The sequence below is a fragment of the Paraburkholderia fungorum genome (assembly GCF_003610895.1).
GTDB lineage: Bacteria > Pseudomonadota > Gammaproteobacteria > Burkholderiales > Burkholderiaceae > Paraburkholderia > Paraburkholderia fungorum_B.
The window spans coordinates 114,086-171,756 of the sequence record NZ_MCAS01000003.1 but is presented as its reverse complement, the minus strand read 5'-3'; the positions used below and the strand labels follow the sequence as shown (position 1 = coordinate 171,756).

Below are 57,671 nucleotides of genomic sequence, written 5' to 3'. Positions count from 1 at the left end.
GTTTCAAGCTGGTCAGATGGTCCGCCAACCTGCCATGGAATCGCGACACGCAGCAACCCGGACAACCGGATACGAGGGCATGACGATGAAGATTTCCCGTAACCGCTTTGACCGCCTTCACCGCTTTCACCGCTTTGGTCCTCTGCGGCCGCTGGCCGTCGTGACGCTGGCCCTGCTGGCGAGCGGCTGCATGGTCGGTCCGGACTATCACCGGCCGCCGGTCACCGTGGCTGCCACCTACTCGGAGTTGCCGGGCTGGACGCAAGCCGAGCCGGCGGCGGACAAGCCGAAAGGCGACTGGTGGACGGCCTTCAACGACCCGCTGATGGACCAGATCGAACCGCTGGTGTCGGTGTCGAATCAGACCGTGCGCGCCGACTACGCGAACTATCAGGAAGCGCTGGCCGAAGTGCGGGTGGCGCGTGCCAGCCTGTTTCCGACCATCGGCGCAACCGGGTCGGGCACCAGGGCACGTAGCGCGGTCGGCAATACCGCGCGCGTGGTCAACTCGGGTTCGCTGGAAGGCAACGTCAGTTGGGCGCCTGACCTGTGGGGCCAGGTGCGGCGCACGATAGAAGAAAACGCCGCGACAGCGCAATCGAGCGAAGCGACGCTCGCCAACGCGACGCTCTCCGAGCAGGTCGCGCTCGCCACGGCGATCATCGAACTGCGCACCAGCGACGCCAATATCGACCTTCTGCAGAAGACGGTCGCGGCCTACCAGCACTATCTGGATGTCGTCTCCGACCAGGATCAGGCGGGCACCATCCCGCCGTCCGACCTGATCACGGCCCGCACCCAGCTCGAGACGGCGCAATCCAACCTGATCGCGCTCGGCGTAGCGCGCGCTCAGTACGCGCACGCGATCGCCGTGCTGGTAGGCAAGAATCCGGAGGAGCTGTCGATTACGCACAGCACCACGATGCCGACGCTGCCGGGCGTGCCCGTCGGCGTGCCGTCCACCCTGCTCGAACGCCGGCCCGACATCGCCGCCGCCGAGCGCAAGATGGCGGCGCAAAACGCGGCGATCGGCGTGGCGGTGTCGGCGTATTACCCGGAGATTTCCCTTTCCGGGCTGGCCGGCTTCACGCAATCGCCCTTGTCCGGTCTCTTCAACGTGGCTAACTACGTCTGGTCGCTCGGCGGCAGCGCCACTGAAACGCTGTTCGACGGCGGCTTGCGCAGCGCCGACGTCGATGCGGCGAAGGCGGCCTACGACGCGGCCGTCGCCAACTACCGGGGCACGGTGTTGACGGCATTCCAGAATGTCGAAGACGACTTGAGCGGATTACGAATCCTGGCCGAGCAATCGGTTGTTCTCGATACCGCCGTGAAAGACGCGACCCGTGGCGCCGAGATCGCGTTCAACGAGTATCAGGCCGGTACGGTGGACTACACGACAGTCGCGACCGCGCAAGCCACCCAGTTGAGCACGCAGCAGACCGCGCTGAATGTTCAGGAAACACGCCTGCTGGACTCAGCGTCGCTATTCGGCGATCTTGGCGGCGGCTGGTCGGCGGACCAGCTGCACGATCCGCGGCATCCGCAGAAGCAGGCAGCGCCTGCGCAAAGCGGGGATGCGGCGGCCGGAACGGCCGACACGAAGGCGCAGTGATCCGGAGGTGCCGCGGGCGGCGGCACCCTCCTTCCTCCGCTTACCCGGCGAATGCCTCGGTACACGCCTGCCGGACCTGTTCGACGACGGTGGGCCATGTTCCGCCCAGCGGTTGGCGGAACAGGCGAATCGTATCGGGATACCAGGGCGAGTCGGCGCGTTCATGCATCCAGCGCCAATCGATTTCCTCTGCCGGCAGCATGACCCAGCACGGCGTCCCCACCGAGGCGGCGAGATGCGCGATCGATGTATCCACGCAAATCACAAGATCGAGTTGCGCGACGATCGCGGCACTATCGGCCATATCCGCCACGTCAGACCCGAGATGCAGCAACGGCTGGCCGACGGGCGGCGCGAGCGCCTCGCCCTCGCCCGCGCCCTTTTGCAGACTCACGAAGCAGACCCCGGGGATGCGCCAGAGCGGCGCCAGCTCAGTCAGGGATCGTAGCGACCGGTTTGCATCGTTCTGATGCTGGGCGTTGCCTTTCCACACCAGACCGATCCTGCGCCCGGACGGTAGTGCTGTGAGGCGCACGCGCCAGGCTTCAACGAGAGACGGCTCCAGCTTCAGCCGGACGGGCGGCGGGATCGTTTCCATCGTTGTGCCCATGTACAGCGGCGCGCTCAACAGGCTCGTCCAATAGTCGTAATTCGCCGCGCTCACCCAGCCGGCCTCGTGAGCCAGCACCACGTCGACGCCCTCCACCGCGGCGAAGAGCCGGTGGAGCGCAGGCGCGCAGGCGAACGTGATTTCAGCCGCGCCTTGCGCTTTGAGCCACGCAAAGTAGCGGCCAAAATGAATCGCATCGCCGAGTCCGCCCTCCTGCCAGACCAGCAGCCTTTTTCCGGCGAGCGCTTCGCCACGCCAGGAGGGACGGTTAATGACTTTCTGCGTCTTATGCTGCATCGATCTGGGATCCGCGTGGCGCTCCTCATATAAGCGCCATCCCTCCTGGAAGCGGCCCATGCTGATCAGCAGCGTGGCCAGACCGAACTTCGCCATGTGGTAATCGCCGCGAATCGCGAGCGCCTGCCGGTAGGCGGCCTCGGCCTCCGCCAGCCGTCCAAGCCCCTTCAGTACGTTGCCCAGGTTGCTATAGCCCATGACGAAACCAGGGCTTAGCTCAACGGCGCGTTGATACGCTTGCGCGGCTTCGTGCCAACGGCCGAGCGGCCTGAGCACGACGCCGAGGTTGTAGTGAAACTCGACGCAATCAGGTTCAATGAGCGACGCTTGCCGATACGCCGCCTCTGCTTCGGCGAAACGCCCCTGGTCCTGCAGCATCGAGCCGAGCTGGTTCTGGATGTCCGCACGGTCCGGGCGCACTACCAGCAATTGCCGGAACAGCGCCTCTGTGTCATGCAGGCGGTTGAGTCCTTTCAGCAGCGTGCCGAGATTCAGATACGCGTCCACGAATTCCGGGTTCGCTTCGATCGAGCGGCGCCAATACGACTCGGCATCATCGAACAGGCCCAGCCCGAGGGAACTGACGGCTGCGATCTGCAAGGCTTCAGCCAGCAGGTGGTCCGCTAACGGCGGCTGGATTTCCAGCAGCGGCTTTACCTTCTCCAGTGCATCGGTGAATCTTGCCGATTGATCTGCCTGTGCTATCGGCCCGTTATGCCCTGCGTTGGAGGGCTCGCCGTCGGAAAGTGGATGCATATTGAATAGGAACGATCGGGACGCGAAGTCTGCCGCATGCGGGAAAAGAACTATAGTAAAGAGGATTTCCCGCCATCAGAAGGAGTTCGAGTATGAAAGCACGTACGTATTGCGCCACCGCCACCGGAATCCTGATCGCCGTATTGCTGCCTGTCGGCGCGGCCCAGGCACAGCTCGGCAATCTGCTCAACCAGAGTGGGGGTGGCGGGTCGTCAGGTGGCCTCGGCAGCCTCGGTGGCGTGGGCAGTGCCTTGTCCGGCCAGTCGCTGAGCTCGGGCAGCACCGGCAACGTGGCAGGCGTGCTCGAGTTCTGCATCAAGAACAACTATCTCAGCGGCAATAGCGCATCGTCGGTCAAGGACTCGTTGATGAGCAAGCTCCCGGGCGGCTCCAGTTCCGCCTCGTCGGATAGCGGCTATACCAACGGCGCCAAGGGCATTCTGAGCAGCGGCAATGGCCAGCAGCTCGATCTGAGCGGCGGCGGCCTGAAGGAACAGGTCACGAAACAGGTCTGCGACAAGATTCTCGCGCAAGGCAAATCCCTGCTTTGATCCCGCAGGCAGACATGCGGCAGTGGACGGGGGGCGTCGAACGTAAGCGGCTTTATTTGTCCATCACCGCGATATACGCCGTGCCCTTCGCCTGATCGTAGCGTCCCTCCCAGCGCGCGATGACCAGCGGCGCAATCGTATTGCCCAGCACGTTCAGTGCAGAACGCCCCATATCCATAAACCGGTCGACACCCGCGATCAGCAGCAAACCCTCAAGCGGCAATCCTGCACTGGTGAGTGTTGCAAGCATGGTCACGAACATCATGCCGGGCACTGCGGCAACGCCTTTGGATGTGACGACCATTGTCAGCGTCAGCAGGATCTGTTGCTGCCACCCCAAATGAATCCCATACAACTGCGCGACGAAAAGCGCGCCGATGCCGAGGTAGATTGCCGCTCCGTCGAGGTTGAACGTGTATCCGGCCGGCACGACAAACGTCGTGATGCTCTCGGGTACGCCGTAGTCTTCTACTTTTCTCATGAGTTGCGGCATAACCGTTGCCGAGCTGCAGGTCGAAAACGCAATCAGGAGTTCGCTTCTGATCATGCGCAGCAACACGAAAATGTTGAAACCAAAGATTCTTGCCGTCAGCCCGAGCACCACCAGAGCGAACACCACGATGACAAGGTACGTCACCGCGACGAGTTTCAACAGCGGCAACAGGGAACCGAATCCGAAGCTTGCCACCGTCACCGCGATAAGCGCGCACACGCCAATCGGGGCATAGCGCATCACCATGTTGGTGACTTTGTACATCGTGTCGGCGACACCCTTGAACGTCGAGATTACGGGCTTGCGCAACTCCTCCGGTACCGACTGCAGGCCAAGTCCGAAAATGACGGCGAAGAAAATCACCGGCAGCAGGTCGCCCTTCGCCATTGAACTGAAAATATTGTCCGGAATGATCCCCAGAATGAGCTGCATGAATCCGTGGTGCCCTTGCGCCTGCTGGGTCAACTGCTGGAGCTTCGAGGTGTCGACGTGTCCAAGTTTCGACATATCGACGCCCACGCCAGGCTGCAGCAGGTTACCCGCCACAAGGCCGATAACGATGGCAATGGTGGTGATCACCTCGAAATAGATCAGCGTCTTCAGGCCAATGCGCCCAAGCGATTTACCATCGCCCACACCGGTTATCCCCACCACGATGCTGGTGAAGACAAGAGGAACGACAATCATCTTGATGAGCTTGATGAAAATGTCCCCTGCCGGCTGCAGCAAACCGCTAACCATCGACTCCCGTAAGCCCGCATTGAAATTGAGTGTGATCCCAATGGCGATGCCCAGTATCAGTCCAATCACAATCTGCCAGGCAAAACCTAATCGAGGTTTGCCGCGTGCCGGCCGAACCTGCGGGTGTTCGACGATGGTATCCATGCTGTCTCCTGACTGATTGCGCCGAACCTCGACGCAGATGTGTTTGTTATTCCTGGCCGCGCAATCAATGCGCAATGCCGGCGATGAACGGGTGCACCAAGGGGTGCGCCAACGGGTGCACCGTTAGTCGTCCATCGGGCGATCGTTCGGATGCGAAAAGACGGCCTTCAGGGCGTCGCTCATGGGTAACCCGAGGTTGATGCCCCTGGGAGCAATCGGCGACATGAACCACGTGTTGTAGAGCGACTGGCCACGGCCATCGGTTTCAAGCCGCGTGATAGTGCGGTCGACTACGGCCTTAAGCGCGGCATCGCCCTTGGGAAGCATGCATGCAATCGCTTCGTGCGTTTGCGGCGCGCCGGTGATGACATAGTCGTCAGGCCGGTGGGACGTCGCCCGTTCGCTGGCCAGCACGTCGGCATCCATGAAAAAGGCAGCGGCGCGGCCGGTTTCAAGATTGAGGAAAGACGCGCTGTGGTCCCGTGCTTCGACAACCGTGATGTTCGCGCTCTTCTGCTGAATGTAAGTGCGAAGGTAGCGCTCGGATGTCGTCCCCGTAGTGACCGCAACTGTCTTGCCAAGAAGATCGTTAAACGAATGAATGCCAGAACTCGCCTTGGTCAGCAGCCGCGTTTCCGTCACCGAGATGGTATTGGAGAAATCAACCTGCTGTGCCCGCTCCTTGTTGTTGGTCGTCCCGCCACACTCGAGATCGATCGTGCCGTTCTGAATCAATGCGATGCGGTTCTGCGCGTTCACCGGAATCATCTTCACCTGAAGTCCCGGCGCACCGATTTCCGTCCTGATCTCCTTGACGATCTCCTGCGCGATGTCTTGCGAGTAACCGATGACATGCTCGTTGTTGTCGTAGTAGGAGTACGGCACCGACGATTCGCGATAGCCCAGCACGATCGTGTTTCTGCTCTTGATGGACGCAAGCCGTCCAGTCAGATCCTGCGCGTGGGCGCCGAGCGCCGCGCCGCAGAGCAACACCACGGCAGCGGCGCGATAAGGCAGACTATTCATCTCTTTCTTTTCCCCGGTAGTGGAAAACGCAGGCCTCAGCCATTCATCACGGGCGAAGCGCTGAACAGGCAGCAGCAATCCGTTTGCACGCCAATTCGAGCTGTTCGAAGGACGTGGCAAACGAGATGCGGAAGGCCGGCGACAGGCCGAACGCCGCGCCCTGGATCACCGCGACCTCCTCGCTCTCAAGCAGGTACATGACAAAGTCGGTGTCGCAGCCGATTACCCGGCCATCGGGCGTACGCCGGCCGATCACGCCCGCGCAGGAGGGATAGACATAAAACGCACCGGTGGGACGCGGACAGTACAGACCGTCAATCGCGTTCAGACTGTCCACGACGAGGTCTCGCCGCCGCTGGTATTCACGACGCCAGCCCACGAGAAAATCTGTGGGCCCGGTCAACGCGGCCAAAGCCGCGGCCTGACTCACGGAAGAAGGATTGCTCGTGCTTTGCGACTGGAGTTTGGCCATGTTTTTGATGAGCGCCCTGGGGCCGCCGGCATAGCCAATTCGCCAGCCAGTCATGGCAAACGCTTTCGACACGCCGTTGATGGTCAACGTGCGCTCGCGCAGATGCGGGTTGCAGCGGGCAAACGTGGCGAACTTCAAACCGTCGTACACAAGATGTTCGTAGACGTCGTCGGTCATCACCCAGACATTCGGGTGGCGGCTCAGCACCTCGCCTAACGCGACCAGTTCATGTTCGGTGTAAGTCGCCCCCGTCGGGTTGCAGGGAGAATTGAGCACGACCCATTTGGTCCGATCGGTGATCGCCGATTCGAGCTGGGCGGGCGTCATCTTGTAGTTGCTGTTTGCGTCACATTCCACGACCACCGGCCGGCCGCCGTTCAACAGCACCATGTCCGGATAGGACACCCAGTACGGCGCGGGAATCACAACTTCGTCGCCCTCTTCCACCGTGCTCGTGAAGGCGTTGAAAACGACCTGTTTGCCGCCGTTGCCCACGGTAACTTCGTCCTGCTCAAAAACGAGCCCGTTCTCGCGCTCGAATTTATCGCGTATCGCACGCTTGAGCTCGGGTGTGCCGTCCACTACCGTGTAACGTGTCTTGCCCGCTTTCATCGCCGCATAGGCGGCTTCGACGATATGCGGCGGGGTATCGAAGTCCGGCTCGCCAGACGTCAGCCCGATGATGTCGCGGCCTTGCGCGCGCAGTTCCTTCACGCGCGCGGTGGCCATTGAACTCGGCGACGGCTTGATGCGCTCCATACGGCTGGCAATCAGTTTCATTCTGTTCTCTCGTGACAACGTGAATAGATGCTCAGGCAATGACGCCTTTCTGCTTCAGGTAGGCGTCGATCCAGCCTCGCTTGTCTTGCCCGGCGAGAATCGCTTCCTTGCGTTGCTGCTCTCTTTGCGCCTGAGCAGTAGCGGCAAGCAGCAGGCTTTCAAGCTGATCGGCGGGAACCGCGACGAGACCATCTTCATCGCCGACGATCAGATCGCCCGCCGCAATCACGAGGCCACCGATCGCCACCGGCACATTGATTTCACCAGGTCCCTCCTTGAATGGACCGCGATGCGTGTTGCCTCGGGCAAAGCACGGGAAGTCCGCCGCATAAAACGCGGCGACATCACGCACGGCTCCGTCGATGACGAAACCTGCCACACCGCGCACCTGTGCGTGCATTTGCATCAATTCACCGACCAGCGCCTGGGTGATCTCACCGCCGCCGTCCACGACAATGACGTCGCCTGGCTCCGCCATATCCAGCGCCTTGTGGATCATCAGGTTGTCGCCAGGCCTGACCTTGACCGTCACGGCCCGGCCCACCAGCTTCTTCTGGCGGTGGTAGGACTTCAGCCCGATCACGCCACACAGGCGCTGCATGTTGTCGCTGATGTGCGGCGTGACGATGGACTGAAAGCGCTCGATGATGTCTTTACTGATCGGCGCGGGCATCGGCATGATGCGAAAGCCCGGCATGGTTTGATGGCTCATGAGTTTTGATCCGGATTCCAGATGACAGTGGAAATTAAAGCGAAAACCAGGGTGGAAACTAGAACGTCGAATGCTGTCGCAGATAAGGTACGAGGCCGCCTGCGTCGAGGATCTTCAGAATGTCGTGCGCAATGGGCGTGGCCTCGATTTCGCAATCGTTGTGCGCGCAACGGACCAGGATGCGTGGTCCGATCTCGACCTCCAGCGCATCGCCCTCCACGATCTGGCTGGTATCGCATTCAATCGGATAGAGTCCGTTGTTGATCGCATTGCGAAAGTAGGTGCGCGCAAAGCTTTGTGCGAGCACGATCCGGATCCCGGCGCCGACCACGGCCGTCACGGCCACTTCCATCGCCGAGCCGCAGCCGAAATTCTTGCCCGCCACGAGCATGTCGCCGGCGCGCACCGAGGCGGCAAACTCAGGCGCGATAGTCTCGAACAGATAGTTCTTCAGAACATCCGGATCGAGCGATTCCCGCTTGCGGCGCGAAGAAATGATGTAGTCGGTATTGATGTCGTCGCCAAAGCGGCGCGCGGCACCCTTGATGGAGCGTGGCGTCATGCTTTCTATCGCTTGAGGGAAAGAGTTTGCGGGCTGGCTATCCGGCCCGCGACGGCGCTCGCGGCGCACACTTCCGGCGACGCCAGGAAAACGTTGGCGCTTGCGTTGCCCATTCGCCCCTTGAAATTCCGGTTGGCCGTGGAGATCACGTTCGCCTCGTCTTCGGGAATGGCGCCGGCCGTGCCGCAGCATGAGCCGCAACCCGGCGTCACGACAACGGCGCCCAGCGCGATCAATTCGGCAAGTTCGCCGCCTTGAGTCAACTCGAGCAACACCTCGCGCGAGGCGGGTGTGACCACCAGCTGCACGCCGGCAGCGGGCTTGCCAAATTGCCGGAATACCGCAAGCGCCTGACGGAAATCTTTCGCACGCCCTCCGGTACATGTACCGAGATAGGCCATCTGCACCGGCACGTCGCCCAGCTCGTCAAGGCGCGCGACGTTGTCGACGTTATGCGGCAGCGCCACGTATGGGCACAAGCTCGCGAGATCGATCTCCAGGCTTCGGGCATAGACGGCATCCGCGTCCGCGCACAGGCCTTCCAACGGCGTATCGACGCGTGCGCTGAGATAACGCTCACAGGCGTCATCAAAAGGGAACGCGGCGTTCTTGGCGCCCATTTCGACCGACAGATTGGCGAGGACCAGACGATCCTCGAAATCGAGTGTTTGCAGACCCGCGCCGTGAAATTCGAGCGTCTGATACGCGGCACCGTCCGCGCCCAACAGCTTCGCGAGATGAAGCGCGAGATCTTTCGGATAGACACCGGGCGGCAATTCACCCTGCAAGGTAATCCGGATCGACTGTGGCACTTTGAGCCACACCTTGCCGGTCATCATGATGCCGGCCAGATCCGAGGAGCCAATACCGGTCGCGAAACAGTTCGCGGCGCCATAGGTCACCGCATGGCTGTCGGCGCCCACGAGAAGCCGGCCCGGCGCTGCCAGACCTTGCTCCACGACGATCTGGTGGCCGATTCCCTCGCCGATATCGAACAATGGAATGCCTTGCTCGCGGGCGAAACGCCGGATCTTCGCCTGCAGCATGGCGGCCTTCGGGCTCGGCGCCGGCGCGTAGTGGTCGAGTGCAAACAGCAGTTTCCCGGGCGAGTGAACGCGCGAGGCGCCCATGGCTGCGAAGTAGTCCATTGCCATTGGAATGGAGCCGTCGGTGCCCATTGCGTAATCCACGTCGCAGATCGCGATATCGCCCGCGCTGACGCTGCGCCCCGAACTAAGGGACAGCAGCTTCTCTGAGAGGGTTTTTCCTGGCATATCGTTGATCTCGCGATTCGGAATGGGCTGGCATGCGTGGCCTCGCCCCGGTGCTGACTGCACGCTGCTACGGTCTTCCAGGCCGTCTCAAGCCTGACCCGTGAAGCGAGTATCGCAAACCACAATGAATCGTACGGTGAGTAATCGGCATCGCAACGGATGAAAAAAACTCATAGGTCGTTGGCCTGAAAGGTTCGCTCAGCCAGGATGAGGCGTTCTTGCAAAACAAATGGCACGGGTCGATACTTCACCGCGGCATCGCCGCTGAAAACAGGCCTTGAAACGAGGCCCGATGCGATGGGGGGAATAATTGATGCGCGTGAGACCATGCTAACGCTCAAGCAACTGGAAGCTGTCTACTGGGTTGCAAAACTAGGCACGTTCGGCGCGGCCGCAGACCGGCTTTACACAACGCAGTCGGCCATTTCGAAACGCATCAGCGAGCTGGAGGTCTTTTTCGAGGTCTCGCTGTTCGACCGCAGCAGGCGAATAGTTCAACTCACCGCCAAAGGCCGTGAACTGCTCGAAGCGGCTGAGGAGATGCTGCAGGCCCGCGATCGCTTGCTCGACCGCATGGGCAAGGAAGTGGAAGTCGTGCGGCATTTTCGTTTAGGTATCACGGAATTGATCGCGCTGACGTTTCTGCCGCGACTCGTGCAGGAGATTCGCGAGACCTATCCAACCGTCTCTCTCGAACCGGAAATCGACGTCACCACCAACCTTGCCGCGAGGCTTTTGCGCGGCGAGGTTGATTTCATCATCGCGCCGGCAGTGCTCAAGGATCCGCGCTTTACGTCGGTGCCGCTGAAAAAACTTCAGCTCCACTGGATGGTGAGTCCGTCACTGATCGCGGATTCGAGGGTGCTTTCACTGGAAGAGATTGCCGGCTATCCGATCCTGATGCAGATCGGCACCTCAGGTGTCGATGCCATCTATGAGCGCTGGTTCGCGTCGAAAAACCTTGCGATTCGACGAACCTTTGCGGGCAACAGTCTGATCGCGCTGAGCTCACTCACGGTGGCGGGGTTCGGCATAAGCTATCTGCCCGCACTGTATTTCTCCGATCTTGCCGATCAGGGCCTGCTCAACGTGCTGCATTCCACGCAGCGTTTGCCCGCGGTGCGTTACTACGCGATCTATCGCAACGATGGGCCTGCCCCGCTCTACTCGATGGTGGCCGATCTCGCGAGACGGCTGTGCGATTTTTCGAAACCGGATCTCGCGTCTGTCATTTCCCAGTAGATGTCTGAAGGCGTATTTGATGTCCAAAGGGCTCTTCGTTTCCGGGACATCAATTCATGCTCATCGCGCCGGGCCGCCAAATGGCAACGCCGCATCGGTCTGGTCTCGACGCTCGTTCATGTCCAGATATCGCGTCAGGTCCGCGACGAGTGTTTTGTACACGCGATACGCTTTCTCGTTGTCTCCGGCTTGAATCAGTTGAACGGCGGGAAGCAGATAAGCGCTGTAGATCATCGAGTAGATCTGCTCGCGGCCTGCCAGCGTCTCGATCTGGCGGACGATTTCGGGCGCCTGCCGGTAGTACGTTTCGATGTCGCGTCTGCCTTCATGAGTTCGTGCGAGCACGTCGTCCCGATACCTGCGCAGCGTCTCGAGCTCCTCGCAATCGTCGGGCAAGCCCAGGTGCTCGCAACATGCCGACGACAGGTAGCAGCATCCACGCTTTCCCGCAGCATGAGCGATACGAACCTGGCCGTGGTGTCTTGGTGCAACAGGCCACAACGGTGCGTTGATGATGTTGCCGCCAAGCGCGCCCCAACGGCCTGCGAAATCTACCGCAAACGCATTCCCTGACCCACCCGGCGCGGGGCCATTCATGGTGTAAACGTGGGTGGGCTGCGCATTGAATAGTACGGATTGCGGGGCATTCTGCTGCAGGGTTGTCCACGAACCAGTCTGGGCAGTTTCATCCCCTTGCGACATCACGAGGACCCACTCGAAGTTTCCACCAGGCTGGGGCACGGTAGCGCCCAGATGCACAAGGAATTCAGTCAGACGGTCTGACGTCAGCCCTCCTGATGAGTGGAACATCGCAAGCCAGTCAACCTGTGCCTGATTCTGCTGCCCCCCGAAAACCGCCGCACCATGACAACCGGAGAGTCCCCAGGTTGCGAGCCCCTGAGCGCCGCCCTGGCCGATGGGCCGCTGCACGATTTGCGTGTTGTTGACGTCGTATACGCCGCTGTACACGGCGATTTCGTACGCCCCGACCTGGCTTAAAGTAGATGCTGCGGCATCAACTTGCATGAACGCTCCCCAGTGAATTCAAATGAGTTTCGACCGTAGAACCATCCATACGTGGTTTCGCCCGAAACGGATATCACCTGCGCCAACCGCTGACGGCGCAAACGTAGCAGGCAATCGTTCCCATAACGTTTCCCAACGTTATTCGAGGCGGCCTGCGGCGAAGGCGGACTCGGCGGGCTTGCTTCGAGGGCGCTTGCGAAGTAAACGGAGTACTAAAGGAAAGCACGATCGCCGGCACATCCTGGCGCGTCGCGCGTCAGTGTCTTTGCGAACTGACTGTCAAGCGTAGGCCACCCAGCCGCGGAAACTGAAGGCGGCGTAGAACAGGCTGACATTCGAGAAACCGGCTTCGCGGAGGATCGTTTCGTCCTGCTCCGGCGCGAAGATGTTCGTTTGCGTGTCAATCGCCGTGCGAGCATTGGCCGCCTTGTCGGGCGCGAGGCCGGAAGCGATCAGGAAGGCGGCATGTCGTGACAGCCACAGCGCACGCTCCCCCTCGGCTTGCGGAAAGCTCAGGTGGGCAATCACGTAAGGCGCACCGGGTTTCAGGCGACGACGGACCTCGATGGCCGTGCGTCGCCGCTCCTCGAGCGTCATGAAGTGCAGGGTCAACAAACAGGTGGCCGCATCGAAGGGGCCTTGCGGCGCGCTGTCGATATAGCCTTGGTGCAGACGCGCGCGCGACGCGAGTGGCCCAAGCGTCTGCCCGGCGAGCGCGAGCATTTCGGCAGACGGATCGATGCCGTCGAAGGTCCAATCCGAATGTGCCTGTGCGAACTCCGTCAACTCCAGGCCGCCGCCGGCGCCAACAACCAGCACCCGACCATCATCCGGAACGCGCTCGGCAAGCAGGAGCGTTGTCATGCGTTGCATGGCAACGTAGCCGGGCACGAAACGCGGCGGGCCATCTGCATAGCTCGCCACTACCTGAGGATCGGAGAATGGGGTCATCGGCTCGTTCATGTTGCCCGCTCGAATTGTTCCAGGTCGCATTGGAGGACTGGCCGTTTTGCAATTGCATGCAGCGCCGGTGGCGTCGGACTATCGGCGGACGCATTTCATGCAACATCATATGTTGCGTGTTTCGACGAAGTCAAGACTCAGGCTGGAAACACAGCGACGCCCACCGCCTCAATCCAGACCACCGCGACTCGAGAAATAGCGCCCCGGCGATTCGCCGAACGCCTTGCGGAACATCGCGATGAAATTGCTCGGGGTTGCGTAGCCGAGTGCATCGGCAACGTGCGCAACGGCATCACCGTTTGCCAGCATTTCAAGCGCAAGCGCAAGGCGGCTCTGCTGGCGCCACTGCGCGAAACTCATGCCGGTTTGCGCCACGAAGTGTCTGCGCGCGGTTCGCGCCGACAGACCCGCCCACATGGCGAGCTCATCGAACGTCCTGTCATCCTGCGGACGCTCGATCAGAAGGTTTGCAATCGCCAGCAGCCGGCGCTCCGTCGGCATGGGCAGATGGAGCGCTTCGCGCGGCGCCAGCCGGATTTCATCGAGCAGCACCTCGACTACGCGCTCCTGCTCAGGCTGAAGCTGCTCCGCGCTGCTCCAGCTTGCCGCCCGGCGCACAAGGGCGCGCAGCATCTCGCTCACCCCTACGACGCAAGGCTGCTGCGGCAGGCCCGCCGTCACGTCCGGTCTCAGCATGACGCCCCAACCGCTTAGCACGCCGCTCACACTGGCCTCGTGATCGACGCCGGGCGGAAGCCACCCGGCACGATGTGGCGGCAAGAGCCACGAACCTCGTGCCGTGCGAAGGCGGACGAGGCCGCTCTCGATGTAAAAGAGTTGTCCCCGCACGTGGCGGTGCCACGCATATTCCCGCGTTCCAAGCCGAAATTCATTTCCAGGCTCATCCGCGCCCCAAAAGGCAAAAAGCGCTGGCCCGTCCGCGCGTTCACTTTGATCCGGCATACGATCGACGCCCCTTTCTGAAAAATGGCCATATTTCATTATTTATCGTCCCAACGTCATTATCGTGCCAATCCGGTTGACCAGTAACCTTGTTGCATCTCAGGAGCGCAATGAGCGCTCCGATCTGAAACTGGAATCCGGGAGCATAGATGCAGACGCGGCATGTTTCGATCGTCGGTGCGGGTCTTGGCGGCTTGTGCCTGGCGCAAGGTCTCAGGCAGGCCGGTGTGTCCTTCGACGTTTATGAACGGGATCCGGCCGCCGAAAGCCGCCGTCAGGGCTATCGGATCAGGATCGACGCGCACGGACAGCACGCGCTGTCGCAATGCCTTCCTGAGAATCTTTACACGCTGTTCCAGCAGACCTGCAGCGCTGCCAGAAGCGTTCAACTCCTGAATCCCGATCTCGAACCCATCCCAGGGCGCCCCGCCAGGAGTTGGCGGACCTCGACCGCCGACAGCGCTCCGCAACCCATGCCGCCCGACCTCAGCGCAAACCGGCAAACCTTGCGGGAAATTCTGCTCGGCGGTATTGAGGACCGCGTCCATTTCGGCAAAACGTTACGGCAGTTCGAGATCGACAGCGACGACGCCGTACGCATCCAGTTCGACGACGGCACGTGGGTGACGTCGACGTTACTGGTCGGCGCGGACGGCGTGAACTCGGCCGCGCGCCAGCAGCTCGCGCCAGGCACGGAGCCCGCAGACACGGGGGCGCTCTGCATCTATGGCAAGACCTTCGCCACAGCGGAAGTCAGGGAACGGCTCGGCTCGGCATTGTGCACGGACACATCCGTGATCTTTGACGATGAATTCGCAGTGATTCTGGATCCCATGCGGTTTCCAGAAGCATTGCCTGCCATCGCGAAACGGCTTGCGCCAAGCTGCCGGTTGAGTCCGCTCGACGACTATCTTTACTGGGCGTTCATCGGGCCGCGTGCACGGATGGGCATCACCGACGCCGAATTGCCAGGCCAGACCCCGGACCAGACCCGTTTGACAGCGCTGATCGAAGCACTCGTTTCCCGGTGGCATCCGAGGCTTCGTACGCTCTTTGCACAAGGCGACCTCGACACGCTGACGATGTTGCCCGTACGCGGCGCCATACCGCCGCTCGCGAGGTGGCGCGCCGGTCCCGTGACGCTGCTCGGCGATGCGGTCCATGCGATGAGCCCGGCCGGCGGTCTCGGCGCCAATACCGCGCTCCGGGACGCGGCAGCGCTCGCCGAGGCGGTGTCGACTCAAGCGGATCTGCGCGCAGCCGTCGCCCATTACGAAATCGCCATGCGCGGCTGGGCTGAAACGGCAATCAAGGCTTCCGAAGACGGCGCACGCAGCCTGTTCCGCGCCGCGACAACTCACCCTTCATGAAAGGAAAAACCATGGAATCAATCGACAACTTCACGGTGCATAGTCTGGAGGATTTTCCGGTCGTGTGGTCGCGCCGGGCTTCCATTAAACCCGGCTATTCCGCGCAGTGGGAAGCGGAAATGGACATGTTGCTCCAGCGCGCGACGCCGTTCGTGATCATCTTCGAAGAGGGTCAGCCGGATGAATCGCACGAAGACAGGAAGACGCGGGGTCTCTGGCTCAAGCGCAACAAGCTTGCACTAGGCACGCTGTGCAAGGCCGTGCTCGCCATCGAGCCGGATATGCTCAAACGGACCGCCTTGAAGGCGCAGTCAGCATTGGCGGCAAAGGCATTCGGTGTCGCCATGGAAATTGTCGAGTCGAAGGAGGCCGCACAGAAGCTCGCGTTCGAACTGGTCGAGCAGTCATAGGCCGCGCATTCGCGTCAATGCGGCTGCCAGAGACTCTCTGACAGCCGCATTTCCTTTAGCGGGACGGCAACCAGGCGGCTGCTGTGTCTTCGTTAGAACGTCTGGCGGATACCGACGCGCACGAGCGTTTGCGTATTGCTTGCTGACGAGATGCCGTTGCCGACGTCCCCGACCGAAGCCGTCGCGTTGACGGTATTGCCAAACGCGTCGAGCGTCTTGCCGCTTGCTTTCTGGTAACCGACCAGACCATAGAGCGAAGTGCGTTTTGACAGTGAGTAGTACGACGCGAGATTGAACTGGTGATACTTGGGCGCCGAGGCGCCATTGATCGCGCTGCCTTGCGTGTAGTCATAACCCGCGGCGACGCGCAACGCCGGCGAAGCCTGATACGCGACGGTCAGCCCCGCGGAGTTGAACGTTTCCTTGCCGGAGAACAGCGAGAAACTGCCGGACTGGTATTGCGTATTGCTGTACGACACGCCCAGCTTCACTGCGCCGATATCGTACGTCGCTGCCGCGGCGATGATCTGCTGGGTTTTTGCCGACGCAAAGCCTTCATTAATCGACGACGCAAACGTGCCGTCGTACGAACCGCTCCAGGCGCCGCCGTTCGCGCCATAGGCATTGTTGGCCAGCATGTAGGCCGCACCGAACGCGAACGGCCCGTTCTTATACTGGGCACCAAGGCTCCACGTGCTCTGATTCTTGATGCTGCCGGCCTGATTGCCGAAACCGTACAGCGCGCCGAACTGCAATCCGGAGAACGAGGGGCTCGTGTATTTGATCGAATTGTTCTCGCGCGCCTGGTTGTCGATGTTATCCAGATCGCCCGGATGCGCGCCCATCCCGGTGAGGAAAGTACCCGCGCTGATGGTGCCGACGAAGTCCACGATCGGGTCGTATTGACGGCCCAGCGTTACCTTGCCGAGCTTCTCGCTCTGCAGACCCATCCATGCCTGACGGCCGAACAGGCGGCCGCCTTGACCCAACTGGCCGGTTCCGATGTTAAAGCCGTTTTCCAGCAGGAATAGCGCCGACAGACCGCCGCCCAGGTCTTCATTACCCTTGAGGCCCCAGCGATTGCCTGACCACGTGCCGCCAGCAAAGCCATAGTTGGAGGCATTGGTGTAGATAACGGGCTTGCCCGCCGCACCCTTGCTCTGCGCGGTACGCTGGCCGCTCGTATAGCCGACACCTGCATCGACGATCCCGTACAAGGTCACGCTGCTTTGTGCCTGAGCCGCCGGCAACAGGCAATTGAGCGACAGAATTGCCAAAGCTGTTTTTTTCAACATAATACGTACTCCTATTATATAGAGGTGGTTCTCTTGAAACTCGATGCTCTAAAAAATCAGGCTGGATGTTGAACGGCTGAGATCCCCGGCCGGCTCCGCCAACCGGCCTCAGTCTTCAACACATAGATCATTTCCCCCGGATACCAGCCAGTTCGCCGCAGTCGTCAGCAACACATCCAGATCGTCGAACTGCTGCGCACCCCGCACCTGCGGCGCGCCAAGCACCGTAAAAACCGGCTTGTTCCACTGCAGGCCGAGCGCTATCTCCGACAAAGTGCCAAGCCCGCCCCCCACCGCAATCAGACAGATCGACGCGCGTGCGATCAGCGCGTTGCGAGCGATACCGAGACCCGTCGGCAGCGCCACCGTCAAATACTGGTTGGCCTCCGTCGCATCGTCTTCGGGCAACAGACCGATCACCACACCATCCGCCATCCTGGCGCCGCACGCGGCGGCCTCCATCACGCCGCCCTTGCCGCCGCAGAGCAATGCCATACCGGTTTCGGCCAACGCGCAGGCGAGGCGCCTTGCTGCATCGAGCTGCTCGGCGCTCGCCTCACGCGGGCCAATTAGCCCAACCGGCATGACGTGCCGCGTCGCGCCGGCCTGGCGGACCGCCAGCTTTTGCAGTGCGAGGCGAGCCTCATCTGACCAGTCAATGTCGTCGTTGCCGTGCAAGGCATTCCCCCAGCGCAAGAACACAGGTACAGGCGGCCATCAGCACCATCGACAGGGCCGCGGCCAACGGAAAGTCCGTCTGCCCATCGGACAATTTCAGGTACATCAGCAGCGGCAGGATATTGATCTGCGTACCGGCCAGCGCGAGCGCGGTGCCGTAAGTGCCAAGCGCAATCGACGTCACCAGACACCACGCCGAAGCGATGGACGGCCACAGCTCCCGCAGCGCGACATCGAACAGCGCGCGCAGCGGCGTGGCGCCCAGAGTCAGCGCAGCGTCGAGGGGCCGCAGGTCGAGATTGGCGATAGCCGGATAAAGCATCAGCGCGACGCGAGGAATCAGGTAGTACGCGTAGGCCACCACCAGTCCCCCCGTCGTGTAAATCAACGCCCCCACGCTGGCAGGATCGGCTCCGAGGCGCGCCAGAACGGTCGTGACAAAGCCTGCACGGCCGAAGGCGAGAATGAAGCCATAGGCAATCACCAGCCCCGAAAACGCCAGCGGCACGCCGAGCAGCGCGAGCGACCAGCGGCGGCGTTGGGGCGGCTGAGCGGCGAGCACCATCGCAAGCGGTAGTCCGATTGCCAGCGAAATCGTGCCCGCTGCCACGGCAAGCGCCAGCGATTGACCCAGCGCGTTGACCACGACAGGATCCATCGCGAGCCGCGCGAACGCGGCGCCGTGATCCTCGCCCGCCGACGCCAGCAACGCGCCGAGCGGCAACACGAAGAACAGCGCGAAAAGCAGGCCGGCGGGAACCGCGCCGAAACGGCGCACAAGGCCGCCTCCGCTCGTTGACGATGCATCCATCTGCTCAGCCCTCATCTCACTTCGCGAGCGCGGCCTGCGCCCATAACTGGTCGACCTCGGCTTTTTTCGCTGCGGCCTTGACGACATCGAGCGGGCGAACTTGCGGCGCGTCGGGCATCTTTGCGCGGATCTCCGAGGGCAATTGCACGCCGGGCACGGCGGGACGCACATAGCCTTGCGCGAACAGCGCCTGGCCGACGTCGCTCATGATCAGGTTCAGCCAGAGTTGCGCGGCATTGGGATTGGGCCCGTTCTTCACGAGGCTGATCGCATAGGGCGCCGAAACGCTGGCCTCTTTCGGAATCACCACGTCGACCGCGTCGCCCATACCATCGGTGTATTTCGCTTTCAGACCGTCGTTCTCGTAGCCGATCAGGATCGGGATTTCGCCTTTGACAAACTTTGCGTAGGGCGTAGTGCCCTCGACGCGCATGACGTTGCCCGCCTCGCGCAGCTTGCCGAAGAATTCGGCACCCGGCTTCGGATTATCGACGCTGCCGCCGAAGGCATAGGCCGCGGCAAAGACAGCGACTTGCCCCTGACCGGTCGAACGCGGGTCGAGATACACCACCGAGTTTCGATACTCGGGCTTGAGCAGATCGGCCCAGCCGGCCGGTACGTCCTTGACGAGTTTCCTGTTGACCAGCAGCGCGATATTCAGCGAATGGACTGTGAACCAGCGGCCGTCGCCTTCACGAAACACGGGGGGCAGCTTGTCGAAATTGACCGGTTTGAACGGGGCGACGACGTCCTTTTTGACCGCGTCCAGCGCAGAGGCCGCGAAGTAGTAGGCCGTGTCCGCCTGCGGACGCCGCTGGGCCTTGTCCAGCGCGACCACGGTCGCGGCCGAACCGATGTCGTTATAGGTGATCTCCACCTTCGGATAGCGCTTGCGGAACTCGGCGAACAGCGCCTTCCAGTTGGCCCATTCGGGACCCGTATCGAACGATACGACGAGGCCCTCCTCCGCCGCTTTCGCGTACAGCGCATCTTCACCGGCATAAAGCGGCGCCGCCGGCGCGGCGTGAATAGCCGGCGCGGCACTCAGCATGGACAGCGCGACAACGAATCCCGCGGCCCGGCGCACGCGCGACAAAAGACTAAACCCTGCAACCATGGTGGTTCTCCATTAAACAAAGTGAATTAGCTGGATTGATTGATCGATGCGGGCAGCACGCGCAAATGTTCGGGAGCGATCGCGATCGACTGCGCGGCAAGCTGGCGCCCTTCGCATAACAGCGGCCGCTGTGCGGAGTCCGGTACAAAGTCGTAGCGGCAGGTCGCCCCGAAATAGCGCACCTCGGTGCGGCGTCCCCTCAGCCGGTTGACCGCGGCAGCCGGCGGGTCGGGCTGCACATGTTCCGGCCGGACCAGCACCTCGACGTCGTCGCCGGGATGGAATACGCCGGTGTCGGCGAACAGCGTGGCGAACGACACATCCACCATCCCCGCACCGGAGACACGGCCAGGTATCACGCTCGAATGACCGACGAAGCGCGCCACCTGCGTCGACACCGGCTGCGTGTAGAGACGCTCGGGCGTATCCACCTGCAGCACCCGGCCGCCGTCGACCACCGCCACGCGGTCGGCGATGCTCAGCGCTTCATCCTGGTCGTGCGTCACCAGAAGCGTGGTGGCGCCGCATGCGCGCTGCAGCGTGCGAATCTCGTCGCGAAGTTGCTGGCGGATACCCGCATCGAGCGCCGCGAGCGGCTCGTCCAGCAGCAACACCTTCGGTTCGAACGCAAGCGCGCGAGCCAGTGCGACGCGCTGCTGCTGCCCGCCCGACAGCAGCGTCGGGCGGCGCGCCGCGTGCTCGGTGAGACCGACCCGCTCCAGCATCTCGAGCGCGCGGGTCCGCCGCTGCGCCGCACCGACGCCGCGCATGCGCAAGCCGTACGCCACGTTGTCCATCACACTCAGATGCGGGAAAAGCGCGTATTGCTGGAACACCATGCCGACTTCGCGGCGCCACACGGGCACGCCGGCGACGTCCTTGCCGTCAATGGTGATCCGTCCTTGATAACCGTTTAGAAGTCCTGCCGTCAGCCGCAGAACCGTCGACTTGCCGGAGCCGCTGCGGCCCATCACGGCGAGCAGTTCGCCCGGCGCGACCGACAGCGTGACCGCTTCGATGCCGTGCTGTGCACCCGGATATGTGAAGCTCACGTTTTCGAATTGGAGGCTCATCGTTTTACTTCAGGCGTTGAACAGTGTTGACCGATGCCAGCGTCGCGATCACCGCGAGGCAAAGCAGCACCACAGTGGCGGCGCACGCCATGCCGGTCGCTCCGTAGAACGCCTGCAGCAGCACCACCGGATAGTTGCGATAGCGAAATCCCGCGATCAGATTGGAAATCTGGAACTCGCCGATCGACAACGCGGCCACCATCACGAGCCCGGAAAACAGGCTCTGTCTGAGATTGGGCAGGACGATCGTGTAGAACTGCCGCAACGGCGTTGCGCCGAGCGTCGCGGCGCACGCTTCGAGACGCTCGATATCGAGGTGGCGCAGGTCGCTCAGCAGCGTCTGCGTCAGATAAGGCAAGGTCAATACCGTATGCGCGGCGATCAGCAGCGGCAGCGAGCCGAGCCACGGCAGCGTGTCGCCGCTGAAGATGGCGATGTAGCCGAAACCGAGCGTGAGCGCGGGAACCCCGATCGGCAGCAGTGCGACGAGGCGCGCTACCAGACCACGCCCGGAGAGCGAGCGATAGTGCAATGCATAGGCGAGCGGCAGGCCGATCGCCGCGGTCGTACCGCAACAGGCCAACGCAACCAGCAGGCTCACGCCGAACGCGCGCCGGAAACTCATGTCGCCGGCGAGGTCGGCAAACCAATGCCCCGTGATGCCGCTCGGCAGCAAGGTGTTGGTCCATGTTTCGCCGAATGCGCCGATCAGCAGCAAAACGATCGGCAACAGCATGTAGATCGCGAACAACACCATGACGGCGTTCAGCGCGACGCGGCCGACGGACACGGTACGTCCGCCGCGTCGATACGCGGGAGCACCGGGTCCGATGGCCGGTGCGACGGGAGTTTGCATGCGGGCGTTCCTCAGAAGGCAGACTGAAACTCATACGCGGCGACCCAGCGCCACGCGGAATTTCGAATTGCTTTCAATTGTGCGGATCGGACATGGCGTCGTCATGAAAAAAACGTACAAAACGCGCACTGCGCTGTGCGCATCCGGAACACTTCGACGCCTGAATACCCATGAAATACCGCTACCCGAACGTCGCTGAACTCCTCGCCTTTGCCAGTTCGGCGAAACATCTGAACTTTTCGCGGGCCGCGCGCGAACTGAGCCTGACTCCTAGCGCGGTCAGCAGGCAAATTTCCGGTCTGGAAGCCCTGTTAGGCGTGCAACTCTTCGTTCGGGATGGCCGCAATCTCGTGCTCACCCGCTCGGGCAGCCTCTACCTCGGGCGGGTAGCCGGTCCGTTGCACGAAATCGGCAACGCCACACTCGAATTGATGAGCACTGCTGGACAGGACGACCTGTTGACGATCGCGAGCGTGCCCACCTTCACGACCAAATGGCTGATTCCGCGGCTGCCGGATTTCCTCGCCAGCACGCCGGGTGTCACCATCAGCTTCGGCCGGCATCTCGCTCACGGCGATCCGTTCCCGATGGATCTGGACGCCGCCATCCGTTACGGCGACGGCAGTTGGGAAGGCGTGGTCTGCGATTACATCGACGGACATACCTTTGTACTGGTATGCGCCCCCGAGTATCAGCAGCGGTATCCGATGCGCCGGTTGCAGGACGCGGCCCGCGCCCCCCGGCTTCTGCACGGGCAAGCTGAACGGGTGTGGGGACAATGGGCCAGTTTCTACGACGTGCAGGATATGCAGGTGCTCGCGGGCCCGCGCTTCGAGCAATACTCCGTGCTGATCCAGGCGGCGCAGGCAGGTCTTGGGCTCGCGCTCATCCCAGCCTTTCTCGTGCGCGACAATCTCGCCGCCGGCAGCCTCGTGGAGCCTTTGAGCGCGCCGATCGACGTAGAACAGGGGCACTACCTGTGCTATTTCCCTGAGCGCATCGAGACGCGCCCGGGCTTGAAACGCTTTCGCGAATGGATGCTGTCGCAGGTTTGATACCGAGCCATTGTCTCTGTTCCATCGAGAAACCCGCACCAGCATCAACATCCTCCGGCCTTACCGTGTCACGCCTGCCAATACGGCTATGACGTGGTTCCGCGAGCGCTAGAGGCGGATATTTCCTGCTTCGTCCTGCACATCGCGGCCAGAGCATTTCGCAATTGATTGGCCGATACCGGTTTGGTCAGAAACACGTCCGCGCCGGCGTCCCGGCAGCGTTGCTCCGTCTCCTTCAGAACGGAAGCAGTAATGGCGACAATTCGCGTGTGGCGGCAGGAGACGGGCTCACCCGCACGCACGCGCGAAATCAACTCGATGCCGTCCAGCCGCGGCATGTAGACATCGGTAATAAGGAGTCCCACTCTCGTCGTCGAAAGAACGCCCCATGCCTCTGCGCCATCGCTGCAGGTCAGGACCGCCTCACAGCCGAGTTGTTTCAACTGACTCGTCAGCACCAGGCAGTTAACGGGGCTGTCGTCCGCGACCACCACAGGACCCATTGCCGCCCAATCCAGAGAGGGTTCGGCAACGCCGCTGACGGCAATACCGGCACTCGCCTCCTGAGCCATCGCTTCCTGACAGGCGGCGACAAAGAGACGCCAGTTCGGCGGGTTCACCCAATAGTTCGGCGACGCCGGGGCCCCCCCTGGGGGCGCGGAATCGAATCGCCCAACCAGCATGGCATGCTCTCGCCACTCAGGTATGGCGCCTTCCGAGTCCCGCGCGTAGAGCGTGGGTATGCTCCCATCTCGCGGCCACACTCGCCCTTCGAGCGGCTCCATCCCGGCCGCAAGCGCGTAGGCTCGCAGCGAGCTTGCCACATGGATTTTTTCGGTTCCGATGAGAAGCACCCGCCCTTTGAGATCCGGGAAGTCGTACCGCTCGCGCTGCACGGTCAGCTCAAGACTCAGTATCACCGAGGTCCCGAGCTGCTCGGCACTCTGGATCTCTATGGTTCCTCCCATCATCTCGACCAGACGCTTGCTGATCGCGAGGCCGATCCCTACGCCGCCGAAACGGCGCGTGAGCATCCCTTCAGATTGCTCGAACGGGAGGAACAGGCCTTTCTGTGCAGCCTCCGGAATACCGACTCCGGTATCGTAGACGGTGAGCACGACTTGTTGCCTCGTGCCGTCTACGTTTCCGGGAGCAACCGATATTCCAACGCGCCCTCGCGACGTGAACTTGATTGCGTTCGAAAGCAGACTGAGCAGAACCTGGCGAAGCCGGTACGCGTCGGCAAGATACGTTGCGGCAACGCCGGGATGGATGTGCACCTCCATCTCAAGTCCCTTGCTCTCACCGTTCCCGGCGAGCGCCGCCATGACCTCGTCAACGACCTCCCGGATGTCCGTGGGCGCGGGTGTCATGGCAAGCACACCGCCATCCGCCATGGAATACTCGAGGATGTCGTTGAGTATCTGCATCAATGCTTCGGCAGACCGGTCCGCAACATCCAGATAATGCCGCTGCCGGGGGTCAAGAACGGTTCCCCGCAATGCCTCGAGAAGACCACGCAGACCATGCATCGGTGTTCTGATCTCATGACTCATCATCGCCAGAAATCTGCCTTTAGCCCTGGATGAGGCAACCGCCGCATCTCTTGCCTCCTTGAGCAGCCCGACTTGAAGCTGGCTATCGTTCACAGCCTCCCGCAAGCGCTCGACCAGCGTGGAGCGCTCGGACTCCAACTGGCCGTTTCGCACCATCGCATCCCTTAACGCCTGCAACGCCTCAAGAAGCGCACTGATCTGGTCCTTCTGTCTGAACGGATAGACCGGTGTGGCGTAGTTCCCGCTGGCGAGACTGCGCAGCGAGACAGTCGCGGCGGAGATCGGCCCGATGATTCTCCGTGAGAAGAGAACAAGGACGCAGACCACCGAGATGATGATCGTCGCCACCACTGCGGCCAGCACAATAAGCGCATTGCGCGTGTTGCCCTTGCGCTCATCCACGTCCTGAATGGCGGCGTCGAGCTCGGCATCCCGCAGTGTCGTAATTGGCCGCATGAGTGGCACATAGTGCTGCGCAAACGCCGCCGCCGTGGGAATCGTTGCTTCCGCGGAAGCCGGTTGCGCGATCTGCTGCAAATAGGCAATGCCATCGTCGAAATAGATCCGCTGCATCTGCGTTACTGCAACAGGACGCCCAAGCGTGCCGCTGCGGATCAAATCTCCCAAGGCATGAATGCGTCCCATCACCAGCCAGAGTCTCTCCAGATCGTCGCCAGACAGTCCTTTGCGGCTCATCAGCGCCGGCATGAATATCGATCCGGCGCGACCAGCCTGTTCTCGCAGTTCCGCAGCGAGACGCGCGGCCAGCACGTGTTCCGCCACCGATGGCTCGTCTCGAATCAGCTCGAGAATGATTCGGTCATTGACTGCCGCCAGATCGTCGATGAGCCGAAACATCCCTGCAATAGCGTGGTCCGCGGCGCGCGTGGAGCGCTCCTCGCGCGGCACGGCAACGAGGCGATCGATCTGCTGCCGCGCCAGCCAGAGGCGCTCCCGCACCGATATCAGGCGCGCGGCGCCATGCTCGCAGTCGTCGCAGGACGATTCCTGAAGCTGCTTGAGCGCGACGGCGAGAACGGCATCACTTCGTGTTCTTGCCTGATCGAGTGCCGCTCTCAAACCGCTTCCCTCGAATAGCGAAGCACCAATCAGCGCATTCGCAGACCCTCGCTCAGCGGTGAGATACTCAGCCGAGGTCAGCGTCGTCTTGAGAACCTGCAGAAGCGTCGCGGCCCGTTTTTTTGCCTCGTAGGACGTCCAGTCTCGTGCCAGGAGCAATCCCGCACCACTCATTGTCACTGCCAGAACAATCACGGCAACCAGCCGAAACAGCTGATCAATGCGCATAGCACCCATTGGAGAACTCATGGAAACGGTGAACGAAGGATCGTTCCAGCTCAATAGCCGAAGAAAGCAGTCGCGGCGCTATTCATGCAATCCTCGCAAATCGGCCATGTCGCTCAAACATAACGCGGCGATATGCGCTTCAATGTCATCCACGACGGTGCGCCAGTCGTCGCACCACTCGCTTGCCCCCGTGCAGGCCAGTTCGAGCTCAAGACATCGATCGGCGAGAGCCGGATGTCCTATCAGGAGTAGCGCGCCTCGCATCCGGTGCATCCACCGTTCGAGCGCACGGATATCCCGGTTCAACATCAGCCGTTGCAACTCGTCGAGCTCTTCTTTCGAGTGCGCCTGAAACCTGGCGGCCAGCGCTTCTCTCCCCGCGGGGTCCATGGACACGGTTTCCTGAGTCCAGCGATCGTCGGCGAACTCTTCCTCGGGATGTGGCGCATGGCACCTCACCAGCACACGCGATAGCCTTTCGAGACTGACCGGTTTGGCGACATAGTCGAAGAAACCCTGAGCGAGCCGCGTCTCCACTTCGCTATCAAAGTCATTGGCGCTCACGGCTATCACCGGGATCGCCGGACTTTCCTCGCGTACGACGTCAAGCAGCTCGACCCCGCTCATACCGGGCAGATCCAGATCGGTCAGCACAATATCAACAGGGTTGTGGTGCAGCATCACTACGGCCTCCGCGCCGCACGTCGCGCTTAGTACACCATATCCGAGCGACCTGACCTGATCGACCAACAACTCCCGGTTCAACTTGCTGTCGTCCACGACGAGCACAGTCAGTGTCTCACCCTGGTCGCGGCTGGAAGACAAGACGACGCCGGTCTCTTCGCCGGCAACGGGCACGGCCGGAATCTCCTCTGCCGAAGTCCGGCTGATGGCCAGCTGCAACGCCTCCTTGAGCGCCTCGGTGTTGAAGGCGCTCACTTCGATCACACGCTCGGCAAGACGTACGGGACGTTCCACCGCCACCCGCGCGACCAGGACAACGGGCACCTGGGTCCGGTTCGAAATCTCGAGAGCGCAACCCGCATTGCTTTCCGTCAACACGATCACATCGGCCATCGCGTCCCGTGTTTCAAGCGCGGACGCCGCCCCCTCCCGAATCGAAGCACGCCATCCCCAGTCGGTGAGCCATGCCTGCAGACATTCACCGTACTCGATCATCTCGGTCACAATCAGGGCATTGCCCATCATCCCGTTTGTCGCAACAGCGTGGCCCGGCGCGACGGCCAGAGGCAGGCGCACGGTGAAAACCGAACCCACATGAAGGATGCTCTTCACGGTAACGGTGCCGCCCATCAACTTGCAAAGCGTCGCGCAAATCGATAGCCCCAACCCCGTTCCGGCATATCGCCGGTTTTCGCCGTCCGCCTGTGCAAATGGCGTGAAGATGCGTTCGACCAGTTGCTCATCCATCCCACCGCCGGAGTCGCTCACTTCCAGCAACAAGGTCGCGCATGCCGGCGTTTCCAGTACGAGAGAACTCCTGACCGTCACGCCCCCTGCGTTCGTGAACTTGAACGCGTTGTCGAGCAGGTTGTCGAGGATCTGGGCGATTCTGCTCGGGTCGCCAATCAAGGCATGCCGCGCCATCGCCGGATCCTGGAAGATGTGGAAATCAATGTGCCGGGAGATCGCACGTTCCACATACCCTCGCACCACACCTTCCACGCATTGGAGAGCATAAAACCTGGATTCCACCAGTTTCATCACGCCCGCTTCGACTCTCGACAGATCGAGAATATCGGTCACAATCCGCCGCAGTGCTTTCGCCCCCGTATGGACAGCTTTGAGCCGCTCTGCTTCAGCGTCGCCCAATTTCCCGACGGGAAGCAGATCGACGTTTCCGAGAATCACACTCAATGGAGTCTTGATTTCGTGACTCACCGACGCAAAGAAGTTCGATCTCGCCCGAAGCAGCCGGTCCGATTCTTCGCGCGCCTTCCTGGATTCGAGTTCGGCGAGCTTCTGCACCGTTATGTCGCTGACCGCGCATATCAGCACCGCCTCTGCGCTATAAGTAACGGGTGCGCAGGCAATGTGAAGAAAGAACGGCTTGCCCCGGGCCTCGTCGCTCAAGTCCATCGTGAAGCGCACAATCTCCGAACCGGCCGGCCCGCAATCCGCCCAGCGCGCGCGGAACGCCATTTCGATAGCCGACGGCAGTTTTATGGGTGCGCGCATATCGAGAAGCGACACCGCCAACCGGTTCGCCCGCATCACCGAATAGTCAGCGGCACGAATAATGAGCAAGCCCATCGGCATTTCGCTCACCAGCACGTGGTTCTGTATCTCGTGTTCGATAGCGCGTCTTGAAGCCAGGTGGCCTCTTGCGAGAACCCGCTTGTTCCACTGATAAACCACTGCGAGCAACGCAAAAAGAAAGGCGGCTCCGAGTGCCCATATCCAGCCAATTGGCTGCGCCGTCGCCTTGAGAAGTTCGACATAGCTCATGCCATAGACCAGATGGCCGAAATGTTCGCCGACTGGTTCGATGAGATACAGCCCGTCTCGCGTCAAGCGCGCCCCGGTCTCGTCCGGCTGGCGCAGCGCCAGCACCGCCCCCCGTTCAAACCACGCGCCGGCAGCGCTGCGGTCGATCAGGAGTGCGGTCGAACTGTACAGTCCCAGCGCACCATACGTATCCTCGCGCCGGATTCCCGCGAGGAGAGACCTGGCAGGCAAGTCCGAACCGAACAGCACGAGTCCTTTCCCCGCTACCTCAACCATGCCAACGCAACTCAGTACGCTCTCAGCATGGTCTTTGTCGCCCGACGAGTAATTCCAGCGTATGCCTTCCGCTGTTTCTGCTGCTTCCGCTGCTTCCCTTACCCCCGCGATCTTTTCTCTACCAACTCCCTTTTCACGCAACATCTGCACCAGAGCCAATGAACCGATTCGCTGCGCGTCGCCTGGCCGCTGATCATTCACCGCTGGAAAGAGCACGGCATAGTCGCGATTGAGTCCAACTACATAGGCACGCCGCCTGATTTTCATCGAATCCAACGTGGACATGCCGCTTGCCGCGATGTTTGCGAGCGCATTGGCCTCGGCTTCCCAGCTGGCTCGCAAGTCCTTGCGCCCTTCCTGAGGCAGCACGATCAGGAAAGGTTCGGCCTTGAATGCGGGACGCCCTTGCGCTTCGTCCGACTTGCCCAATGTTCTGATTACATCGCCGAAGCGCCCGGTTTCCCATCCTCCCGCATTCGAAAAATAGTACTTGACCGTATGATTCATGCGCCGGGCGAGCACCTCACTGCCTTCGACGACCCGGCCCATCTCCGACGCGTATCGTTCGATCTGCTCTGATCTCCGCTCGACTTCCGCATGCATGGCGAGGTAGGTCGCCAGTATCGCGACGCTCAAAACGCCGACGATGACAAGGCAAAGTCCCCAATAGAAAAACAGACGCTCCCGCCGGACCGTGGCTGTTAATGCGTCAAAGGCATTCTGCTGTGCCTCGTGATTCCTATCGAAAATCATTGCCGTCCACTCGTGGTATGTACTCTGCCTTCCTCATCCGTGAATCAGATCTGTTTCATAGACATGGCGCATGAGCTCAGTACTCGATGTGGAATACCCCCTCTGTCGCCGCATACCTCTGCGTCGATATTGTGCTTACGGGCTGACAAGGTCGATCGAAAATCCGAACAGGCCGAACTCACTACGGATTCCATCATGCTCCAGCCCGCGATACTCGATGCCCGATTGAGCAGGCAATGGTTCATTGAGAAAGTCGATACTACTGACGTAATTCAGCACGGAAAATAGTAAATCGTCCATTTACGCAAGCTGCGCACGACCCGCCGCTCCTGTTGCGTACCGCCCGGTACCGGCAAGCACGCTCAAACACCGGCGCGCGACTTCAAAGACACGCCTATACCGCCCGGCTGGCATGCGATCCGCTCTGCTCATTCAGACGAAAGAACGAAATAGCCTGATTCAATTGGCGCCCCTGATCTTCGAGTGATTTCGACGCGGCCGCCGCCTGCTCCACCAGGGCGGCGTTCTGCTGGGTGACTTCGTCCATCTGCGTGATAGCCTGATTGACCTGCTCGATGCCCCGGCTCTGCTCAGTCGATGCCGAAGCGATTTCACCCATGATGTCTGTCACGCGCGCCACAGCCTGGGTGGCTTCCGATATCGTCTTCCCAGCTTCATTCGCGAGCGACGATCCGTCCATGATCTTGCGCACCGACGCGTCGATCAGTTCCTTGATTTCCTTTGCCGCACTCGACGAACGCTGCGCGAGGCTGCGCACCTCGCTTGCGACCACTGCGAACCCGCGACCCTCCTCGCCTGCACGGGCCGCCTCCACTGCGGCGTTCAGCGCAAGAATGTTGGTCTGGAACGCGATCCCTTCAATGACCCCCGTGATATCCGCGATCCTGACGGAGCTCGCACTGATCTCGCTCATCGTGCCGACCACCTGACCGACTACCGCACTGCCCTTGAGTGTCACCTCGTACGCATTGGCCGAGAGCAAACTCGCCTGCTGCGCGTTCTCGGCGTTCTGCTTCACCGTCGACGTCAGCTCATCCATACTCGACGCAGTTTCCTGAAGTGACGAAGCCTGCTGCTCGGTACGGGATGAGAGGTCCACGTTTCCAGACGCAATCTGGCGGGAGCCGGTGGCAATGCTTTCAGCCGCTGTCCGAACCTGATCGACCAGGCCAACGAGACTTGCCTGCATGTCGCCCATTGACGCCAGCACGCTGCCCGCGGGCGCATTCCCCGCACCCGGAACCGGACTCAGATCGCCGGCGGCCACACGCTGCGTCACTTCGCCCAGTACGGCCGGCTCGGCGCCCAGCGCGCGCAACAAGTCCCGCGTAATGATCACGCCGGCTATCGCCGCCGTCGCGACAGCAGCAAGACAAATGCCAACCAGCAGCTGGCGCCGGCTCGCAAACTGATCCGACGAGTTCTGGACAACCTGCTCTGCACGCTGCTGGGTAAAGTCCCGATAGTCGCTAGTCGCCTTGATCAGCGAAGAAAGGAGTGGTCTGCATTGCGTTTCAATCTCCGCAATCGCCGCGTCGCGCTGATTGTTGATGGCAAGCCTGTCGATATCCAGCGCCACAGGACGATAGAGCGCTTCGATTCGCGAGATTTCGGCGGCGAGATTACGTTCGTTGTCGCCCACGTCGGCCCCGTTGGCCACCATCGCCCGGAATTTCTCCAGATCGCTCTGCATCCGTTTATCGGCATCGTTGACGGCGGTTTTCTCGATTTCGACGTTGGCGGGCGAAGTGACCAGCACGAGGTTTCGCACGGCTATGGCGCGATCGGACGCCGCGGCTCGAATGGACTCGGACATGTCACCGCGCTCGCTGATGCCCTTGACATAGCCAGAAAAGCGATCGTTGGCGTCGTTTAGTTCTTTCAGCGATATGCCCGACAGGATCAATACGATGGTGGCGAGTACGCCAAAAGCGACAAAGAGTTTTGCCTTTACTGTCAAACGTTCGATATTCATATTTCAGCTCTGGTTGCCACCCTGCGTATGCGAGGGTGCGAGGATGGTCCGGGCCGTTCGGAATTTCTGGGGCGATAGTTTGAGCCCGTCCACCCGGGATTACGGCCCGGCAATGAATCGCTGAAGGGTGACCCACTCTCTTCGTGGGAGACACGGAGAGGTTTGCGCGATATTGTATTTTTCTATCGAAAACGAAAAATTAGATTGCCTAACTGTACAGACAGGAGAGCGCTGGTCTGAAAATCTTCAGGAGCAGGCCGCGCAACTGCGCATGAATCGCCCCTGCTCAAGGCTCAGGCGTCGGTCGCGGTCCAATCTGTCGTGACTATGACGGCAACCGCAGCACGCCCGCAGGCAAAGAAGTAACCATTCGGTACAAACGTTCGATACGATGCCCTGCCTGTGTGACAGCACAATTACAACCTGGGTGGTGAGGCACGCGCCGTCGGCGGCATAAACCCAGCCTCTTCCGGTAAATCACCGAAATATCTCCAGAGCGCAGAAGCAGTCAATTAGACGCATATTTATTCGCCTTGCTACTCAGGTTATGGGCGCGCGTGTCGATGCACGACTTAGCGAGGGTTGCCAATTCCCGAGCGGCATTCACCGACACCGTACGAACCAAGGTAGATAAAAATTGACTATAACCAAGCGACTGTTCCTGACGCTGGGCACATTGATGCTAGCCCTCATCACCACCGCTTCAGCGGCTGTCTTTCTATTGTCACGCTCGCACGATCGCTTTGAGTACGTGCAGTACAACACCATTCCGAGTATCAAGGATCTCGATAAGATCATCACGCAATCGAACGAGTTGCGCGCCCTTCTGTATCGCCACGTCCTGGCGGCAGACGCGGCGCGCCGCCGCGAACTGGAAACAGGCATCTCGGACGCGCTGAACAAGCTCGTCGAACTGGTCGAACTCTACAACAAGAACGATATTTCCGACGCGAGAGATCAGGAATTGACGAACACCGCCAAGTCAAACATCGCCGGCCTCAGAGCGGAACTTCCTGCATTTCTTGAGAAATCGACCGCGGGCGACATCGCCGGCGCCGGCGCCCTACTGGTCGGCGATCGCGGTATCGGTCGCGTTGTGAGGAAACTGGTTGCCGACCTTACCACGCAAATTGACTGGAACGTCAAGCTGGGCGACGACCTCCGGCAGGAAAACCATCGCGCCTTCACTACGGCGCTTTGGGGTCTGTTGATCAGCGTCAGCATTGTCATACTGATTGTTGGCGTGTTCTCGCTGCGTGTCGTGCTCGGCGTCAAGGCAAGCCTCTTCGCCATCCAGAATACGCTGCGAAGCGTGAACACCTCGCTCGACCTGACGCAAACCGTTACAACCGGGCGGATGGACGAAATTGGCCACACAGCGGCCGCCTTCAACTCACTACTGCAGCGAATCTCCGAGGTGCTTCGCACCGCCCTGGGTTCAGCCGAATCCGTCTCCGTGGCGTCCGGGGAGATCGCGAGCGGCAATACCGATCTCTCGGCTCGCACCGAAGAGCAGGCGGCCTCGCTTGAGCAGACCGCCGCCAGCATGGCCCAGTTGACCGGAACAGTGAAGCAGAACGCCGATAACGCAAATCAGGCCAATCTGCTGGCGAAGAACGCGACCGATATGACTCATGCGGGCAATGACGCCGTTCAGACCATGGTCGGCACCATCGGAAAGATCAGCGATAGTTCGTTCCGGATTTCCGAAATCACCGGTCTGATTGAAGGCATTGCGTTCCAGACCAATATTCTCGCGCTCAACGCCACCGTGGAAGCTGCCCGCGCTGGCGACCTGGGGCGAGGTTTTGCCGTGGTCGCCAGCGAGGTCCGCAGTCTGGCGCAACGCTCCGCCGCCGCGGCAAAGGAGATCAAGGAACTGATCGGCTCGTCCGTGGGCATGATCGAGGACGGTTCGAGACAGGCGATAGAGGTGGGCGCGACCATGGGGCGGGTCAAGCTGGCAATCAGGCAGGTCGCCGACATCGTGGGTGAAATCGCCGCGGCCTCGGAGGAGCAAAGCCGTGGCGTTGAACAGGTCAATCAGGCAGTCATTCAGATGGATGAAGTGACCCAGCAAAACGCCGCGCTGGTCGAGCAGGCCGCTGCGGCGGCCCAGTCGCTGGAAGCGCAGGCTGCGAGGCTGAAGGACGCGGTTTCGGTGTTCAAGGTTGGTGATGCGAAAACGTCGGCCTCACGTATGTTGCGATTGTGAGCGGGAAGTGTTTTGTACACCTTGAGATTAACGGCAGGACTGGACGCAGCGGTGTCGGTAGTCACGTCGACCGCTGCATCGTGCCAGACATCACATCAACATCACGCCAGCGCGTAGTCCGGCTGACGTGTCGGCTGCGCCGCATCGAACGCAGGATGCAAGCTGGCGTGTCGATAGACGGCGAGGCTCAACGGATAGTCGTTGAGATCGCAGCCCATTCGCTGCGCATTCGCGATCTGCGGCACAAGGCAGCAGTCCGCGAGCGTCGGCACCTCGCCAAAGCACCATGGACCCTGGCCGTACCGCGCAAGCAAGCGCTCCACGCCGGCCATCCCTTCCGCGACCCAATGCCTGTACCACGCGTCTTTCTGCTCGGGCGTCACCTCAAGAACCGTGTCCAGATAGCGCAGAACCCTGAGGTTGTTGAGAGGATGCAGGTCGCACGAGATCAGGTACGACAGCTCGAGCACGCGAGCACGCAACTCCGGCTCAGTGGGGATCAGGCAAGGGGTGGGATAGCGCGAATCGAGGTAGTCGATAATCGCGAGTGACTGCCCCAGGTTGAGATCGCCGTCCACCAGTGCGGGAACGGTCGACGAAGGGTTGATCCAATCGACGTACGCCGCATCCCGATGCTCGCCGGTTCGAATATTCACCGGTGTGTAATCGTGCGGCAGCCCTTTCAACCCGAGTGCAATCCGCACACGATAGGAAGTCGAACTATTGAAGAAACCGTACAGTCGCATCGCATTTACTCCGCATCAGACCACTCGCGCGCTCAGCTCGCCAAGGCGCTCGACGCCGGCGATCAGATGATCGCCCCCTTTCACCGGACCAACGCCCTCGGGTGTGCCTGTATAGATCACATCACCGGGTTCGAGCCGGAAGAACTTCGACAGATCCGCGACCGTCTCCGCGACCGACCAGATCAGATGTGATACGTCGCTCCTTTGCTTCGAGACGCCGTTTACGCTAAACCACAAACCGCCCTGCTCGAAGTGACCGACGTCGCTCGCACGATGAATCGGTCCGATCGGCGCGGAGCGGTCGAATGCCTTGCCGATTTCCCATGGCCGCCCCATTTCACGCATTTTCATCTGCAGATCACGACGGGTCATGTCGAGACCCACGGCGTAGCCCCACACATGATCGAGTGCTTCGTTCACCGGAATGTCGGCCCCGCTCTTGCCGATCACCGCGACGAGTTCGGCCTCATATTGGTAATCGGCTGTTTGCGACGGATACTTGAGTTCGAGGGTTTCGCCGTAGGCGACCGGCACCACCGCGTCGGCCGGCTTGCAAAAGAAAAAGGGCGGATCGCGATCGGGATCGAAACCCATCTCGCGTGCGTGAGCCGCATAGTTTCGGCCGACGCAATAGACGCGGCGAACGGCGAAGCTGTCGTCGCTGCCGACGACGGGAACGGCGACCTGTGGAGCGGGGGGAAATACGAATGCCATGCTGGTGGGCCTCTTTGTCAGTGTAAATGGCGGGCAGCGAACAGTGGACAGCTTCGTCCAACCCGGCTCGTTGCCGATAATTGTTTTATGTGCATCACGTGCGTTCTTCGCGCAACAGGTTCAGGGCGGACAACACCGGGCGGTCCGAATAGCTGAAGAGCACGCTATCCGCCTGTGCCGCGAGGCTGACGGGCTGCCACCCAGGCACCACGAACACATCGTGCGGCTCGAACGTGAATTCGCTGTCGCCGATACGCACGCTCCCGCGACCTTCCACGACGCAGTAGATGGTGGCGTCTGTGCTGCGATACGTCTTTCCGGCGAAGCCCGCAGGCAGGAACTGCATGAATGTCGCGATGGTCGGCATCGGCCAGCCGCCCGTGGTGGGATTCACGTAGCGCAGTTTCACGCCATCCCATTCGTCGGGTTCGCCGTTGTGGTACAGGGCGTCGAGCGCCTCGCGGCTTCGTTCATACGGATAGCTGAAGACAGGCGAAGTCGGATCGGTCACGCGATGCCGAACCGGCACCATGTTGTGGCCGAAGCGGGCAAAGCTGTCGCCTTCGGGACGCAGTACCGGTTGCATCGATTCCGGATAATTCTCCGCAAAACCCGCGTCGAGGGACGCGATCAACGGAATATCGAGGCCGTCCAGCCACACTACCGGTTCCCCTCCCTCCTCCACAGAGGGATTGCCGTGGTCGTGCCAGGTCCAGGACGGCGTGATGATGAAATCGCCCGGATGCATCGTCGTGCGTTCGCCATTGACCGCTGTCCATGCGCTGCGCCCTTCCACGATAAAGCGCAGCGCCGATTGCGTATGCCGGTGGCTCGGTGCGATCTCGCCCGGCAGGATCAGTTGCAAACCGGCATAGAGCGCCGGCGTGATCGCGGACTTTCCCGGCAAGCCGGGGTTCTGCAGAATAAGCACGCGCCTGACCGCCTCTTGCGCGCTGATGAGCGAACCGGCCTGCATGACGAGATCGCGAATCTGCGCGTACTTCCAGATAGCCGGCACGGCTTGCGGCCGCGGCGCTTTCGGTACGAGGTTGTGCAGTGATTCCCAGAGCGGCGCGAGGCGCTGCTCCGTGAGTTGCCCGTAATAGGCCGAACGCTGGTCGTGCAGCGAATTGCCTGTCATGTCCGTCTCCTTTCGTTGGCCAGCCTGAAGCGCTTCAGATTTCGACGAACACGCTGCCGTCCTCGATCTTCACGGGGTAGATCCGGATGTCCGCGGTAAGCGGCTCGCACATCGCACGGCCGTTGCGAACGTCGAACCGTCCCTGATGCAGCGGACATTCGATTTCGTGACCTTCAAGGAAACCGTCGCACAACCTGGCATGCCCGTGCGTGCAGATGTTGTCGGTCGCGAACACTTCACCGTCCACACCATAGATGGCCAGCTCACGTCCGCCCGCTTCGACTGCCACGACGTCGTCGCGCGGTACGGCGGCCCACTCGATTACTTTCATCCATTGCTTTTCCATGGCGGACCTCAAATCGGATAAATAAGCGAATTCGGGATCATTTCGCTGTCGAACACGCACAGCTTCGATGCAAACTTCAACCCTTCGCCGGTTCGGCGAATCGTGTCGATATAGCGGCCGACGTTGAATACAGACGACATCTCGTCCGGCTTGGTGCGAAATACGGCGTAGTTCGCCTCGGCCTCGATACGATCGCTGTCGATACCGACAATGCGTGGCGCACCGACAACGTGCCGTTGATAGTACGGATCGTGGAAAATCGTTTCCGTCATCCCGTAGACACGGTCCTTCAACATGCCCTGGCTTTCGAACGACAACGTCGCCAATGGAAGACCGCGATCGTAGTTCTCGCGCGGCTGCACCCGGTAGGTGCAATCCTCGACGAAGAAGCCGGGCCACTTCTCCCATTCGTTGTTGTCGAGCGCCGACGTATAGTCCGCATAGAGGGCGAGTACTTGCTGGTAGGTATTGAAGTCGAGCATCTCAGATCTCCATGACACGGCGCCAATAGTCGTACATGCCGCGAATCAGCGTTTCGGTCACCATATGGTCCGCATCGGCAATCTCGCGCCCGCCCAGTTCGGCGATCGTCCGATGAAACGGCTTCTGTTCGAATCCCTCTTGTGAGAACTCGATGACCTCGCCGTCGTCCGCCGACACGAAACCCGCGGGGCCGAAGAGATTGGCCTGCCGCAACCGGCGGCGCGTCATGTCCTCGCCGTCGTCCTCGAACCCGAAGTGCGTCCATACGAAATCGAACGAGCCGTGACCGTTTGGCTGGATGTGGCGCGTGGACACCGAGTTGACCTGCTGCTGGATGACGACGCTCGGAAAGACGGTCATCATGACGGCCGTCGGCGTGCCCCACCACGCCTCCTTGACCACATCCAGAAAGCGATCGTCGTGCAGCGTCATCTGCTCCTTGAAGCTGGACACGCCGCTCGTCACGTCGCCCTTGCCGGCGGCGCCGCGCGTCGAGATCATCGCGGCATGGCGAAAGTGCTCGTCCATTTTCAGTTCGGATTTGTTGTCGGCGCGCCAGAGGCCGAAGGTCACGAACCACGTATGCAGCAAACCAGGGTGATAAGGATCCTTGATATTCTCCTGCATCAGCTTCCAGTTGCCCGGAATACGCTGGCGGCTGTAGCCGAGTATCGTCAGCTTGCGGCCGTCGAATACACGATCGAAATAACCCAGGATCGTGGACCCCAGGTAGTCTTCCAGTGACGGCATGTCATGATCGAACGACGCAAAGACGACGCCGTTTCGTGTGGCGACATTCAGTCTGGTCAGTCCGTGCTCTTTGGGATCGAAGTCCGCGGGCATGCCGCCATTCACCTTGCCGTCGAGCTTGACGCCCCGGCGAAACGGCACTCCGACGAGATTACCCTTCAGGTCGTAGTTCCACTGGTGATAAGGGCACGTGAAGTCTTTGCGATTGCCGAATTTTTCCCGGCAAAAGCGAACACCGCGGTGCGCGCAAACGTTCTCGACGACACTGATCTGCCCATCGTTCGTGCGTGCGACGATTACCGAACGCTCCCCAACCACCGTGCGTTTGAAATCGCCTGGGTTTGGAATTTCGGCTTCGAGGCCGACGTAACACCAATGGCTCGCGTAGAAAAAACGCTCGAGTTCGCGACGGTAGATATCGTCGTCGGTATAGGCCGAGAACGGAATCCTGCTCGAACCCTCGCCCTTCCACTCGGGCTTCCTGAATATGATCGGCGCCTCATTCATGCGTTGTCTCCTGATCTGGATTCATGGGACGTGGACTTCGTCACACGCCGCTTGCGTAAAAGGCATCGGCGTAGATCTGTGCGGCAAGCACGCCTTTCTGGCGCAACAGGATGGATGCAGCCTCGACCATCACCGGCGCGCCCGCCAGATAAGCCCGCCAGCCCTTCAGATTCGCCCAGTCCTCGCTGACGGCCTGGGTCACCACGCCGGTGCGGTATGGTCCTCCGTTGCCTGCCGACGCGACCACGACGTGTACGGTCAGGTTCGGCAGCCGCTCTTTCAGTTCGTCCAGCCAATCAATGCCATACACGTCAGGCGGCGAACGCACGCCGAAATAGACATGCACGGGATTGGTCATCCCTTGTTCGGCCATGCCTCTCAGAATCGAAAGAATCGGCGCGAGACCGGTACCGCCGGCGATACAGATCACCGGATCGGCCGTCTTGCGGCGCAGATAAGCCGTGCCGAGCGGGCCACTGACGCGCACCGCGTCGCCGAGCTTCATCTGCGTCGCGATATATGACGTCACGCGCCCGCCGGGCACGAGCCGGATGTGATATTCGACCTCGTCGGCGTTCGGCGTGACCGCCATCGAATACGGACGAATATGACGTGGCGTGAACTGCAGCGTCGCATACTGGCCCGGTGAAAATTCGAATGGTTTCGGCAACGCGACGCGAACGCGCTTGATATCGTGCGTCATGTCTTCGATGCCGACGATCGTCGTCTTCAGGATCTTCGCCGGATGCACCACGATCTCGTCCATCTCGGGCAGCTCGATCGCGCAATCCTCGATGAGCGTGGTTTGACAGGCCAGGATGGATTGGCCGGGCGATGCGGGTGAATTGAGCTCGGCTGCACCGCTCACGTGCACATTGCCCGATACCACGCGGCAACGGCACGTGCCGCAGCGGCCTGCCTGGCAACTGTATGAAATGGGTAACCGGTTCGCACGCAACACGTCCAGCAGATTCTCGCCGGCACGTACATCAAGCGTGCGCCGCAGTGGCAGAACTGATACTTCCATGGCACCCGTGCCTCCCGGCCAGTCGATTGATGCGCCCATGATGCCGCCGGCATCGCTATTGATAAATAGAAATACCTTGATACGTCACATCACTGACAGTGATAATGCTGTCGGGCAGAGACGGGGACGCGCATGGAACTCCAGGACATCGATCTGAATTTGCTGGTCGTATTCAACGAATTGCTGCGCCAACGCCGCGTCTCGGCCGTGGCGAATACGTTGGGCATCACGCAGCCGGCCATCAGTAATGCACTCAACCGGCTAAGAAAGCTGCTCGGGGATGAACTGTTCCTTAGAACATCGAAAGGCATGATACCCACGCCCTTCGCGCAAACGCTTGCCGAACCCATTGGCTATGCCCTTGGCGCGATATACAACTCGCTCAACGCAACGTCGCACTTCGAACCCGCGTCGAGCACGCGCGCATTTACCGTTGCGATGACGGATATCGGGGAAATCTACTTTCTTCCCGCAATCATGAAGAAACTCGCGCAGGTCGCGCCGGGCGTCACCGTCAGCACGGTACGCAATCAGGCGGACACGCTGCGCGAGGAAATGGAAAATAGTCACGTCGACCTTGCCATCGGTTTCCTGCCGGACCTCACCACGGGTTTTTTTCAACGCCGCCTGTTCAGGCAGCGCTATGTCTGCCTGTTCCGCAAGGGCCATCCACTCGCCAAAGCCGGCATCACGACGGCGGCATTCAGTAAGGCAGAGCATGTTTCGATCGTCGCCGAAGGCACCGGTCACGGCATGGTCGATACCGCGATCCAACGTGCGGGCGTCGCGCGTCACGTTCGTTTGCGGGTACCCCATTTCGTCGCGGTCGGACACATTCTCCAGACGACCGACCTTATCGCGGTCGTTCCACAAGCCTATGCGGAACGAACGCTGACACCCTTCGGACTCGATACCGCCCCTTGCCCGATCAAGATTCCCGATATCTCGATCAATATCCTCTGGCACGCGAGGAACCATCGCGAACCAGGCAATCAGTGGTTAAGGCAACTGGTGTTCGACACGTTCTCGCAGTAGGTGCCGCTCGCGCGACGGATTCCAAACGGATCTACCACAGCTTGCGCTGGGCGAGAGCGGGGATGTTTGCCGCGCTTACCGGCCTGCCGACGAGAAAGCCCTGCACGAGATCGCAGCCCGCTCTACAGGCCTGCGCCAGATCTGCCATCGACTCCACACCCTCTGCGGTCACCGTCATGCCGAGGCGCTTTCCGATCCGGGCGCAAAAATCCAATGCGGCACGGATCTCACCGGATCTCGCTGCATCGTGGACAAATGAGCGGTCGATCTTCAGCTCAGTGAACGGACCGTTCACAAGCATTTCCAATGAGTTGTATCCGATTCCGAAATCGTCAATGGCCATGCCAAAACCGGCCATGCGAATCTGGGCAGCACCGTAGAAGAAGGCTCCCATGTCGGCGACGGGCCCCGTCTCCGTGATCTCCAGTGTCACGCCTGCCGGTCGGCCGCCCGCGGACCGGACCGCATTGATGAGTTGCTCGACAGCATGCTCGTCTTCAATGACGGACGCAGGGACATTAACGGAAATGGCGATGTCGTGGCCGTGTTCCGCCCATTGCGCCTGCCCCTTGGCCGCATGATGGAGAATGCCGTATGTCAGTGCCCCGATCTGCCCCTGCTCGATCACCTGCGGTAGAAAGGTGGCTGGCGCGATCTCCCCGTGACGGTGGTCACGCACGCGTGCGAGTGCCTCGACACCAATCATCATATTCGTCACAACCGACATCTTCGGCTGGTACACCGCGTAAAACTGGCCCTCGCCCAATGCTTCTTTCACATTGATGGAAATCCGGTTCGCCGGTTCATCGTCCGGCGCAAGCACCTGCGTGTCGCGCAAGGCGGCGGTTAAAACGTCAATCAGCTCAAAATCCTTAAGCGGCTTTGGTACGCAGTCGTGGATATTCAGATTCACTTCCCGCGCGAATTTCTTTACCGCGCGTAGCAGCGCCGCATCGTCGCAGCCGACCACGAGTATTCGCGGACGCGAATGTTTGTTCCGAAGATGGCGCATCAGCCGCATACCATCCATTTCCGGCATTGCGAGATCCGTGATCAGAATATCGAAGTCATTGTCGTGGAGAAGTGAAAGCGCTTCCATTCCGTTTTGCGCTTCCCGAACTTCCGATACGCCAACCTGCTGTAGTTTGTACCTTATCAATTCGCGTTGCGTGCTCTCGTTCTCGACGACAAGCACACGCACGTCTTCAAGCTTCATTTTTGCTTCCTTTGACGTGCTGACGCGGCTTTGATTATCGCAGGCCCAACCCGCATGCGGTGCCCTTGAGTCCTCGCTGAACGTGGCGATTCCGGTCATATTCACTCTGATCAATTTGCGCTGCGTGCGATCGATCCGCACTCTGCTTCAGTGACGCCACGCGCTGATGATCGCGGTAGCGAATATCCTCCATTGGAAAAATCGGCTTCAGATCAAGCCCGTCTCGAAGGCATAGCGAATGAGTTCGGTGTTCGAAGTAAGGTGAAGCTTCCTCATCGCGGTATACTTTTGCGTTGATATTGTGCTGACCGCCCGGCCCAACTGATCTGCGATCTGCACCAGCGAATGCCCGGCCGCATAAAGTCTCAGGACATCGAGTTCCTTGCGTGTCAGCTGTTCACCTTTGTGCATCATGCCGCCGTCGGCTTGATCCAGCATTGCTTTCGCCACGGGTGAGCAAAACTGTCCGCTGCCTCGCTGAACAAAGATGCAGGCCTGTATCACCTCGCTAAGCTCGTCCTCCTTGCAAACCACGGCATTGACCGATTGCCTCAATGCTCGTCGCAGGATGCCTGGGTTCTTCTGGGCGGTGAACAGAACAATGCCGCAGGCAGGTGCACACTCCCGGATCCTGCGCAGCAGCACGAAGCCATCTATCGAAAGATCGTCCCGACTCATGCTGAAGTCGGTCACCACGATGTCCGTAGGCGTCTGCGCCAGTTTCTGCAGCAGATCCACGCCAGACAGACACTCGTGAACGACTGTAAGACCAGGAACCTGGGTCACCAATGAACTAACCGCCTGGATCGCTATGGGATGGTCATCTGCAATCGATACCGTTATCTTCTTCATATCCAAGAATCAATTCAACCTGCAAGAGAAGACCCGCGATCTATCGTAGTTGAACTACCTTATCGCGATTCCGCCAACATCAAAAATCCTGATTCCTCGTCGCACAATTCTCGCTAACGACTCGATCTCTCCTTGTTTACGGCCACTGTTACTCGATCCTTTAGTGCCCTCGTCCTCTTCCTCATTCTCGCTATCGTTCTGCGGGCACCCGGAGAAATCCCAATGAACCGGCTTTGATGCGAGCGCAGGCGAATCACGGCAGATCCTTCGTCAACGTCACCACGTACCCTTCATCGCCAATGACAGCAATGCTCAACTTACTCGTGGGCGCCAGGGCCGAGCGATCAGGATTGTTTGCCGCGCGTTCTTTTGCCAGGCGAAACTCCATGTCGCCGAACGGAGCGAGCATATCGCCGGGCGCGGAAAACAAACCGTCCTCCTGCACCACGCCAAGACGGTCGACTGTCGCGAAGTACGGAGTCGGATTCCGGCACCGGACAATCACGACATCAGATTGTCTGGACGGCCTGCAGTCCAGGTTTTCGATCCACTCCGCGGAACCGCGTACCAGCTGCTGTGGGCGGAAGAAAATTTTCTGCCTGATTCTCACCGATACGTCCAGCACATTGCTGCTTCGGTGATCGACCTGAGGCGGAATCATTTGCGCGTTGAACCAGAAGATCGACTCCCGATCGAGAGGAAGCGATTGCTGGGAATAGACGACACGCAACGCTCTGGCTTCATTCGGCTGTAACCGTATCAACGGCGGCAGGATAACGAACGGCGCGTCAATTGTCGCGGGATCGGCTGCAATATCGCCCGCGTCCACCCACGCCTGCACCATGACCGGATAGGTGTTCTCGTTGTAAACCTGTAGCGAGGCTTCGCGCGAGGCCGACGGGAATATGAGACGCGTGGCGCTGATGGTCAGGCCTGCTCCGGCCTGCGCGGCAACGCCTTGCGCCGTCAAACCGTCGAGCAGAAGCACCGCCGCACACAGCGCCGGCATGAAGGCGTTGCCGCGGGGTCCCGGCGCTTTGCGCAGATTCGAAAGAACTGTCACGTTTGCCGCCTCACATGCTCGGCTTGGACAGCGCAAGCCTGTCCGAAGACGCGGATTGCGATGCCACCGTACCGGCCTGCGCGTCTGCCGCCTTACAAACGACGCTGGCGCGAATCAGCGTCTTGCGCAAATCCTGGTCTGAAATGTCGTAGGACAGCAGACATCGCTTTGCAGTCTGCCCCAGCGCAATCGAGAGAACACCGCTCGTGCTTTTCACCCGCGCATAGAGACGGCTGCCCTGGCCCACCACACCGACCTCCTTGCCTTGCTCGTCCATCACCCTCACGCCGATCGGCAGCCGCCTGCCCCCCTCGAGTTTGACGTCGAACAGAACCGGATAGCCGGTACGGGTTCTGAACTGGATCTTTGGAATTGCACCGGCGTACGGTGCGACGCGCTTTTGCGTCTCCTCCAGTTCGACGTTGCCTTGCATGCCGACTGGGTCCAGCGTGACCGTGTTATACCGGTATGGCGCAAGTGCTGGAATGATCCCGTAGCCGGCACCGTTGAGCGCCACGCCCGCCGCGTTCGTCAATCTCGCGCCGGCTGCGCCATCCGCCTCCACAATGCCGAACGTGTCGCCAACGTATGGACCGAGCAGGAGTCCGCCACGATGGGCAACCAGTGAACCGCGTGCATACGCCGAAAAAGCCGATGAATCAGATCCGTACGTGTAGCCCAGCCCAAAGGCACCTATCGACGTATTGCGCCCCACGGTGGCACCTGCGCTGGTCGTGTGGTAACCCGTGTCGCGCGACGCATTCAGGCTGTACGAGTATTCGTCGTTCGTGCCGGCGGTTCCGATCAGGCTCGACTGAATGACACTGCCCTGATCGCTGTAGCGGCTCACGCCCGATGTCAAGGTGGCGCCGCGGCCGCCGATGTCCAGAGGAATCGAGAACGACAGCATCGCAACCGTTTGCGCACGGCCTGCGCCGTTTATCGTCGCATAGGACTGCCGCGAAAGATTGAGGTTATAACTCACCCGTCCCAGTGAATTCTGGTAGCCGATCTGAAACTGGGTGCCAGGACTGTAGTTGTCGTAATAGTCCTGTCGAACCGCGCTAGCGTAGAGAGAACCATAGCCCCCCAACTGCTGGCTCAGCAACAGATCGAAACGGTTTTTCTGCCGGAACGTGCTGGAGCGAATCTGATTGCCCGTATCGTCCAGATAGTACGGAACCGCTCCCTGCGCCAGCGTGTCGGCGAGCGACCGGTAGCCTGAGGTCGAATAGCGGTATCCCGCCAGTGTCACGTTCGTGCCTGTCGACGAGAGCACGGTATTGTACGAAGCCTTGACTTGCCAGCCTGTCGCCGGCAAACCGCCAACACGCACGTGCGAAAAATTGACGCCCGCACCGAGCGCACCCGCGCGTGTCGCCAGTACGCCACCCGCCGCCATCGACACATAGTCATTGCCGGCGAGCTGCGCACCGGCGTTGAGTGTCAATGCGTTGCTGACACCGCGTTCGTAAGTGGCCTCGCCGAACCACACGTCGTTCACTCCGGTATAAGACGCGTGCGTGCGCCCCAAGGTCGCTGCATAGCGCGACAAGCCCGGACGCAAAGACGCGCTGACCGCCGAAAACGGCACGACGAAGCTGCGCACGCTCCCGTCCGCCTCCGTCACCTCGACGGTGAGGTCACCGGAATTGAGCGAAGGATAGAGATCGTCGAGAACGAACTGGCCCGGTGGAACAGAGGTCTCGTACACGATGGCCGACGCCTGGCGGATAACAACCCGGGCGTTGCTGTACGCAACGCCGCGCACGACGGGTGCATAGCCTTGCCGGTTTGGCGACAACATCCGTTCGTCGCTGGATATGCTCGCGCCTCGAAAGCTGATCGCGTCAAAGAGTGTCCCGCTCGTCGAGGTCTCTCCAACAATCAACTGCGATCGCCATTCCGGGAGCACTCGCCGGGCAAACGTATTGCCGTAACTGAACTCCGTGCCCCCGCTGCGCGAATATCGCACGCTTGAAGAATTGCGCAGCTGCCAAAGCCCGACATTCAGGCCATTCTGCAAGTTGAAGTAGGTGGAATTGAGTGAATAGTTCGCGCCTCGATAAGAATTGCTGTAGTAGCTTCCCGAGTAGTTGACGAAACCTGTCGGTTCACCGCCATTCCAGGCCGATGGCGGAACATAACCCTGCGGGATCCTTCGCAGCGAAGCCTGCGCGATAGTCAGGTCCAAACGCATGCGGGACAAATCGAACGACTCGGTTGCGCCTTTGACCGCGGCTTCGATCGAGCTGCAGCTCTCGTCTGACCATGGCATGGAGATGGCATCCTCAAGCACGTTTGCATCGACAATCAGCTGTCTTGTCAGACAGGCCGAGACGCGCCCCTCCGAACGACGGAATACCAGCGGCGCGGTCCTCAGAAATGTGCCGTTCACGTAGATATCCACGTCGTATCGGCCCGGTGGAACATTTCCATCTCCTTCGAATACCGAAAGATCGAGATTCGCCGCGTTCGCGCCGCGTAGAAACGCGCCATTGAACGTAATCGGCGCACGCGCGTCGCCACCTTTGACAGCGTCGGCATTGTCGTCCTGTGCGGCGCCGAGCGCGTACGGTGTCTGCGTTGCAAACGCGGCAAACAGCAGGCAGGCGTGTGCGATAGCCGTATAAGGGTTCAGGGCATAGCCTCGACGCTCCCTCCCGTTTTTTCTCAAGCCAACAACCGACATACGAAGTCCCTTTCATGGCTGCCGCCGCTTCTGGCGGACGAGCCGATCCAACAGAGACCCATCGGACTGCTTGAGGTCTCTGATTAACCCGAGTTGTTTGTGATCACTACGGCCTTGAGCGTGACCGCCTGAATCCGCATCTATCGAAGCGTCTCGACGGGCCGGCGAACCGACCTGAGATTGCTCGAATCGTCGATGAGCGAGAATTCGATAGTGGGTGACGCAATCGTGGTCTTTTCACTCGCCACCCGCCATGTGATCGAAGAGAAAGGCGCCAGCGTCACCTCGCCGCCGAAGTCGATTGGTAACGCCTCAGCACCGGATCGAATTCGCGCGCTGTCCTGAAACGTTGCGTAGAACCCGGTTGGATTCTTCGCTGTAATCTGCCAACCTTTCCCCACGCGATTCAGGCGAAATTCAAGGTGATCCGGCAGGTCGCCCACCGCACCCTTGATGCCCGGAGGACGGTAAAGCAGCTTGACCTGATTGAGGAAAGAGATCGCAATCCGGGCTGTCCCTTCTTTCTGTTCCGCCCTGTCGTCGGGGGGGATCTGAAGAAAATTGAACCAGTAGAGCGACTCGCGATCCGTGGGCAGCTCCGCGTTCGGACTAAACATCACGCGCACAGACTGCTGCCCCTCGGCAGCAATCCGGAACAGCGGCGGCATCACGACAAACGGTGCGCCAGCTGCGTCTTCGGCAGGCGCTCCCTTGCCATCGTCGACCCACGTTTGAACCAGATGGGGCGCTTTGTCCTGATTGGCCAGCCTGACCGTCACAAAATTCTGTTCCGCCGGATAGATGACCCGCGTCCCATGCATCACGACCCCGGCTTCGGCACTTGTGCCGATCATGAGAAGAGACAGCAAGACAGCAGGCAAACGTACTCCGATGGAATACATGCGCCGAGAAAATAACATCTGGATACCTTAATTATTTCAATTGCGGATCTTCAATGACTGAAGACCATAAGCCCCCTGCAGGAGCCGTTGGGACACCTGCTTCATGTCCCAACGGTCAACCCGCCGTTACTGGGTACGCAAGGCGTAGACCGCGGTGGTCTTGATCGGGCCGACCTTGACGCCTGCCGTGTTCTTCACGTAGTAGTACGCCGCCATCGGAATGGTGGCTGCGCCGCTCGACACCGTCGCGTACGACACCGGAGTTGCTGCCCCGACGACCACCTGCTTGCCGCTACTCGCGCCGTCCATGACCTGGATCTGGACTGCGTCGGTGCCGTACGTGGTCGGATCAATCAGGTTGCCCGTCGTCGCGTCGTACGTGCTCGAGTTGAGCACCGCGCCAACCTTCGTGACGCCCACCGGGCAATTCAGCACCTGGATCGAGAAGGGCACGCTCAGCGCGCCGTACTGCCCCGCCGCCGCGCTCAGCTTGCTTTGTGCAACCTGATCCAGCGTGACGGTGTAGTTACCCCCCGTCACCGCGGGATCGCAAGTCGTGGCAACCACTTCGCCATTGAACGTGATCGTGCTGCTCTGGGCTTGAGCAAGCCCCGGCACTGCAACCAGACCCGATACTGCAACAACCACTGCGAGCTTCTTCAACATGATGCATCCTCAAACAAATCTGCTATTGATCATCTGACTACGCCAGATACCGGATTCGCCGATATCTCGCGCAGTCACTCCACGCGATCGCCCATGAACCCATGCGGCGAACTGCTCTTTCTCAATCGGGGCATCCGCATGGCGCGCACGCCTCGATTGCAATCCTTTCCCCTGCAACGCGCCCTGATGCTGCTCTAGGGCTGGTTGACCAGGACGTTGACGTTCGCCGAAACCTTGCCTGCGGTCACACCACTTGCCGATGTATTCGGGAGCATTTCCAGACGCGCTTCGAAGGGTTCCGTGTAGTCGGTATATCCAAACGTCGCCGCATGACTGGTGCCCGCCGGTCTGACCTGATACCAGCCCTGTGCCTGGGTCTGCGATCGAGCCGCATAGCAGTTCGAATTATTCTGCGCAGCCGAACTGCTCCCCTGACATCCGGAGTTCTGAATCCAGAACCGGCGACCGGTTTCCCCTTGACGGCGATAGACAATGCCGACCCCGGAAGCCGCCGCTGTCACCGCGTCCGATGTGAGATACCCGTAGTTGCTCGCAACAAGGTTTGCCTTGTTTTGCGGTTCGAATCCAATGCGCAGCGTGCCGACGGGTGAATTCCTGTCCGTACACTCGTAGGTGACGGCAAACGAAATCCAAGGCGCGGCACCGCCGGATATCGCCGATATCGGATGAGCGCCCAGATCGACCGTACGCGGAACATTGACCACCCCGCACGCCGGCCCGGCGGACGGTTGATAGTTGCCGAACTTGATGTAGCCATACGTCGCGTCGGTACTGCCGCCGCCGTAGTCGGTATGCGCGATGCCAATGCGGCCGATATAGCCGTCACTCACGCAACAGAAGTTGTTGTCGTCGTAAGGCGAACGGACCATGACGAGCCTGACACTGGGAAAGTGTTTCGCCTTGACGACATAGGGATAGGTGATGCGGTCGGCACGTGTGGAACGCTCATACCCACCTGACGACCGGAACACCACGGCCGTGTTCGAAGGCGCACCACTATCGTTAAACACCAGTTCCTTCTGCGATCCATCGGCCATCACGCCATACAATTTGTACCCGACGGTCGTGTGCATCGTGGCAGGCGCCAGTGCCGGATACACATACTGCGTGAAATAGTATTTGGTCGACCCAACGAGGAAGCTTCCGTACTGGTAGGTATCGTCCAGCCGCAACGCAGCCGAGACCGTCGCCGCGCTTGCCGTATCGGTGCATTTGGCGAGGACCGCCTCGGGGTTCCCCAGCAGATAGCCCATGGGATAGATCTGGTCGAACAACACCGTTCCCACGGGCATGAACTTCTGCGGATAGACCGACACGCTCGCCGGCCCAATCGGATAGTTCTGCGCTGGGTACCACAAACCATCCCCGGGCCCGTACCCCGACTCCGCACAAACGGCCCGCGCATTGGTGCTTCCAAATACAAATAGGGCAATCGCAAAAATAAGCTTGACAAAGCGGACTGGCGAATACCAGTAATTAGTCAAATCCATACCATGAAACCTTTAAAATTGACCGTGCTTGCCGCCGATCCTGTTTTCACCAGACTCTGTTTTTAAATTCTGAAGATATGAAAACATCGACATAAGCAGTTCTCAGAAACGAATAATACGGATTCGACTCCCGCCGGGAAATCGTAATTCGTCCATTTGCTGAAGAAGATGTTTTTAATGCTCTGATAGGTTGAGCAAAATTCGACTCAAAAATTTAAGTGCACAACTCCTGTCCGTATCGCACAAACCCGCTCCTGGCCGGTTTTTTCGTTAAATCATTCTCATTTATAAGCTACATTTTCCGCCCCGGCCAGAGAAGATATCTCGTGCAATTTATCCATTTACGATACGAAAATTTGTTAAAACAATTTAACAAATTCAATTGCCTCGACAATCCAGTCGAGTCAACTCATAGTGAGCAATAATTTATCTCTCAATTCAAGATGCATGGTGAACTGGCAAACCGCTGAATGCCCTTACTCAATAGAGATGGCATTCTGCCGTTATTAGCGATTCCACACGTTTAGGTTAATAGACGTTATTCCGGCGCGGTGCCACCCGGACGCCCCCGTCAACTCCCGGATCCGAGCTCATGACGCTTTCCCGAAAGGAGACCCGCGCGCACGCGGGATCACACTGAAATTGACGTAAAAGAACGTGCTATCAGGACTCGGTCTGCGAGGTCCTGTCGATCATACGGACCGACACATTCCCTTCGACTCCCAACATGAAGCGTTTCCGCGTCATCGAAGGCAGTTCGCCGAACGCTTCGCCATACGCCTTGGCGAACAGGCCCATGTGCGAGAAGCCCCAGCGTCTGGCAACCGCCGCGATGGAAACGTCATGCTGTGTCGCGAGCAGATCCTCCCGCACTTTTGCAAGGCGCACCCCTTTCAGATAGGCCATGGGGGACATCCCCTTGCTGTCTGCAAAGCCAGTCTGGAGCGATCGGATACTGGTGCTTGCCGCCTTTGCGATATCCTCGACAGAAATTGCTTCGCCGGCATGAGCATGAATGAAATCGACGGCACGGCTCACGTGGCGAGGCGACAGTCCTGGCGGTCGCCCGCTCAGTAAGCGCGAGTAGTTATTGGGGATCTGGAACAGTAACGCGGTTGTGAGCGCATCGCGCAGACAACGAATAGTCTGTCGCGCCCCGGGAATATCAGCCGTCTCGCTCGCAGCACAACGTCGTACCAGATCGGCGATGCCGCGCGCGATCGAAACGCCATGGGAATCCCCGGGAACACCTGCCTCGAACCTCGCGCGAGTCGGTATCGGGCAATCGAGCAACGAGACGAGCCGTTGATTGAATTCCGTGGTGCCGATGAGCAGCATCTCGCAGCTGCCTGGCTGCCAGCGCCAACGCCTGACTTCCGTGGGGTCCAGCATCAGACAACCGCGACTCAGGCACTCGAATTGCGCATGCTTCAGGTCGACTGCGAGTCCACCGCTGTCGACAATCGCAAGCAGATAGCCATCAAAGGGCTCGTGAAACGTGACCGTGCCGCCGCTTGTTGTCGTGAGCCGATGCGCAGCCATCCCTTCGGCAAAATTGGCCACAAGTCTGAAATCGAATTCACCTGCGGCGTTGGGTACGACAGCTACACTCCCGAAGATGGGTGAGAGCCGTTCAACAGCTTCTTCGGGGTCATTTGCCGCAATGACTTCAGTCCGGATACCCTTCATTGCGCCAGCCCCTCGTTGTTTCGGAGTCCGTTTCGAGACATGACGCTGACGGCATCTGATGGTGATTGAATCGCCTGCACTTGCGATGGAAACAGGAATGAACACGCCGGCACGTCCGCAGCGGGCGGGGTCAATGCAATTTTTCCGACAGGAGCCAGCATCTGTTCTTCCGCGATCGATGATTGAACTCAGCGACCAGCTGAGGCCGCTTCCGTGGACGAGCAGTTCAGGCGTCCGCGCTTGACAGCCCCCTCTTCATTCCGGGTACGCACGGCATTGAACGATATCGTCCAGGCAGGAACCGGACGCTTATCTGCGTGCTAACATCTGGCGCGTTTCCATCAGAGTTTCCCGGCGATGCAATTTTGTGACTCGTGCCAGCGGTTGGTCAGACAAGGAGGCACCGTCTCCCCGCCTTCAACGTTCGATCGCACGGGAAAGCCGCGAAAACTGCGGCCGATGCTTCGCAGCCCTATTCTCGTCAGCCGATTCCGTTGTCGCGTATGCGGAGCCAACTGGCTGCAGGAAGTCGATCTCCATGCACACGAGCAATCCGCCTGGCTCTGCCTTGCCAGCTCCGGCAGCATTCTCGAACCGGGCACTGGAAGCACGATTCCAGCGGACGGACAAGCTAGCTTGCTCACGGCGACTTTGCCGAACGGTGTCCAGCAAAATCACGCATCCCCCAGGCATGACGTGCACTCCAGCCCGATAACCGCCGAAGCTTCCAGAAAACTGGCTTGAACGTGGCAAGGCAGCGGACAAAACGCAGCCCCATGCCCGCCGTAAACGTTTTCATCCGGACGCGTTCAAAAAAAAGACGTCACGTTTCCGTGACGCCTTAAAGGTCCTAGCTACTTCGAGGGCCTACACTAGAACCTAAGAGCTCAAACTCGCCAACGCTAACCGGTCGCACACATAGGTCGGTATATGACGCCTACCGAGTGACGCCTACCGAGCGCTACTGCGAAGCTGATTCTCAAGTAAGAGCACCTGCCGCTCAATAGTAAAATCTTTAGAAATCGCGCAGAGGCCTGTTTTTTTTCTAGTTGGCACCGCGCGGAGGGAAACCGGCATCGTCGTGCCGCGCTTCTCCGGAGCGAACCGCAAAGTCAACGCCGGCCTCGTCGTCGTGTCCGGCAAGATCGCCGACAGGCGCAACCCCTCGATCGCCGCCCCATCCGCTCGTCCTTCGACCATGCCACGCGCTGCCGGTGCCGAAGTGTTGTGTGAGTCACTGCCGCGCGCACATCAGTTCGTTTCCCTGTTCTCTACTGCGATACAACTGACCCCATCGCCACAGCAATATCGCGCGCCACGGACGCGAGGGCGCGGCTGTATGCGTTGACTCGCGCATCGTAGCCAGGACCGCTCACGGCCTCGCGTACAACCGTGCGCCCGCCAACCGGTTCACCCCGCTGAGGCGCGCGCACCGACCAGATCACGGCCAGTGTCACCGTGCCGTTCGTCGATGAATCGAAGCTCTGCACGTCAACCGATACGCGGTAAACCTTGTCGTCCACACGTTGTGGATAGACGGATACGATCGACCCCGGGATAAGTTGCGTGAGATCTGCGGCCAGTACGCGTGGAATCTGGCTCTTCAACGGGTCGGCCCAGCGCGCGAATTCATCGATCGACACGCGGTTTTCGTCAACCGTGGATACGATTTGCGGGCGATCGATCAATTCCGGAACCGTCACCAGGCCAATCGCAATTGCCACCGGTTTGGCGGATTTGACAAGCGGCCGCAGTTCGACACCTTGCACAGGACTCAGCGTGTAGAACTGCGACGATGGCGACGTTGCGCACCCCGTAACAAGAGCAAGCACGACTAGTGCCGCGGAAAACGAACAGAATCGGCTCATGGCTTATCCTCGGTCTTGCCACGAATCAGCGCTTCCGGATGACGTTGGAGATAGTCGGCCAGCGTGCGAATCGAAACCGCGGCGCGTGACAGCTCACGCATGGTCTCCGTCGTGCTTTGCTGCAATGGCGAGTCGTTTTGCATCGTTCGATTCGCCGACGTAAGCGCCTCACGAGCAGCCGCCAGCGTCGCTTTTGCATCCGGTGCCAGGTCTGTATTGATGGTGTTCAGAAGCAAATCCGCATCGTTCAACGTCTTGCGCAGGTCTTTGCCGATTCCCTCAAACGGAATGGCATTCAGCTTGGCGACAAGACTGGCGATGGAGTCCTGCAGACCCTGCAGGTTGCCCGGCACCGTCGGCAATTCAGGCGTTGCATTGCTCCAGTTCACTTTCGCCTTTGGCGCCGAGGGGAAGAAATCGATCGCAATGTACAGTTGCCCCGTAAGAAGACTCGCAGTCCTCAACTGTGCCCGCATTCCTTTGGATATCAGATAGTCCGCGAACGCTTTTCGCTCGGACGCCGTGCTTCCAATGCTGCCTTGCCAGTTTCCGCGCGAGATCAGGCGTTCAGGAAAAATGCTGACCTCGACAGGGATATTGAATTCCTTACTGACCGGATCGAAGTTCGCTGAAATCGCCGATACCTCGCCAACAACGATACCCCGGAAGTCGACTGGCGCGCCGACGGTCAATCCGCGTACCGACTCATTGAAGTTCAGCACGTATTTGTCGACGACGGCATCGTGCATCTTCATGGCGTCGGCGCGATCACCGAAAAGCCGGAACTGTCGCTTCGCGTCTGCTTCGATCCTGTTCGTCGTATCTGGTGGGTTCTCGAACGCGAGGCCGCCAATCAGAATGGAGACCAGCGATTCGGTATTGACCTTCACGCCCGTCGTATCCAGAGTCACGTCAACACCGCTCGCTTGCCAGAAGCGGGTGTCGTTCGTGACGTACCGGTCGTACGGCGCGTTGATAAAAACCTGTACGCTCATTCCCGCACCATCAGGATCGAGTGCGTAGGAAACGATCTGGCCAACCTGAAGCCTGCGGAAAAATACGGGTGAGCCGATATCGAGTGAACCGATGCTGCCACTCCTGAGCACGAATGCCCGCCCGGGCGCCCCCGAAGCGAGAACCGGCGGCGACTCGAGACCGACAAAATCACGCCGGGCTTTTTTCGAGGTGCCGATATCCATGCCGATGTGAGAACCGGATATCAATGTGCTGATACCCGACACCGTGCCGCCTGCAATGCGCGGCCGAACCACCCAGAAGCGGGTATCGTCAACCAGCATGCTGGAAGCGTTGCGCGACATCTCGGCGCTGGCAAGCACGGTCTTGTGATCGTCGGAAAGGGTGAGACTTCTGATCACACCGATGTCGACATTCTTGAACTTGATCTTCGTCTTGCCGGCCTCGATACCCTCGCCTGTGGCAAAACTGATCGTAACCGTCGGGCCTTTTTGCATGATCGACTGCACCGCCAACCCGCCCGCTATCAGAACGGCGACAAGCGGCACGAGCCACACAAGCTGCATGCGCCACTTCGGGCGCTTCGCGGCAACCGCGGTTGGAAAGTGAGCCGTATCGTCGTTTCCGTTCTGTCCCGACACTTTATTCACCGTCCAGCTCCACTGCGTCCCATATGAGCCGCGGATCGAACGACAACGCCGCGAACATGGTCAGCACGACGACCGCGCCGAATGCGATGGCGCCGGGACCCGCATCGATCGTTGCAACCGAGCCGAATTGCACGAGCGCGACCAGGATGGTGATGACGTAGATATCGAGCATCGACCAGCGGCCGACAAACTCCACCCACCGGTAGATACGTGTCCGCTTGCGCGGCATATGGGATGAGCGCAACTGGGTGCTCCAGGCGAGGTAGGTGAGCGACAGAATTTTGAGCATGGGCACCACGATGCTGGCGATGAAGACGATTGTCGCCAGCCCCCACGATCCAGAGGTCCACAGAAACACCACACCGCTCAGAATCGTGTCGGATTGCGCGCTGAACAAGGTGCTGGTGACCATCACCGGCAGGAGAACGGCTGGAGCATAGAGAACCATCGCGGCCAGCAGAAATGCCCAGGTGCGGGCGAGGCTATTGGGCTTGCGCAGATGCAACACCGCGCCACAGCGCGGACAAATCCCGCCACGAAAATGACCGAGCGGTTTCGATATCAAACCGCAGTCGTGGCAAACGAATAGACCAGCGCGTGCGGCAGCCGCTGCGTTGACAGCCGCCTGCGGCGCATATGGTGCATACGGCGCGCAGTCGTCGCGAGGCGTGTCTGCCATACGCCCCCAAATGTCACGCGGATTGAACGAAACAGCCGCTGCCGCGAGCAGCACCATCACCGCGCCGAACGCCCAGATCGCGATGCCCGGAACGACGGTCGCGAAGTGCTGGAGTTTGACGAGCGCAACCAGCATGGCAAGCATGAGCACTTCGATCATTCCCCAGGGCGCGACATGTCTTAGCACACGCAGAACGATCTCGGGACGTCGAGGCAAACCGCCAATATGCAGCGGCAGAAGCAGGTAGATCACCGCCGCGATATTCAATGCCGGCATCAGAATCGTCGTGACCAGAACCAGACCCGCAATGGGCCACATACCGTCGGCGTACAGCGAAGCAAGCGCGCCGGACAGCGTGGTTTCGACGAACGCGCCATTGACCCAAAGTCCGATGATCGGAAAACAGTTGGCAATCACGAACAGGATTCCGGCCGCGAGGGTGAACGCCAGTGCGCGATCGCCGGTGGCCGGCAGGCTTCGGTAAAGGGCTGTGCCACATCGTCGACAGCGCGCAGTGCCGCGTTCAGGGAGTGGCGCCTTCCATTGCAGCAAGTCACATGCGTGACATGCGATCAATCGGGTTTCGTTCATCTTCGGCGTTTGCTTGCGGGCGCGTAACCTCGCACAACACGGCAGCGTGCTGGCCCTATTCGATCGGCGCGGCAAGGTTCAAACCCGCGCCGCGGAGAGACAGTTCAAGTGAGGCGCCAGCCTAACATCGCAATTTCATCATGTAAACCGTCCAGCCGGTTTGTTTCATGCGGAAACCACAAAACCTGATTAGAACCCGCAGCTCGTCGCAGCATTGCCGTCCTTTCATAAAAACAATCCGGATAGACGGTTTACAAACAATAACGACGATGCTACTGTTCGGCCTCATCGGTCCTGCCCTGAACAGGACCTCACCCGACACCTCGACCTGCCCTCCATGGAACCCAAAATGCTGAAGAAAAACCTCGTCCCGCTTCTTTTCACCGCCGCAGCGGTACTGACCTTGAGCGCGTGTGCGGGTGTGCAGCCGGTCGCCTATACGGGCATCGCTTCTTCGCCGCAGTTGACGCAGAACCGTGGCGACGACTCAGGGAAAGTGCCGTATAAATACACCGCCCCTGTCGTCTGGTCGCGCTACACGCAGGTCGTGCTGGATCCGGTCGCCGTCTATCAGGGCGGCGACAACCAGTTCGGCGACATGAAAAGCGAGGACCGCGCCGCCCTTGCCGATTACATGAAAAAGACGTTTTCGGAAAAACTGGCGACAAAGTTCAACGTGGCGCAGCAACCCGGCCCGAACACCCTGCGAGTCAAGCTGACACTCACGGGCGCCGAAAAGACCACGGCGCTCGTGGGACAGTTCATGCACTTCGACCTTGCGGGCAATCTCTATAACGGTGTGCAGTCGGTCCGTGGCGGCCAGGGTGCATTCAGCGGCTCGGTTTCGTACGCGGTGGAGGTCTTTGACGCAAGCAGTGGGCAACTGCTGAAGGCATACGTTTCGAAGCAGTATCCGAATGCATTGAACCTTCCGGCCGCGTTCGGTTCCTTGAGTGCGGCGAAGACCGGTCTCGACAAGGGAGCGGACGCGTTGGTCGCCCAACTTCATTAACGTTGGCGCAGTCGCGTTCCATCCGCGCTGGCGTCATGCGCTCGATAGCGCGCGTGCGGCGCTATCTGGATGCGAGTTGCGGGTGTGTTTGCCGGCTTGCGAGGCGCCTGTCCGACGTGGTCTGCGGAAGACTGTAGTTGCGGCTTCCATCGAGGGAAGTCAGGTCCCGCCAGGGGCAACAGCCCTGGCGGGACCTCGTGCCTGCTCAGGCGAATCAGGCGAATCAGGCGAGGTCGAAGCGGTCGAGATTCATGACCTTGCCCCAGGCCGCGACGAAGTCGCGGATGAATTTCTCCTGCCCGTCTTCGCTTGCATAGACTTCGCCCAGGGCCCGCAGTTGAGCATGCGAACCGAAGACCAGATCGACACGGCTGCCGGTCCACTTCACCTCGCCGGTCTTGCGATCGCGCCCTTCGAACACCTCATTGGCCGCCGAGACCGGCTTCCACTCCGTACCCATGTCGAGCAGGTTGCGGAAGAAGTCGTTGCTGAGCGTTTCCGGCCGATTGGTGAACACGCCGTGCTGATTCTGCCCGGCATGGACGTTCAGCGTGCGCAAGCCGCCGATCAGCGCAGTCATCTCTGGCGCGCTCAAGGTCAGCAATTGCGCCTTGTCGATCAACAAAGCCTCGGCCGGGACGCTGTATTTGCCTTTGAGATAGTTTCTGAAGCCATCGGCAACCGGTTCGAGAAACGCGACAGATTCCACGTCGGTCTGTTCCTGCGATGCATCCATGCGACCGGGCGAGAAAGGCACGCTCACCTTATGGCCTCCCGCCTCTGCCGCTTTCTCGACGCCGGCATTGCCTGCCAGCACGATCAGGTCGGCCAGCGAGACCTTCTTGCCGCCGGACTGTGCACCGTTGAATTCGGCCTGGATGCCTTCCAGGCTCTTCAACACCTTGGCCAGTTGCTCGGGCTGGTTGACCTGCCAGTCCTTCTGCGGCGCGAGGCGAATGCGCGCGCCGTTGGCGCCGCCGCGTTTGTCGGAACCACGGAAGGTGGATGCCGACGCCCAGGCTGTCGAGACCAGTTGCGAAACGGACAGCCCCGATGCGAGGATTTTCTGCTTGAGCGAGGCGATGTCCTGC

Annotated in this window: 49 protein-coding genes (2 of these 49 running past the window's edge); 10 read left to right on the top strand and 39 right to left on the bottom strand. The window is 60.2% G+C overall.

The genetic code is table 11. From position 1 onward, the window contains the following. Together BCY88_RS04785 and BCY88_RS04780 are read left to right on the top strand one after the other, a co-directional pair. On the top strand, nt 1-83 hold the 3' portion of the coding sequence (locus BCY88_RS04785; RefSeq protein WP_120343140.1) for an efflux RND transporter permease subunit. Its footprint begins 3,229 nt before the window's first position; 83 of the gene's 3,312 nt are visible here — the last part of the coding sequence; its start codon lies beyond the left edge, outside the window; the stop codon is at nt 81-83. Continuing rightward, nucleotides 80-1,615, top strand: a complete 1,536-nt coding sequence (locus BCY88_RS04780) for an efflux transporter outer membrane subunit (protein WP_259461239.1) — start codon at nt 80-82, stop codon at nt 1,613-1,615. Before BCY88_RS04785 ends, BCY88_RS04780 begins: the two co-directional genes overlap by 4 nt. A gap of 40 nt (nt 1,616-1,655) precedes the next feature. On the opposite strand, the gene BCY88_RS04775 is transcribed toward BCY88_RS04780, so the two are convergent. Next, the gene (locus BCY88_RS04775; RefSeq protein WP_120343139.1) at nt 1,656-3,278 is read right to left on the bottom strand and encodes a tetratricopeptide repeat protein; all 1,623 of its coding nucleotides are present in this window, start codon (nt 3,276-3,278) and stop codon (nt 1,656-1,658) included. Nucleotides 3,279-3,370: 92 nt separating this feature from the next. Between BCY88_RS04775 and BCY88_RS04770 the strand changes: the two genes are divergently transcribed. After that, entirely contained in the window at nt 3,371-3,829 is a 459-nt protein-coding gene (locus BCY88_RS04770; RefSeq protein WP_120343138.1) for a YjjA family protein, read from the top strand. Nucleotides 3,830-3,881: 52 nt separating this feature from the next. Here BCY88_RS04770 and BCY88_RS04765 read toward each other — a convergent pair whose 3' ends face one another. From BCY88_RS04765 to BCY88_RS04740, 6 genes are all read right to left on the bottom strand, one after another. Beyond that, nucleotides 3,882-5,207: a cation:dicarboxylate symporter family transporter gene (locus tag BCY88_RS04765; RefSeq protein WP_120343137.1), complete on the bottom strand. Its 1,326-nt coding sequence runs from the start codon at nt 5,205-5,207 to the stop codon at nt 3,882-3,884. Nucleotides 5,208-5,330: 123 nt separating this feature from the next. Next, on the bottom strand, nt 5,331-6,233 hold the full coding sequence (locus BCY88_RS04760) for a transporter substrate-binding domain-containing protein (protein ID WP_120343136.1): 903 nt from the start codon (nt 6,231-6,233) through the stop codon (nt 5,331-5,333). 46 nt (nt 6,234-6,279) lie between these two features. Continuing rightward, nucleotides 6,280-7,485 (bottom strand): pyridoxal phosphate-dependent aminotransferase, encoded by a 1,206-nt coding sequence (locus BCY88_RS04755; RefSeq protein WP_120343135.1) that lies wholly within the window; start codon nt 7,483-7,485, stop codon nt 6,280-6,282. 31 nt (nt 7,486-7,516) lie between these two features. After that, nucleotides 7,517-8,197, bottom strand: a complete 681-nt coding sequence (locus BCY88_RS04750; RefSeq protein WP_259461238.1) for an RraA family protein — start codon at nt 8,195-8,197, stop codon at nt 7,517-7,519. Nucleotides 8,198-8,255: 58 nt separating this feature from the next. After that, nucleotides 8,256-8,759 carry a LeuD/DmdB family oxidoreductase small subunit gene (locus BCY88_RS04745; RefSeq protein ID WP_120343134.1) on the bottom strand — a complete coding sequence of 168 codons (504 nt, stop codon included), beginning with the start codon at nt 8,757-8,759 and terminating at the stop codon, nt 8,256-8,258. 5 nt (nt 8,760-8,764) lie between these two features. Next, nucleotides 8,765-10,033, bottom strand: coding sequence for a 3-isopropylmalate dehydratase large subunit (locus BCY88_RS04740; RefSeq protein WP_120343133.1), 1,269 nt, complete (start codon nt 10,031-10,033; stop codon nt 8,765-8,767). 327 nt (nt 10,034-10,360) lie between these two features. Here BCY88_RS04740 and BCY88_RS04735 point away from each other — a divergent pair, with 327 nt between their 5' ends. Continuing rightward, nucleotides 10,361-11,275: a LysR family transcriptional regulator gene (locus tag BCY88_RS04735; RefSeq protein ID WP_183081279.1), complete on the top strand. Its 915-nt coding sequence runs from the start codon at nt 10,361-10,363 to the stop codon at nt 11,273-11,275. Nucleotides 11,276-11,335: 60 nt separating this feature from the next. On the opposite strand, the gene BCY88_RS04730 is transcribed toward BCY88_RS04735, so the two are convergent. From BCY88_RS04730 to BCY88_RS04720, 3 genes are all read right to left on the bottom strand, one after another. After that, entirely contained in the window at nt 11,336-12,301 is a 966-nt protein-coding gene (locus BCY88_RS04730; protein WP_120343131.1) for a CFI-box-CTERM domain-containing protein, read from the bottom strand. 279 nt (nt 12,302-12,580) lie between these two features. Next, on the bottom strand, nt 12,581-13,165 hold the full coding sequence (locus BCY88_RS04725) for a class I SAM-dependent methyltransferase (RefSeq protein ID WP_259461237.1): 585 nt from the start codon (nt 13,163-13,165) through the stop codon (nt 12,581-12,583). A gap of 267 nt (nt 13,166-13,432) precedes the next feature. Then, complete coding sequence (locus BCY88_RS04720; RefSeq protein ID WP_120343129.1) at nt 13,433-14,227, bottom strand: AraC family transcriptional regulator; 795 nt, start codon at nt 14,225-14,227, stop codon at nt 13,433-13,435. Nucleotides 14,228-14,376: 149 nt separating this feature from the next. Here BCY88_RS04720 and BCY88_RS40685 point away from each other — a divergent pair, with 149 nt between their 5' ends. Together BCY88_RS40685 and BCY88_RS04710 are read left to right on the top strand one after the other, a co-directional pair. Then, nucleotides 14,377-15,597, top strand: coding sequence for an FAD-dependent oxidoreductase (locus tag BCY88_RS40685; RefSeq protein ID WP_120343128.1), 1,221 nt, complete (start codon nt 14,377-14,379; stop codon nt 15,595-15,597). Between the two features lie 11 nt (nt 15,598-15,608). Next, entirely contained in the window at nt 15,609-16,007 is a 399-nt protein-coding gene (locus tag BCY88_RS04710; RefSeq protein WP_120343127.1) for a hypothetical protein, read from the top strand. A gap of 92 nt (nt 16,008-16,099) precedes the next feature. On the opposite strand, the gene BCY88_RS04705 is transcribed toward BCY88_RS04710, so the two are convergent. From BCY88_RS04705 to BCY88_RS04680, 6 genes are all read right to left on the bottom strand, one after another. Beyond that, entirely contained in the window at nt 16,100-17,299 is a 1,200-nt protein-coding gene (locus tag BCY88_RS04705) for a porin (RefSeq protein ID WP_404935677.1), read from the bottom strand. 111 nt (nt 17,300-17,410) lie between these two features. After that, nucleotides 17,411-17,980, bottom strand: a complete 570-nt coding sequence (locus BCY88_RS04700; protein WP_404935675.1) for a TIGR00725 family protein — start codon at nt 17,978-17,980, stop codon at nt 17,411-17,413. Then, nucleotides 17,958-18,791, bottom strand: coding sequence for an ABC transporter permease (locus tag BCY88_RS04695; protein WP_259461236.1), 834 nt, complete (start codon nt 18,789-18,791; stop codon nt 17,958-17,960). Before BCY88_RS04695 ends, BCY88_RS04700 begins: the two co-directional genes overlap by 23 nt. A 16-nt stretch (nt 18,792-18,807) precedes the next feature. Then, the gene (locus tag BCY88_RS04690) at nt 18,808-19,908 is read right to left on the bottom strand and encodes an extracellular solute-binding protein (RefSeq protein ID WP_120343124.1); all 1,101 of its coding nucleotides are present in this window, start codon (nt 19,906-19,908) and stop codon (nt 18,808-18,810) included. A 26-nt stretch (nt 19,909-19,934) separates the two neighbouring features. Further along, nucleotides 19,935-20,981, bottom strand: a complete 1,047-nt coding sequence (locus tag BCY88_RS04685; RefSeq protein ID WP_120343123.1) for an ABC transporter ATP-binding protein — start codon at nt 20,979-20,981, stop codon at nt 19,935-19,937. A gap of 4 nt (nt 20,982-20,985) precedes the next feature. After that, entirely contained in the window at nt 20,986-21,837 is an 852-nt protein-coding gene (locus BCY88_RS04680) for an ABC transporter permease (RefSeq protein ID WP_120343122.1), read from the bottom strand. A 170-nt stretch (nt 21,838-22,007) separates the two neighbouring features. Here BCY88_RS04680 and BCY88_RS04675 point away from each other — a divergent pair, with 170 nt between their 5' ends. Continuing rightward, on the top strand, nt 22,008-22,892 hold the full coding sequence (locus BCY88_RS04675; RefSeq protein WP_120343121.1) for a LysR substrate-binding domain-containing protein: 885 nt from the start codon (nt 22,008-22,010) through the stop codon (nt 22,890-22,892). A gap of 86 nt (nt 22,893-22,978) precedes the next feature. Here BCY88_RS04675 and BCY88_RS04670 read toward each other — a convergent pair whose 3' ends face one another. From BCY88_RS04670 to BCY88_RS04660, 4 genes are all read right to left on the bottom strand, one after another. After that, nucleotides 22,979-25,765 carry an ATP-binding protein gene (locus BCY88_RS04670; RefSeq protein ID WP_120343120.1) on the bottom strand — a complete coding sequence of 929 codons (2,787 nt, stop codon included), beginning with the start codon at nt 25,763-25,765 and terminating at the stop codon, nt 22,979-22,981. 69 nt (nt 25,766-25,834) lie between these two features. After that, nucleotides 25,835-29,254 (bottom strand): hybrid sensor histidine kinase/response regulator, encoded by a 3,420-nt coding sequence (locus tag BCY88_RS04665; protein WP_120343119.1) that lies wholly within the window; start codon nt 29,252-29,254, stop codon nt 25,835-25,837. A 135-nt stretch (nt 29,255-29,389) separates the two neighbouring features. After that, nucleotides 29,390-29,554 (bottom strand): hypothetical protein, encoded by a 165-nt coding sequence (locus tag BCY88_RS39780; RefSeq protein WP_183081278.1) that lies wholly within the window; start codon nt 29,552-29,554, stop codon nt 29,390-29,392. A gap of 94 nt (nt 29,555-29,648) precedes the next feature. Next, entirely contained in the window at nt 29,649-31,250 is a 1,602-nt protein-coding gene (locus tag BCY88_RS04660; RefSeq protein WP_120343118.1) for a methyl-accepting chemotaxis protein, read from the bottom strand. Between the two features lie 637 nt (nt 31,251-31,887). Here BCY88_RS04660 and BCY88_RS40680 point away from each other — a divergent pair. Beyond that, on the top strand, nt 31,888-33,465 hold the full coding sequence (locus tag BCY88_RS40680) for a methyl-accepting chemotaxis protein (RefSeq protein ID WP_147408498.1): 1,578 nt from the start codon (nt 31,888-31,890) through the stop codon (nt 33,463-33,465). A gap of 101 nt (nt 33,466-33,566) precedes the next feature. Here BCY88_RS40680 and maiA read toward each other — a convergent pair whose 3' ends face one another. The 7 genes from maiA to BCY88_RS04620 all read right to left on the bottom strand — a co-directional run bounded on the left by maiA (nt 33,567) and on the right by BCY88_RS04620 (nt 39,179). Further along, nucleotides 33,567-34,211 (bottom strand): maleylacetoacetate isomerase, encoded by a 645-nt coding sequence (maiA, locus tag BCY88_RS04650; protein WP_120343116.1) that lies wholly within the window; start codon nt 34,209-34,211, stop codon nt 33,567-33,569. A gap of 15 nt (nt 34,212-34,226) precedes the next feature. Further along, nucleotides 34,227-34,925, bottom strand: coding sequence for a fumarylacetoacetate hydrolase family protein (locus tag BCY88_RS04645; RefSeq protein ID WP_120343115.1), 699 nt, complete (start codon nt 34,923-34,925; stop codon nt 34,227-34,229). A gap of 94 nt (nt 34,926-35,019) precedes the next feature. Further along, nucleotides 35,020-36,066, bottom strand: a complete 1,047-nt coding sequence (gene gtdA, locus BCY88_RS04640) for a gentisate 1,2-dioxygenase (RefSeq protein WP_120343114.1) — start codon at nt 36,064-36,066, stop codon at nt 35,020-35,022. Nucleotides 36,067-36,100: 34 nt separating this feature from the next. Beyond that, on the bottom strand, nt 36,101-36,412 hold the full coding sequence (locus tag BCY88_RS04635) for a non-heme iron oxygenase ferredoxin subunit (RefSeq protein WP_120343113.1): 312 nt from the start codon (nt 36,410-36,412) through the stop codon (nt 36,101-36,103). Between the two features lie 8 nt (nt 36,413-36,420). Then, on the bottom strand, nt 36,421-36,894 hold the full coding sequence (locus BCY88_RS04630; RefSeq protein WP_120343112.1) for an aromatic-ring-hydroxylating dioxygenase subunit beta: 474 nt from the start codon (nt 36,892-36,894) through the stop codon (nt 36,421-36,423). Nucleotide 36,895: 1 nt separating this feature from the next. After that, nucleotides 36,896-38,152, bottom strand: coding sequence for an aromatic ring-hydroxylating dioxygenase subunit alpha (locus tag BCY88_RS04625; protein ID WP_120343111.1), 1,257 nt, complete (start codon nt 38,150-38,152; stop codon nt 36,896-36,898). Between the two features lie 40 nt (nt 38,153-38,192). Next, entirely contained in the window at nt 38,193-39,179 is a 987-nt protein-coding gene (locus BCY88_RS04620; RefSeq protein ID WP_120343110.1) for a 2Fe-2S iron-sulfur cluster-binding protein, read from the bottom strand. A 132-nt stretch (nt 39,180-39,311) separates the two neighbouring features. Between BCY88_RS04620 and BCY88_RS04615 the strand changes: the two genes are divergently transcribed. After that, the gene (locus tag BCY88_RS04615) at nt 39,312-40,214 is read left to right on the top strand and encodes a LysR family transcriptional regulator (protein ID WP_120343109.1); all 903 of its coding nucleotides are present in this window, start codon (nt 39,312-39,314) and stop codon (nt 40,212-40,214) included. Nucleotides 40,215-40,245: 31 nt separating this feature from the next. On the opposite strand, the gene BCY88_RS04610 is transcribed toward BCY88_RS04615, so the two are convergent. The 11 genes from BCY88_RS04610 to BCY88_RS04550 form a co-directional block, all read right to left on the bottom strand. Then, nucleotides 40,246-41,430 carry an EAL domain-containing response regulator gene (locus BCY88_RS04610; protein ID WP_183081277.1) on the bottom strand — a complete coding sequence of 395 codons (1,185 nt, stop codon included), beginning with the start codon at nt 41,428-41,430 and terminating at the stop codon, nt 40,246-40,248. Nucleotides 41,431-41,637: 207 nt separating this feature from the next. Then, nucleotides 41,638-42,282 (bottom strand): response regulator, encoded by a 645-nt coding sequence (locus tag BCY88_RS04605; protein WP_120343107.1) that lies wholly within the window; start codon nt 42,280-42,282, stop codon nt 41,638-41,640. Nucleotides 42,283-42,535: 253 nt separating this feature from the next. After that, on the bottom strand, nt 42,536-43,270 hold the full coding sequence (locus BCY88_RS04600) for a fimbrial biogenesis chaperone (protein ID WP_183081276.1): 735 nt from the start codon (nt 43,268-43,270) through the stop codon (nt 42,536-42,538). 85 nt (nt 43,271-43,355) lie between these two features. Further along, nucleotides 43,356-46,037 (bottom strand): fimbria/pilus outer membrane usher protein, encoded by a 2,682-nt coding sequence (locus BCY88_RS04595; RefSeq protein ID WP_120343105.1) that lies wholly within the window; start codon nt 46,035-46,037, stop codon nt 43,356-43,358. Between the two features lie 140 nt (nt 46,038-46,177). Further along, nucleotides 46,178-46,957 carry a fimbrial biogenesis chaperone gene (locus tag BCY88_RS04590; RefSeq protein ID WP_120343104.1) on the bottom strand — a complete coding sequence of 260 codons (780 nt, stop codon included), beginning with the start codon at nt 46,955-46,957 and terminating at the stop codon, nt 46,178-46,180. A 108-nt stretch (nt 46,958-47,065) separates the two neighbouring features. After that, nucleotides 47,066-47,605, bottom strand: coding sequence for a fimbrial protein (locus tag BCY88_RS04585; protein WP_120343103.1), 540 nt, complete (start codon nt 47,603-47,605; stop codon nt 47,066-47,068). Between the two features lie 194 nt (nt 47,606-47,799). Next, entirely contained in the window at nt 47,800-48,984 is a 1,185-nt protein-coding gene (locus BCY88_RS04580) for a fimbrial protein (RefSeq protein WP_183081275.1), read from the bottom strand. A 795-nt stretch (nt 48,985-49,779) separates the two neighbouring features. Next, entirely contained in the window at nt 49,780-50,805 is a 1,026-nt protein-coding gene (locus tag BCY88_RS04575) for an AraC family transcriptional regulator (protein ID WP_120343101.1), read from the bottom strand. 1,271 nt (nt 50,806-52,076) lie between these two features. Continuing rightward, nucleotides 52,077-52,673 (bottom strand): PqiC family protein, encoded by a 597-nt coding sequence (locus BCY88_RS04560; RefSeq protein ID WP_120343098.1) that lies wholly within the window; start codon nt 52,671-52,673, stop codon nt 52,077-52,079. Then, nucleotides 52,670-54,214: a PqiB family protein gene (locus tag BCY88_RS04555; RefSeq protein ID WP_183081288.1), complete on the bottom strand. Its 1,545-nt coding sequence runs from the start codon at nt 54,212-54,214 to the stop codon at nt 52,670-52,672. The genes BCY88_RS04560 and BCY88_RS04555 overlap by 4 nt, the downstream gene beginning before the upstream one ends. 76 nt (nt 54,215-54,290) lie before the next feature. Further along, nucleotides 54,291-55,568 carry a paraquat-inducible protein A gene (locus tag BCY88_RS04550; protein ID WP_120343096.1) on the bottom strand — a complete coding sequence of 426 codons (1,278 nt, stop codon included), beginning with the start codon at nt 55,566-55,568 and terminating at the stop codon, nt 54,291-54,293. Between the two features lie 349 nt (nt 55,569-55,917). On the opposite strand from BCY88_RS04550, the gene BCY88_RS04545 reads away from it, so the two are divergent. Continuing rightward, nucleotides 55,918-56,580: a DUF3313 domain-containing protein gene (locus BCY88_RS04545; protein WP_120343095.1), complete on the top strand. Its 663-nt coding sequence runs from the start codon at nt 55,918-55,920 to the stop codon at nt 56,578-56,580. Between the two features lie 223 nt (nt 56,581-56,803). On the opposite strand, the gene katG is transcribed toward BCY88_RS04545, so the two are convergent. Beyond that, nucleotides 56,804-57,671 carry the end of a catalase/peroxidase HPI gene (katG, locus tag BCY88_RS04540; RefSeq protein ID WP_120343094.1) on the bottom strand. 1,394 nt of this gene lie beyond the right edge of the window, so 868 of the gene's 2,262 nt are visible here — the last part of the coding sequence; its start codon lies beyond the right edge, outside the window; it ends in the stop codon at nt 56,804-56,806.

Excerpts from the sequence above, each read along its gene's own strand:
- BCY88_RS04780 (WP_259461239.1), top strand. The coding sequence starts at position 80 with ATGACGATGAAGATTTCCCGTAACCGCTTTGACCGCCTTCACCGCTTT.
- BCY88_RS04775 (WP_120343139.1), bottom strand. The coding sequence starts at position 3,278 with ATGCATCCACTTTCCGACGGCGAGCCCTCCAACGCAGGGCATAACGGG.
- BCY88_RS04770 (WP_120343138.1), top strand. The coding sequence starts at position 3,371 with ATGAAAGCACGTACGTATTGCGCCACCGCCACCGGAATCCTGATCGCC.
- BCY88_RS04765 (WP_120343137.1), bottom strand. The coding sequence starts at position 5,207 with ATGGATACCATCGTCGAACACCCGCAGGTTCGGCCGGCACGCGGCAAA.
- BCY88_RS04760 (WP_120343136.1), bottom strand. The coding sequence starts at position 6,233 with ATGAATAGTCTGCCTTATCGCGCCGCTGCCGTGGTGTTGCTCTGCGGC.
- BCY88_RS04755 (WP_120343135.1), bottom strand. The coding sequence starts at position 7,485 with ATGAAACTGATTGCCAGCCGTATGGAGCGCATCAAGCCGTCGCCGAGT.
- BCY88_RS04750 (WP_259461238.1), bottom strand. The coding sequence starts at position 8,197 with ATGAGCCATCAAACCATGCCGGGCTTTCGCATCATGCCGATGCCCGCG.
- BCY88_RS04745 (WP_120343134.1), bottom strand. The coding sequence starts at position 8,759 with ATGACGCCACGCTCCATCAAGGGTGCCGCGCGCCGCTTTGGCGACGAC.
- BCY88_RS04740 (WP_120343133.1), bottom strand. The coding sequence starts at position 10,033 with ATGCCAGGAAAAACCCTCTCAGAGAAGCTGCTGTCCCTTAGTTCGGGG.
- BCY88_RS04735 (WP_183081279.1), top strand. The coding sequence starts at position 10,361 with ATGCTAACGCTCAAGCAACTGGAAGCTGTCTACTGGGTTGCAAAACTA.
- BCY88_RS04730 (WP_120343131.1), bottom strand. The coding sequence starts at position 12,301 with ATGCAAGTTGATGCCGCAGCATCTACTTTAAGCCAGGTCGGGGCGTAC.
- BCY88_RS04725 (WP_259461237.1), bottom strand. The coding sequence starts at position 13,165 with ATGACAACGCTCCTGCTTGCCGAGCGCGTTCCGGATGATGGTCGGGTG.
- BCY88_RS04720 (WP_120343129.1), bottom strand. The coding sequence starts at position 14,227 with ATGCCGGATCAAAGTGAACGCGCGGACGGGCCAGCGCTTTTTGCCTTT.
- BCY88_RS40685 (WP_120343128.1), top strand. The coding sequence starts at position 14,377 with ATGCAGACGCGGCATGTTTCGATCGTCGGTGCGGGTCTTGGCGGCTTG.
- BCY88_RS04710 (WP_120343127.1), top strand. The coding sequence starts at position 15,609 with ATGGAATCAATCGACAACTTCACGGTGCATAGTCTGGAGGATTTTCCG.
- BCY88_RS04695 (WP_259461236.1), bottom strand. The coding sequence starts at position 18,791 with ATGGATGCATCGTCAACGAGCGGAGGCGGCCTTGTGCGCCGTTTCGGC.
- BCY88_RS04690 (WP_120343124.1), bottom strand. The coding sequence starts at position 19,908 with ATGGTTGCAGGGTTTAGTCTTTTGTCGCGCGTGCGCCGGGCCGCGGGA.
- BCY88_RS04685 (WP_120343123.1), bottom strand. The coding sequence starts at position 20,981 with ATGAGCCTCCAATTCGAAAACGTGAGCTTCACATATCCGGGTGCACAG.
- BCY88_RS04680 (WP_120343122.1), bottom strand. The coding sequence starts at position 21,837 with ATGCAAACTCCCGTCGCACCGGCCATCGGACCCGGTGCTCCCGCGTAT.
- BCY88_RS04675 (WP_120343121.1), top strand. The coding sequence starts at position 22,008 with ATGAAATACCGCTACCCGAACGTCGCTGAACTCCTCGCCTTTGCCAGT.
- BCY88_RS04670 (WP_120343120.1), bottom strand. The coding sequence starts at position 25,765 with ATGGGTGCTATGCGCATTGATCAGCTGTTTCGGCTGGTTGCCGTGATT.
- BCY88_RS04665 (WP_120343119.1), bottom strand. The coding sequence starts at position 29,254 with ATGATTTTCGATAGGAATCACGAGGCACAGCAGAATGCCTTTGACGCA.
- BCY88_RS39780 (WP_183081278.1), bottom strand. The coding sequence starts at position 29,554 with ATGGACGATTTACTATTTTCCGTGCTGAATTACGTCAGTAGTATCGAC.
- BCY88_RS04660 (WP_120343118.1), bottom strand. The coding sequence starts at position 31,250 with ATGAATATCGAACGTTTGACAGTAAAGGCAAAACTCTTTGTCGCTTTT.
- maiA (WP_120343116.1), bottom strand. The coding sequence starts at position 34,211 with ATGCGACTGTACGGTTTCTTCAATAGTTCGACTTCCTATCGTGTGCGG.
- BCY88_RS04645 (WP_120343115.1), bottom strand. The coding sequence starts at position 34,925 with ATGGCATTCGTATTTCCCCCCGCTCCACAGGTCGCCGTTCCCGTCGTC.
- gtdA (WP_120343114.1), bottom strand. The coding sequence starts at position 36,066 with ATGACAGGCAATTCGCTGCACGACCAGCGTTCGGCCTATTACGGGCAA.
- BCY88_RS04635 (WP_120343113.1), bottom strand. The coding sequence starts at position 36,412 with ATGGAAAAGCAATGGATGAAAGTAATCGAGTGGGCCGCCGTACCGCGC.
- BCY88_RS04630 (WP_120343112.1), bottom strand. The coding sequence starts at position 36,894 with ATGCTCGACTTCAATACCTACCAGCAAGTACTCGCCCTCTATGCGGAC.
- BCY88_RS04625 (WP_120343111.1), bottom strand. The coding sequence starts at position 38,152 with ATGAATGAGGCGCCGATCATATTCAGGAAGCCCGAGTGGAAGGGCGAG.
- BCY88_RS04620 (WP_120343110.1), bottom strand. The coding sequence starts at position 39,179 with ATGGAAGTATCAGTTCTGCCACTGCGGCGCACGCTTGATGTACGTGCC.
- BCY88_RS04615 (WP_120343109.1), top strand. The coding sequence starts at position 39,312 with ATGGAACTCCAGGACATCGATCTGAATTTGCTGGTCGTATTCAACGAA.
- BCY88_RS04610 (WP_183081277.1), bottom strand. The coding sequence starts at position 41,430 with ATGAAGCTTGAAGACGTGCGTGTGCTTGTCGTCGAGAACGAGAGCACG.
- BCY88_RS04605 (WP_120343107.1), bottom strand. The coding sequence starts at position 42,282 with ATGAAGAAGATAACGGTATCGATTGCAGATGACCATCCCATAGCGATC.
- BCY88_RS04595 (WP_120343105.1), bottom strand. The coding sequence starts at position 46,037 with ATGTCGGTTGTTGGCTTGAGAAAAAACGGGAGGGAGCGTCGAGGCTAT.
- BCY88_RS04590 (WP_120343104.1), bottom strand. The coding sequence starts at position 46,957 with ATGTTATTTTCTCGGCGCATGTATTCCATCGGAGTACGTTTGCCTGCT.
- BCY88_RS04585 (WP_120343103.1), bottom strand. The coding sequence starts at position 47,605 with ATGTTGAAGAAGCTCGCAGTGGTTGTTGCAGTATCGGGTCTGGTTGCA.
- BCY88_RS04575 (WP_120343101.1), bottom strand. The coding sequence starts at position 50,805 with ATGAAGGGTATCCGGACTGAAGTCATTGCGGCAAATGACCCCGAAGAA.
- BCY88_RS04560 (WP_120343098.1), bottom strand. The coding sequence starts at position 52,673 with ATGAGCCGATTCTGTTCGTTTTCCGCGGCACTAGTCGTGCTTGCTCTT.
- BCY88_RS04555 (WP_183081288.1), bottom strand. The coding sequence starts at position 54,214 with ATGCAGCTTGTGTGGCTCGTGCCGCTTGTCGCCGTTCTGATAGCGGGC.
- BCY88_RS04550 (WP_120343096.1), bottom strand. The coding sequence starts at position 55,568 with ATGAACGAAACCCGATTGATCGCATGTCACGCATGTGACTTGCTGCAA.
- BCY88_RS04545 (WP_120343095.1), top strand. The coding sequence starts at position 55,918 with ATGCTGAAGAAAAACCTCGTCCCGCTTCTTTTCACCGCCGCAGCGGTA.